Origin of the sequence: Pseudomonas sp. GD03875 (assembly GCF_029840585.1) — a bacterium.
GTDB lineage: Bacteria > Pseudomonadota > Gammaproteobacteria > Pseudomonadales > Pseudomonadaceae > Aquipseudomonas > Aquipseudomonas paralcaligenes.
In genome coordinates, this window is record NZ_JAOCCV010000013.1 from 1 (window position 1) to 55,336 (window position 55,336).

52 protein-coding genes are annotated in these 55,336 nt (G+C 68.4%); 28 read left to right on the forward strand and 24 right to left on the reverse strand.

Translation table 11 applies throughout. From position 1 onward, the window contains the following. From N5D30_RS13265 to N5D30_RS13290, 6 genes are all read right to left on the reverse strand, one after another. Positions 1-1,601, reverse strand: a 1,601-nt coding sequence (locus tag N5D30_RS13265; protein WP_279909367.1) for a BatD family protein, incomplete at its 3' end; no start/stop codon positions are given. Next, entirely contained in the window at positions 1,598-3,370 is a 1,773-nt protein-coding gene (locus N5D30_RS13270; protein WP_279909368.1) for a VWA domain-containing protein, read from the reverse strand. The genes N5D30_RS13265 and N5D30_RS13270, both read right to left, overlap by 4 nt. Then, complete coding sequence (locus N5D30_RS13275; RefSeq protein WP_279909369.1) at positions 3,370-4,389, reverse strand: VWA domain-containing protein; 1,020 nt, start codon at positions 4,387-4,389, stop codon at positions 3,370-3,372. Before N5D30_RS13275 ends, N5D30_RS13270 begins: the two co-directional genes overlap by 1 nt. Next, positions 4,382-4,876, reverse strand: a complete 495-nt coding sequence (locus N5D30_RS13280; RefSeq protein WP_279909370.1) for a DUF4381 domain-containing protein — start codon at positions 4,874-4,876, stop codon at positions 4,382-4,384. Before N5D30_RS13280 ends, N5D30_RS13275 begins: the two co-directional genes overlap by 8 nt. Further along, entirely contained in the window at positions 4,873-5,814 is a 942-nt protein-coding gene (locus N5D30_RS13285; protein ID WP_279909371.1) for a DUF58 domain-containing protein, read from the reverse strand. Before N5D30_RS13285 ends, N5D30_RS13280 begins: the two co-directional genes overlap by 4 nt. A gap of 60 nt (positions 5,815-5,874) precedes the next feature. After that, the gene (locus tag N5D30_RS13290) at positions 5,875-6,834 is read right to left on the reverse strand and encodes a MoxR family ATPase (protein WP_220815727.1); all 960 of its coding nucleotides are present in this window, start codon (positions 6,832-6,834) and stop codon (positions 5,875-5,877) included. Between the two features lie 356 nt (positions 6,835-7,190). Here N5D30_RS13290 and N5D30_RS13295 point away from each other — a divergent pair, with 356 nt between their 5' ends. After that, positions 7,191-12,053, forward strand: coding sequence for an NAD-glutamate dehydrogenase (locus N5D30_RS13295; protein ID WP_279909372.1), 4,863 nt, complete (start codon positions 7,191-7,193; stop codon positions 12,051-12,053). Positions 12,054-12,142: 89 nt separating this feature from the next. Here the strand turns inward: N5D30_RS13295 and N5D30_RS13300 are convergent, their stop codons facing one another. Next, complete coding sequence (locus N5D30_RS13300) at positions 12,143-13,006, reverse strand: universal stress protein (protein ID WP_220815729.1); 864 nt, start codon at positions 13,004-13,006, stop codon at positions 12,143-12,145. Between the two features lie 165 nt (positions 13,007-13,171). Between N5D30_RS13300 and miaE the strand changes: the two genes are divergently transcribed. Next, positions 13,172-13,777 (forward strand): tRNA isopentenyl-2-thiomethyl-A-37 hydroxylase MiaE, encoded by a 606-nt coding sequence (miaE, locus tag N5D30_RS13305; RefSeq protein ID WP_279909373.1) that lies wholly within the window; start codon positions 13,172-13,174, stop codon positions 13,775-13,777. A gap of 67 nt (positions 13,778-13,844) precedes the next feature. Here the strand turns inward: miaE and N5D30_RS13310 are convergent, their stop codons facing one another. The 3 genes from N5D30_RS13310 to pyrC all read right to left on the reverse strand — a co-directional run bounded on the left by N5D30_RS13310 (position 13,845) and on the right by pyrC (position 15,950). After that, entirely contained in the window at positions 13,845-14,057 is a 213-nt protein-coding gene (locus N5D30_RS13310; RefSeq protein WP_220815731.1) for a bacterioferritin-associated ferredoxin, read from the reverse strand. Positions 14,058-14,232: 175 nt separating this feature from the next. Beyond that, positions 14,233-14,907 (reverse strand): ribonuclease T, encoded by a 675-nt coding sequence (gene rnt, locus N5D30_RS13315; protein WP_279909374.1) that lies wholly within the window; start codon positions 14,905-14,907, stop codon positions 14,233-14,235. Continuing rightward, entirely contained in the window at positions 14,904-15,950 is a 1,047-nt protein-coding gene (pyrC, locus tag N5D30_RS13320) for a dihydroorotase (RefSeq protein ID WP_279909375.1), read from the reverse strand. The genes rnt and pyrC overlap by 4 nt, the downstream gene beginning before the upstream one ends. Positions 15,951-16,128: 178 nt before the next feature. Between pyrC and N5D30_RS13325 the strand changes: the two genes are divergently transcribed. The 3 genes from N5D30_RS13325 to gloA all read left to right on the forward strand — a co-directional run bounded on the left by N5D30_RS13325 (position 16,129) and on the right by gloA (position 18,856). After that, on the forward strand, positions 16,129-17,034 hold the full coding sequence (locus N5D30_RS13325; RefSeq protein WP_279909478.1) for an OmpA family protein: 906 nt from the start codon (positions 16,129-16,131) through the stop codon (positions 17,032-17,034). 119 nt (positions 17,035-17,153) lie between these two features. Beyond that, positions 17,154-18,371 carry an argininosuccinate synthase gene (locus N5D30_RS13330; protein WP_220815734.1) on the forward strand — a complete coding sequence of 406 codons (1,218 nt, stop codon included), beginning with the start codon at positions 17,154-17,156 and terminating at the stop codon, positions 18,369-18,371. A 92-nt stretch (positions 18,372-18,463) separates the two neighbouring features. After that, a complete protein-coding gene (gene gloA, locus N5D30_RS13335) occupies positions 18,464-18,856 on the forward strand; it encodes a lactoylglutathione lyase (protein WP_279909376.1) in 393 nt (130 codons plus the stop codon). Positions 18,857-18,911: 55 nt separating this feature from the next. Here gloA and fabI read toward each other — a convergent pair whose 3' ends face one another. The 6 genes from fabI to N5D30_RS13365 are packed head-to-tail and all read right to left on the reverse strand — an operon-like array spanning position 18,912 to position 27,111. Then, positions 18,912-19,706 (reverse strand): enoyl-ACP reductase FabI, encoded by a 795-nt coding sequence (gene fabI / locus N5D30_RS13340; RefSeq protein ID WP_220815737.1) that lies wholly within the window; start codon positions 19,704-19,706, stop codon positions 18,912-18,914. Positions 19,707-19,711: 5 nt separating this feature from the next. Continuing rightward, positions 19,712-21,340: an ABC transporter ATP-binding protein gene (locus N5D30_RS13345; RefSeq protein WP_279909377.1), complete on the reverse strand. Its 1,629-nt coding sequence runs from the start codon at positions 21,338-21,340 to the stop codon at positions 19,712-19,714. A 1-nt stretch (position 21,341) separates the two neighbouring features. Further along, positions 21,342-22,361: an ABC transporter permease gene (locus N5D30_RS13350; RefSeq protein ID WP_279902012.1), complete on the reverse strand. Its 1,020-nt coding sequence runs from the start codon at positions 22,359-22,361 to the stop codon at positions 21,342-21,344. Between the two features lie 3 nt (positions 22,362-22,364). Beyond that, positions 22,365-23,450 carry a microcin C ABC transporter permease YejB gene (locus N5D30_RS13355; RefSeq protein ID WP_220815740.1) on the reverse strand — a complete coding sequence of 362 codons (1,086 nt, stop codon included), beginning with the start codon at positions 23,448-23,450 and terminating at the stop codon, positions 22,365-22,367. Then, positions 23,450-25,285 (reverse strand): extracellular solute-binding protein, encoded by a 1,836-nt coding sequence (locus N5D30_RS13360; RefSeq protein WP_279909379.1) that lies wholly within the window; start codon positions 25,283-25,285, stop codon positions 23,450-23,452. The genes N5D30_RS13355 and N5D30_RS13360 overlap by 1 nt, the downstream gene beginning before the upstream one ends. Beyond that, the gene (locus tag N5D30_RS13365; protein ID WP_279909380.1) at positions 25,282-27,111 is read right to left on the reverse strand and encodes an extracellular solute-binding protein; all 1,830 of its coding nucleotides are present in this window, start codon (positions 27,109-27,111) and stop codon (positions 25,282-25,284) included. Before N5D30_RS13365 ends, N5D30_RS13360 begins: the two co-directional genes overlap by 4 nt. Positions 27,112-27,333: 222 nt before the next feature. On the opposite strand from N5D30_RS13365, the gene N5D30_RS13370 reads away from it, so the two are divergent. Continuing rightward, positions 27,334-28,776 carry an HDOD domain-containing protein gene (locus tag N5D30_RS13370; RefSeq protein ID WP_220815743.1) on the forward strand — a complete coding sequence of 481 codons (1,443 nt, stop codon included), beginning with the start codon at positions 27,334-27,336 and terminating at the stop codon, positions 28,774-28,776. Between the two features lie 412 nt (positions 28,777-29,188). On the opposite strand, the gene N5D30_RS13375 is transcribed toward N5D30_RS13370, so the two are convergent. Both N5D30_RS13375 and gloB read right to left on the reverse strand, forming a co-directional pair. Then, positions 29,189-30,769 (reverse strand): lytic transglycosylase domain-containing protein, encoded by a 1,581-nt coding sequence (locus N5D30_RS13375; RefSeq protein WP_279909381.1) that lies wholly within the window; start codon positions 30,767-30,769, stop codon positions 29,189-29,191. Positions 30,770-30,861: 92 nt separating this feature from the next. Next, positions 30,862-31,644 carry a hydroxyacylglutathione hydrolase gene (gloB, locus tag N5D30_RS13380; RefSeq protein ID WP_279909382.1) on the reverse strand — a complete coding sequence of 261 codons (783 nt, stop codon included), beginning with the start codon at positions 31,642-31,644 and terminating at the stop codon, positions 30,862-30,864. 207 nt (positions 31,645-31,851) lie between these two features. Here gloB and N5D30_RS13385 point away from each other — a divergent pair, with 207 nt between their 5' ends. The 3 genes from N5D30_RS13385 (at position 31,852) to N5D30_RS13395 (ending at position 33,783) form a co-directional block, all read left to right on the forward strand. Next, positions 31,852-32,607 (forward strand): methyltransferase domain-containing protein, encoded by a 756-nt coding sequence (locus tag N5D30_RS13385; RefSeq protein WP_279902006.1) that lies wholly within the window; start codon positions 31,852-31,854, stop codon positions 32,605-32,607. A gap of 69 nt (positions 32,608-32,676) precedes the next feature. Then, the gene (rnhA, locus tag N5D30_RS13390; RefSeq protein ID WP_220815747.1) at positions 32,677-33,132 is read left to right on the forward strand and encodes a ribonuclease HI; all 456 of its coding nucleotides are present in this window, start codon (positions 32,677-32,679) and stop codon (positions 33,130-33,132) included. A 210-nt stretch (positions 33,133-33,342) separates the two neighbouring features. Then, entirely contained in the window at positions 33,343-33,783 is a 441-nt protein-coding gene (locus tag N5D30_RS13395; protein WP_279909384.1) for a hypothetical protein, read from the forward strand. 4 nt (positions 33,784-33,787) lie between these two features. Here the strand turns inward: N5D30_RS13395 and N5D30_RS13400 are convergent, their stop codons facing one another. Continuing rightward, positions 33,788-34,501: a Crp/Fnr family transcriptional regulator gene (locus tag N5D30_RS13400; RefSeq protein ID WP_279902005.1), complete on the reverse strand. Its 714-nt coding sequence runs from the start codon at positions 34,499-34,501 to the stop codon at positions 33,788-33,790. Positions 34,502-34,535: 34 nt separating this feature from the next. On the opposite strand from N5D30_RS13400, the gene N5D30_RS13405 reads away from it, so the two are divergent. The 9 genes from N5D30_RS13405 to N5D30_RS13445 all read left to right on the forward strand — a co-directional run bounded on the left by N5D30_RS13405 (position 34,536) and on the right by N5D30_RS13445 (position 42,615). Further along, a complete protein-coding gene (locus N5D30_RS13405) occupies positions 34,536-35,549 on the forward strand; it encodes an ABC transporter substrate-binding protein (protein WP_279909385.1) in 1,014 nt (337 codons plus the stop codon). A gap of 2 nt (positions 35,550-35,551) precedes the next feature. Further along, positions 35,552-36,319 (forward strand): ABC transporter permease subunit, encoded by a 768-nt coding sequence (locus N5D30_RS13410; RefSeq protein ID WP_220815750.1) that lies wholly within the window; start codon positions 35,552-35,554, stop codon positions 36,317-36,319. Further along, entirely contained in the window at positions 36,312-37,001 is a 690-nt protein-coding gene (locus tag N5D30_RS13415) for an ATP-binding cassette domain-containing protein (RefSeq protein WP_279909387.1), read from the forward strand. The genes N5D30_RS13410 and N5D30_RS13415 overlap by 8 nt, the downstream gene beginning before the upstream one ends. Continuing rightward, the gene (locus N5D30_RS13420) at positions 36,998-37,441 is read left to right on the forward strand and encodes a hypothetical protein (RefSeq protein WP_220815752.1); all 444 of its coding nucleotides are present in this window, start codon (positions 36,998-37,000) and stop codon (positions 37,439-37,441) included. Before N5D30_RS13415 ends, N5D30_RS13420 begins: the two co-directional genes overlap by 4 nt. A 30-nt stretch (positions 37,442-37,471) precedes the next feature. Continuing rightward, positions 37,472-39,565, forward strand: coding sequence for a TonB-dependent receptor (locus tag N5D30_RS13425; RefSeq protein WP_279909388.1), 2,094 nt, complete (start codon positions 37,472-37,474; stop codon positions 39,563-39,565). 170 nt (positions 39,566-39,735) lie between these two features. Then, positions 39,736-40,143 (forward strand): hypothetical protein, encoded by a 408-nt coding sequence (locus N5D30_RS13430; protein WP_279909389.1) that lies wholly within the window; start codon positions 39,736-39,738, stop codon positions 40,141-40,143. A gap of 104 nt (positions 40,144-40,247) precedes the next feature. Next, positions 40,248-40,592: an Imm45 family immunity protein gene (gene imm45 / locus N5D30_RS13435; protein WP_279909390.1), complete on the forward strand. Its 345-nt coding sequence runs from the start codon at positions 40,248-40,250 to the stop codon at positions 40,590-40,592. Positions 40,593-40,834: 242 nt separating this feature from the next. Then, a complete protein-coding gene (locus N5D30_RS13440) occupies positions 40,835-41,224 on the forward strand; it encodes an immunity 22 family protein (RefSeq protein WP_279909392.1) in 390 nt (129 codons plus the stop codon). Positions 41,225-41,370: 146 nt separating this feature from the next. Next, positions 41,371-42,615 carry an acyl-CoA dehydrogenase family protein gene (locus tag N5D30_RS13445; RefSeq protein WP_279909394.1) on the forward strand — a complete coding sequence of 415 codons (1,245 nt, stop codon included), beginning with the start codon at positions 41,371-41,373 and terminating at the stop codon, positions 42,613-42,615. 3 nt (positions 42,616-42,618) lie between these two features. On the opposite strand, the gene N5D30_RS13450 is transcribed toward N5D30_RS13445, so the two are convergent. The 3 genes from N5D30_RS13450 to ytfE all read right to left on the reverse strand — a co-directional run bounded on the left by N5D30_RS13450 (position 42,619) and on the right by ytfE (position 46,028). Continuing rightward, positions 42,619-42,966 (reverse strand): hypothetical protein, encoded by a 348-nt coding sequence (locus N5D30_RS13450; protein WP_279909396.1) that lies wholly within the window; start codon positions 42,964-42,966, stop codon positions 42,619-42,621. Positions 42,967-43,072: 106 nt separating this feature from the next. Beyond that, a complete protein-coding gene (locus N5D30_RS13455) occupies positions 43,073-45,352 on the reverse strand; it encodes a nitric-oxide reductase large subunit (protein WP_279909397.1) in 2,280 nt (759 codons plus the stop codon). Next, positions 45,345-46,028: an iron-sulfur cluster repair protein YtfE gene (gene ytfE / locus N5D30_RS13460; RefSeq protein ID WP_279909399.1), complete on the reverse strand. Its 684-nt coding sequence runs from the start codon at positions 46,026-46,028 to the stop codon at positions 45,345-45,347. Before ytfE ends, N5D30_RS13455 begins: the two co-directional genes overlap by 8 nt. Before the next feature lie 137 nt (positions 46,029-46,165). Between ytfE and norR the strand changes: the two genes are divergently transcribed. The 10 genes from norR (at position 46,166) to N5D30_RS13510 (ending at position 54,015) form a co-directional block, all read left to right on the forward strand. Beyond that, positions 46,166-47,695 (forward strand): nitric oxide reductase transcriptional regulator NorR, encoded by a 1,530-nt coding sequence (gene norR / locus N5D30_RS13465; protein ID WP_220815761.1) that lies wholly within the window; start codon positions 46,166-46,168, stop codon positions 47,693-47,695. Between the two features lie 14 nt (positions 47,696-47,709). Then, the gene (gene moaC, locus N5D30_RS13470; RefSeq protein ID WP_279909400.1) at positions 47,710-48,177 is read left to right on the forward strand and encodes a cyclic pyranopterin monophosphate synthase MoaC; all 468 of its coding nucleotides are present in this window, start codon (positions 47,710-47,712) and stop codon (positions 48,175-48,177) included. Positions 48,178-48,243: 66 nt separating this feature from the next. Further along, the gene (gene pdxH, locus N5D30_RS13475; protein ID WP_279909401.1) at positions 48,244-48,897 is read left to right on the forward strand and encodes a pyridoxamine 5'-phosphate oxidase; all 654 of its coding nucleotides are present in this window, start codon (positions 48,244-48,246) and stop codon (positions 48,895-48,897) included. 17 nt (positions 48,898-48,914) lie between these two features. After that, entirely contained in the window at positions 48,915-49,163 is a 249-nt protein-coding gene (locus tag N5D30_RS13480; protein WP_279909402.1) for a MoaD/ThiS family protein, read from the forward strand. A 1-nt stretch (position 49,164) separates the two neighbouring features. Beyond that, complete coding sequence (locus N5D30_RS13485) at positions 49,165-49,617, forward strand: molybdenum cofactor biosynthesis protein MoaE (RefSeq protein ID WP_279909404.1); 453 nt, start codon at positions 49,165-49,167, stop codon at positions 49,615-49,617. 153 nt (positions 49,618-49,770) lie between these two features. Further along, positions 49,771-50,325 carry a molybdenum cofactor biosynthesis protein B gene (gene moaB, locus N5D30_RS13490; RefSeq protein ID WP_279909405.1) on the forward strand — a complete coding sequence of 185 codons (555 nt, stop codon included), beginning with the start codon at positions 49,771-49,773 and terminating at the stop codon, positions 50,323-50,325. Beyond that, entirely contained in the window at positions 50,322-51,554 is a 1,233-nt protein-coding gene (gene glp / locus N5D30_RS13495) for a gephyrin-like molybdotransferase Glp (RefSeq protein ID WP_279909406.1), read from the forward strand. The genes moaB and glp overlap by 4 nt, the downstream gene beginning before the upstream one ends. Positions 51,555-51,654: 100 nt before the next feature. Continuing rightward, positions 51,655-52,650 carry a U32 family peptidase gene (locus N5D30_RS13500; RefSeq protein ID WP_279909407.1) on the forward strand — a complete coding sequence of 332 codons (996 nt, stop codon included), beginning with the start codon at positions 51,655-51,657 and terminating at the stop codon, positions 52,648-52,650. Between the two features lie 7 nt (positions 52,651-52,657). Next, positions 52,658-53,545 carry a U32 family peptidase gene (locus N5D30_RS13505; RefSeq protein WP_279909408.1) on the forward strand — a complete coding sequence of 296 codons (888 nt, stop codon included), beginning with the start codon at positions 52,658-52,660 and terminating at the stop codon, positions 53,543-53,545. Beyond that, positions 53,542-54,015 (forward strand): SCP2 sterol-binding domain-containing protein, encoded by a 474-nt coding sequence (locus tag N5D30_RS13510; RefSeq protein ID WP_279909410.1) that lies wholly within the window; start codon positions 53,542-53,544, stop codon positions 54,013-54,015. Before N5D30_RS13505 ends, N5D30_RS13510 begins: the two co-directional genes overlap by 4 nt. Before the next feature lie 123 nt (positions 54,016-54,138). On the opposite strand, the gene N5D30_RS13515 is transcribed toward N5D30_RS13510, so the two are convergent. Next, entirely contained in the window at positions 54,139-54,516 is a 378-nt protein-coding gene (locus N5D30_RS13515; protein WP_279909411.1) for a putative zinc-binding protein, read from the reverse strand. Between the two features lie 27 nt (positions 54,517-54,543). Continuing rightward, positions 54,544-55,221 (reverse strand): Crp/Fnr family transcriptional regulator, encoded by a 678-nt coding sequence (locus N5D30_RS13520; RefSeq protein ID WP_279909412.1) that lies wholly within the window; start codon positions 55,219-55,221, stop codon positions 54,544-54,546. Positions 55,222-55,336: the final 115 nt, after the last annotated feature.

Below are 55,336 nucleotides of genomic sequence, written 5' to 3' on the forward strand. Positions count from 1 at the left end.
GTTTCCTGGGGGCTGGCGTTGGCTTCGTGGGGCGGCAGGCGGCGGATGGCCTTCCACAGGTTCTCGCCCTGCCACTGGTGGCCGGTCTCGCTGTACAGCGCGCCGTTGAGGCCGTCCAGCGCCTCGGACAGCGGCTCGAAGCGGGCGGCCATGTCGGCGAGGGTTTCCGGCTGCTGGCGGGCCCAGGCGTCCAGGGCCTGGCGGGTGGCCTGGGGATCGTTGGCCTGGCAGGCGCGCCTGAGGTCATCGAGCAGGGTGCGCGGGCTCGGCCCGGTCTGGGCGGTCGGCAGGATGGCCGGCTGCCGGCGCGCGTGCCACCACAGGCCGAAGCCCAGCGCGGTGGTCAGGGCGAGCAGCAGGCAGGCCAGCTGCCAGGGCCACAGCGGCGCGGCCGGTTCGCCGTTGAGCGCGGGCTGGCCGCCCACCGGGGCTTCCACCTCCAGGCTGGGGTTGCTCGCCACTTCCAGGGTGCGGGCAGGCAGGCTGGCGGTTTCCAGGCTGTCTTTCTCGGTGTTCCACCACAGCAGGCGCACTTCCGGCAGGGTGATGCTGCCGCCCTGGCCGGGCACCAGGGCGGCGCTTTCCTCACGGCTGCCGATCAGGCCGTTGGCGCTGGTCTCGTTGCGCAGTTGCGGCTGGTCCGGATAGCGGCGCAGGCCGGGGCTGTCCGGCGCCGGCAGCGGCGGCAGCTGGGCGCTGGAGAGGCCTTCGGCGCGCAGCATGATGCTGCGGGTCAGCGAGTCGCCCACGCTGGGTTTGTCCGGCGCGGGATTCCAGGCCTCGGTGAGGTTGAGCGAGCGGGCCGGCAGCCAGGGCGCATCGGCGGGCCAGGAGGCCGGGCGCGGTTTCACCGTGATCGGAATCTGCGGCGACTTGACCCGGGTCAGCCGCCCCGGGCGCGGGCCGAAGGGGTTGTAGTCGCGGTCGCGGACGGCGGGTGTGGCGCTGAACACCTGGGAGGGGATGGTCAGCTCGCCGCTCTGCTGGGGGAAGATCGCGTAGCGCAGCTCGATCACCCCGTGGCGCACGCCGTTGACGTCGGTCTCGAAGGTGCGCGGTTCGCCCAGCTGCTCGACGCGGGCGTCGGCGATCTTCAGCGGGGTCAGGCTGCTGTCGTCGTACAGCGAGACCGAGTGGTAGATGCGCAGGGTCAGGATCACCTGGGCCTGCACGTAGACGCTTTCCTGGTCCAGGCTGGTGTCGATGAAGATGGGTGCCAGCTTGCCGTTGCCGCCGGTGTCGTCCTCGACCACCTGCAGGGTGATCGGCTGGCTCTCGGCGTCGCCCAGCTTGAGCGGTGGCACCACCACGTAGCCGGTCTGCTGGGGCAGCAGGGTGACGATCCAGCGGGTGCTGGAGCGGGTCTTGCCGGCCAGGGTGGAGAGGCGGTTCTCTTGGCGGGTGCTGACCACCTCGAACAGCTGCTTGAGGGGCGTCAGGTCGGGCATGCCGAACTGGGTGGCGTCCTCCGACTCCAGGATCAGGTCGACGGTCTCTCCTTCGTTCAGGCGCGCCCGGTCGACCGTGGCGGAAAACCCGGCGGCCCAGGCCTGGTTCAGGCCCAGCAGGCAGAGGAGGAGGGTGCAAAGCAGGCGTTTCATCGGGACTGTTCCTGGCGCTGCTGTTGTTCGTAGAGGAATTTGCGCCGCAGCAGTTCGCCCGGGTCGTCCGGAATCTGCCGCAGCCATTGTTCCAGCGCGTCGCGCTGCTCGCCATCCAGCGGCTGGGCGCTGGCGGCCTGGCCATCCTCGGACGGCTCCTGGTTCGTGTCCTGCTGGCCTTCCGCCGCTTGCTGGCCGTTCTGTTCCGACTGTTCCCGGGATTGCCCGGCATCGGCGTCCTGTGGCTGGGATTGCTCCGAAGGCTGTTGCTGCGGGTCGGCGGTGGAGCCCTGTTGCCGGTCGGACGGCGCCTTGTCTTCGGCGGGCTTTGGCTGGCCGCCCTGTTGCTCCTGGGGTTCCTGCGACTGTTCGCCCTGGTCCTGCGGCTGGGATTGCTGCTGTTCCTTCTGCTGGCGCAGCAGCTGTTCCACCAGCGCCCGGTTCTGTTGCGCCTGCTGCAGGTCCGGCTGGCGCTCCAGCGCCTGGTCGTAGGCGTCCAGCGCCGCTTCCAGTTCGTTGCCCTTGGCCAGGGCGTTGCCCCGGTTGTAGTGGGCAATGGCGCTGTCGGACTGGGCGAAGCGCTCGGCCGCGCCGGCGTAGTCGCCGGCCTGGTACAGGGCCTCGCCCTGCCACTGGCGGTCCGCGAAGCGTTCCGCCGCCGCCTTGGGCTGCTGCGCCTGCAGCAGACGCTGGCCCTGCTGGTCCGGGCGCAGCCAGAGGTCGTCCCAGCCCAGCGCGTAGCCCGGCTGCGGCAGCACGCACAGCAGCAACGGCAGGCAGAACAGCCAGCCGCGGCGGCCGGCGCAGGCGGCGATCAGCAGCAGCGGCAGGAGGAACCAGTGGCCCTGGTCGGCCCAGGCCTGCAGCAGCGTCGGTTCGGCGCCCTCGCGCAGGGTCTGCGGGCCTTCGAGCAGGCCGAGGCTGGCCAGGTCTTCGTCGTCCAGTCGCAGCTTGCGGTACTGGCCGCCCAGGTTATCGGCGAAGCGGCGCAGGCTGGCGCCGTTCATCCGTGGCACCAGGATGGCGCCGTCGGGACCCTTGAGGAAGCTGCCGTCGGCGCCACGAATCGGCGCGCCTTCGGCGGTGCCGATGCCGAGGATGGCCAGGCGCTCGCCACGGCTGCCGAGCGCCTGGCGGATGCCGTCACGCTCCTCCGGGCTCAGTTCGCTGCCGATCAGCAGCAGCCGGCCGCGACCCTGGGCGCCCTGTTCCAGCAGGTCCACGGCCTTGTCCACGGCCAGGTCGGCGCGTCGTCCCGGCTCGGGCATGATCGACGGCTTGACCGCCTCCAGCAGGTTGCGTGCGGTGGCCAGGTCGTCGGACAGCGGCACCAGGGTATGGGCGCTGCCGGCGTAGACGATGATCGCGGTCTGCGCGTCGTCGCGCGCCCGGAGCAGGTCGAGCAGTTTGCGCCGGGCCTGTTCCAGCCGGCTCGGCGGGGTGTCTTCGGCGAGCATCGCGGGGGTCAGTTCGAGCAGCACCACCAGCGGGTCGGCGCGTTTCTGGCTGGCCTGTTCCACCCGCTGCCAGCTGGGGCCGAGCAGGGCCAGCAGGCCCAGCAGCCAGGCCAGGCCGAGGGCGATCCACGGCAGGCGGTTGCTGCGCGTGCGGCCGCCGGACAGCAGCACGGCCTGGAACACGGGCGGCAGCAGCAGTTGCCAGCGTCCGCTGCGCCGCTCGCGGTGCCACAGCTGCCAGAGCAGCCAGCCGAGCAGCGGCAGGAGCAGCAGCCAGAACGGGCGCAGCCAGTGCGGCCAGAGCATGTCCATCAGGCGGCCCTGCCGAAGCGCGAGGCCAGCTTCTGCCAGTGGTGCGGCCACAGGTCGCGGACCACCAGTAGCAGGCTGATCAGCAGCGCCACGCCCAGCGGCCAGGCGTACAGGGCCAGGGCCGGGCGGGCGCGGGTGGGCAGCTGGGCGGCGGGCTCCAGCTTGTCCAGGGCGGCCTCGATGTCCCGCAGTTCTTCGCTGGTGCGGGCGCGGAAGTAGGTGCCGCCGGTCTGCTCGGCGATGTCGATCAGGGTCGCTTCGTCCAGGTCGACGCCCGGGTTCAGCCCGAGCATGCCGATCACCCCGCTCTGGCGCGGGTCCGCGCCGATGCCGATGGTGTAGATCTTGACCCGCTGCTCGGCGGCCAGGCGGGCGGCGGTGCGGGGTTCGATCTCGCCGCCGTTGTTGGCGCCATCGGTGATCAGCACCAGCACGCGGCTGTCGGCCGGGCGCTGGCGCAGGCGCTTGACGGCCAGGCCGATGGCGTCGCCGAGGGCGGTCTGTGGCCCGGCGATGTTGACCAGCGCCTCGTCCAGCCAGGTACGCACGGTGCGCCGGTCGAAGGTCAGCGGCGACTGCAGGTAGGCGCGGCTGCCGAACAGGATCAGGCCGATGCGGTCGCCGCGGCGGTCCTCGATGAAGTCGCCGAACAGCTTCTTCACCAGGGTCAGGCGGGAGATTTCCTCCCCGTCCCACTGCATGTCCGCGTGCTCCATGGAGCCGGAGACATCCACCGCCAGCAGCAGGTCGCGGCCGCTCGCCGGCAGCGGCAGCGGCTCGCCCACCCACTCAGGGCGGGCGGCGGCGGTGACCAGCAGCAGCCACAGCAGCACGAACGGCGCCTGCTGACGCCAGGCCGGCAGGTTGGCGCGGGCACGGCGGCCGCTGAGCCCTTCCAGCTCGCCGAGGAAGCTGACCCTGAGCGCGGCCTCGCCGCTGTCCGCCGGCGGCAGCAGGGCGCGCAGCAGCCACGGCAGTGGCGCGAGCAGGAAGATCCAGGGCCAGGCGAACTCAAACATGCTTGCGGATCCAGGTGTCGACGGCCTGGTTGAGGCCGTTGATGGCCTTGTCGTCGAGGCTGCAATGGCCGCGGTAGGTGCCTTCCACCAGCACCATCCAGCGGGTCAGGCCGGCGGCCGGGCAGCGGCTGTCGAGGAAGGCCAGCCAGGCGCGGCCGCTCAGCACGTGGCTGTTGTCCGCCGGGTAATGGGCGCGGGCCAGGCGCTTGAGCAGGGCATTGAGCTGCTGCAGCCAGGGGCCCGCGTGCTGGCCGTCGTAGGGGCGGGGCAGCCTGGCCAGCTCGGCCAGGGCGGCCTGGCGCAGCGGGTCGAGCGGCTGTTCCTGTGGCAGCGTCCGCTGGCGTCGCGGCAGGTAGCGGCGCAGGTACCACAGGCCCCAGAGCAGCAGCGGCAGCAGCACCATCAGCGCCCACCAGCCGGGCGCCAGCGGCCACCAGGACACCGGCGGCGGGGCGATGGTCGGCAGCAGCTGGTCGAGCGGGTTCATGCGCGCTTGCCCGCCTGGTGGCCGGTAAGGTGTTCGCGTAGCTGGTCCACCGGGTCCCGGGTGGTGCTCAGGGGCAGCAGGGGCACGGCGAGCTTCTGCGCCAGCCTTTGCCAGCGTGCCTGGCGCTGTTCCGCCTGGCCGGCGTAGGCCTGGCGCAGGTCGTCGCCACGGGTGTCCAGTTCGAGCAGGGCGCCGCGCTCGACGAAGCGCAGCAGGCCGGCGTTGGGCAGTTCGTGGTCGAGCGGGTCGGACACCGGCAGCAGCACCAGGTCGGTGTGCCGCGCCAGCAGGCCGAGCTGCTGCTCGGCGGCGTCGTTCAGGGCGCGTTCGTCGCACAGGATGATCACCAGGCTGCCCGGGCGCAGCACTTCCCGGGCGCGGCGCAGGGCGAGGCCGAAGCTGTCGCGCTCGCCGGTGGCCTCCGGGTGCAGGGCCTGGTTGGCGCGGGTCAGGCGGTTGAGCAGTTGCAGCAGGCTCTGTTTGCTGCGCCGCGGCTTGATCTCGTGATGCTCGGCGTCGCCGAACACCAGCCCGCCGATGCGGTCGTTGTGGGCCAGCGCCGCCCAGCCGAACAGGCTGGCGGCCTGGGCGGCGAGCACCGACTTGAATTGCAGCGCGGAGCCGAAGAACAGTCGCCGGCTCTGCTCGACCATGATGAAGATCGGCCGCTCGCGCTCCTCGTGGAACAGCTTGGTGTGCGGCTCCTGGGTGCGCGCGGTGACGCGCCAGTCGATGGTGCGCACGTCGTCGCCGGCCTGGTAGACGCGCACCTGGTCGAAGTCCACGCCGCGCCCGCGCAGCTTGGAGTGGTGCAGGCCGATCAGCGGGCTGCGCCGGGCCGGGGTGGAGAACAGCTGCACCTCGCGCACGCGATGGCGCATCTCGATCAGCTCGGCGAGGCTGACGCGGATGCCCGGTGGGGTCGGCTGGATGTGCATGGTCTAGCGGGCGGCCCGGATGAAGTCCGGGAGCGGGGCGCGTGCGGCTCGCGGCTGCATTCAGGCCACCGCCACCACGTCGAGTACACGCTGCACCACGCGATCCTGATCGATGCCGGCGGCCTCCGCCTCGAACGACAGGATGATGCGGTGGCGCAGTACGTCGAACAGCATGGCCTGGATGTCCTCGGGGCTGACGAAGTCGCGGCCGGCCAGCCAGGCATGGGCACGGGCGCAGCGGTCCAGGGCGATGGTGCCGCGTGGGCTGGCGCCGTAGGCGATCCACTCGGCCAGCTCGGCGTCATGCTTGGCCGGGGTACGGGTGGCCATCACCAGCTGGACCAGGTATTCCTCCACCGCGTCGGCCATGTACAGGCCGAGGATTTCCTGGCGGGCGGCGAAGATCGCCTGCTGGCTGACACGGTGCTCCGGCTTGGCCTCGCCGTGCAGCGCCTCGCCGCGCGCCTGGGCGAGGATCTTGCGCTCCACGCCGGCGTCCGGGAAGCCGATCTTCACGTGCATCAGGAAGCGGTCGAGCTGGGCCTCGGGCAGGGGATAGGTGCCTTCCTGCTCGATGGGGTTCTGGGTCGCCATAACCAGGAACAGCGGCGACAGATCGTAGGTGCTGCGGCCCACGCTGACCTGGCGCTCGGCCATGGCCTCGAGCAGTGCCGACTGCACCTTGGCCGGGGCGCGGTTGATCTCGTCGGCGAGCACCAGGTTGTGGAAGATCGGCCCCTGCTGGAACACGAAGCTGCCGGTTTCCGGGCGGTAGATCTCGGTGCCGGTGATATCGGCCGGCAGCAGGTCCGGGGTGAACTGGATGCGATGGAACTCGGCCTCGACGCCCTCGGCCAGTTCCTTGATGGCCTTGGTCTTGGCCAGGCCGGGAGCGCCTTCCACCAGCAGGTGGCCGTCGGCGAGCAGGGCGATCAGCAGGCGCTCGACGAGCTTGTCCTGGCCGAGGATCTGGGTGGCGAGAAATTGCCGCAGCGCGACAAGCGCCTCACGATGTTCCATCGAGAATCTTCCTGAAAAGGGACTGACGGGTAGCCGAACTCACCCCAACGGGGTGCTAACTCTACTGCATCGGAGCGGGGGCTTGCATGTTTCCGGGCGCGCTCTGCCGAACAGTTCCGGTTCGGCGCGGACCCTCTGCCTCGGCCCCGGGATGGCATCTGTTCCGGTCCGCGCCACCTGCGAGGCGATGAACGAATATGTCGCGCCGCCGCAATCCAGCGCGGTGGGGCTGTCGCTAGGCTATGCGTGACCTCGTGGTCGCCATGCGCCTGTCGAGTCCAGTCTTTCGCCTAGACTGCTTGGAACCCCGGCGCCGGTGCGCGCACAACCAACAACAAGTCCAGTGGAGCATTACCATGGCGTTCTTCACCGCGGCCAGCAAAGCCGACTTCCAGCACCAACTGCAAGCGGCCCTGGCGCAGCACGTCAGCGACAAGGCGCTGCCACAAGTGGCCCTGTTCGCCGAGCAGTTCTTCGGCATCGTCTCCCTCGACGAGCTGACCCAGCGTCGCCTCGGCGACCTGGCCGGCAGCACCCTGTCGTCCTGGCGCCTGCTGGAGCGCTTCGACCCCGCCAAGCCGGTGGTGCGGGTATACAACCCGGACTACGAGAAGCACGGTTGGCAATCGACCCACACAGCGGTGGAGGTGCTGCATGCGGACCTGCCGTTCCTGGTCGACTCGGTGCGCATGGAGCTGAACCGCCGCGGCTACAGCATCCACACCCTGCAGAACAGCGTGTTCAGCGTGAAGCGCAAGAAGAGCGGCGAGCTGCAGGAAATCCTGGCCAAGGGCAGCGCCGGCAAGGACGTGCAGCACGAAGCGCTGATGTACCTGGAGATCGACCGTTGCGCCAGCGCCAACGAGTTGCGCGCGCTGGAGAAGGCGATTCAGGAGGTACTTGAGGAAGTGCGCCTGGCGGTGGCCGACTTCGGCCCGATGAAGGCTAGGGCCGAGCAGCTGCTGGCCTGGTTGGACAAAGCCAAACTCAAGGTCGACGGCGCCGAGCTGGCTGAGGTGAAGACCTTCCTCGGCTGGCTGCTGGACAACCATTTCACTTTCCTCGGCTACGAGGAGTTCACCGTGGTCGAGGAGCAGGAGGGCGGGCATCTGGTGTACGACCCGGCGTCCCTGCTGGGCCTGTCCAAGCGCCTGCGCCCGGGCCTGACCAAGGAGGACGCGCACATCGAGGAGGAAGCGGTCGACTACCTGCGCCAACCGGTGCTGCTGTCCTTCGCCAAGGCTGCCACGCCGAGCCGCGTGCACCGGCCGGCCTACCCGGATTTCGTTTCCATCCGCGAGCTGGACGCCAAGGGCAAGGTGATCAAGGAGTGCCGCTTCATGGGCCTCTACACCTCCTCGGTCTACTCCCAGAGCGTCAGCCGCATTCCCTACATCCGCCGCAAGGTGGACGAGATCGCCGAACGCTCCGGCTTCGACCGCCAGGCCCACCTGGGCAAGGAACTGGAGCAGGTGCTGGAGGTGCTGCCGCGCGACGATCTGTTCCAGACCCCGGTGGACGAGCTGTTCAACACCGCCATCGCCATCGTGCAAATCCAGGAGCGCAACAAGCTGCGCCTGTTCCTGCGCCGCGACCCCTACGGCCGCTTCGCCTACTGCCTGGCCTACGTGCCGCGCGACGTGTACTCCACCGAGACGCGCCTGAAGATCCAGCAGATCCTCATGGACCGCCTGCAGGCCAGCGACTGCGAGTTCTGGACCTATTTCTCCGAGTCCGTGCTGGCGCGGGTGCAGTTCATCCTCAAGGTGGACCCGAAGAACCGCGTGCAGATCGACCCGGTGCGCCTGGAGAAGGAGGTCATCCAGGCCTGCCGTTCCTGGAAGGACGACTATGCCAGCCTGGTCGTTGAGAGCTTCGGCGAGGCCCAGGGCACCAGCGTGCTGGCCGACTTCCCGAAAGGCTTCCCGGCCGGCTACACCGAGCGCTTTGCCCCGCACTCGGCGGTGGTGGACATGCAGCACCTGCTCAGCCTGTCCGACAAGCGCCCGCTGGTGATGAGCTTCTACCAGCCGCTGACCCAGAGCGACCAGGAGCTGCACTGCAAGCTGTACCACGCCGACACGCCGCTGCCGCTGTCCGACGTGCTGCCGATCCTGGAGAACCTCGGCCTGCGCGTGCTGGGCGAGTTCCCCTACCGGTTGCGCCGCGCAGACGGCCGCGAGTTCTGGATTCACGACTTCGCCTTCACCACCGCCGGTGGCGTGAACGTCGACATCCAGGAGCTCAACGAGACCCTGCAGGAAGCCTTCGTGCGGATCGTAGAGGGCTTGGCGGAGAACGACGGCTTCAACCGCCTGGTGCTGACCGCCTCGATTCCCTGGCGCGACGTGGCGTTGCTGCGCGCCTACGCCCGCTACCTCAAGCAGATCCGCCTGGGCTTCGACCTCGGCTACATCGCGGCGACCCTGGTCAACCACGCCGACATCGCCAAGGAACTGGTGCGCCTGTTCAAGACCCGCTTCTACCTGGCGCGCAAGCTGTCCGCCGAGGACCTGGAAGACAAGCAGCAGAAGCTGGAGCAGGCCATCCTCGCCGCGCTGGACAACGTCGCCGTGCTCAACGAGGACCGCATCCTGCGGCGCTACCTGGACCTGATCAAGGCCACCCTGCGCACCAACTTCTACCAGCCGGGCGCCGACGGCCAGCCCAAGCACTACTTCAGCTTCAAGCTCAGCCCGCGACTGATCCCGGAAATCCCGCGGCCGGTGCCCAAGTTCGAGATATTCGTCTACAGCCCTCGGGTCGAGGGCGTGCACCTGCGCTTCGGCGACGTGGCGCGCGGCGGCCTGCGCTGGTCCGACCGCGAGGAGGACTTCCGTACCGAGGTGCTCGGCCTGGTCAAGGCGCAGCAGGTGAAGAACGCGGTGATCGTGCCCATGGGCGCCAAGGGCGGCTTCATCCCCCGGCGCCTGCCGGTCGGTGGTTCGCGCGACGATATCCAGGCCGAGGGCATCGCCTGCTACCGCATCTTCATCAGCGGCCTGCTGGACGTGACCGACAACCTCAGGGAAGGCAAGGTAGTGCCGCCGGAAGCCGTGGTGCGCCACGACCCGGACGACCCCTACCTGGTGGTCGCGGCGGACAAGGGCACCGCGACCTTCTCCGACATCGCCAACGGCATCGCCCAGGACTACGGCTTCTGGCTCGGCGACGCCTTCGCCTCGGGCGGTTCGGCGGGCTACGACCACAAGGGCATGGGCATCACCGCCAAGGGCGGCTGGGTCTCGGTGCAGCGCCACTTCCGCGAGCGCGGCGTCGACGTGCAGCGGGACCTGACCACGGTGATCGGCATCGGCGACATGGCCGGCGACGTGTTCGGCAACGGCCTGCTGCTGTCGGACAAACTGCAGATGGTCGCCGCCTTCAACCATATGCACATCTTCGTCGACCCCAACCCGGATGCGGCTCGGAGCTTCGTCGAGCGCCAGCGCCTGTTCGCCCTGCCGCGCTCGTCCTGGGCCGACTACGACGCCAAATTGATCTCCGAGGGCGGCGGCATCTTCCTGCGCAGCGCCAAGAGCATCGCCATCTCCCCGCAGATGAAGGAGCGCTTCGACATCGCCGCCGACAAGTTGGCGCCCACCGAGCTGATCAACGCGCTGCTCAAGGCGCCGGTGGACCTGATCTGGAACGGCGGCATCGGCACCTACGTGAAGTCGAGCAGGGAGACCCACGCCGACGTCGGCGACAAGGCCAACGATGGCCTGCGGGTCAACGGCAACGAACTGCGCGCCAAGGTGGTGGGCGAGGGCGGCAACCTGGGCATGACCCAGCTCGGCCGCGTCGAATACGGCCTCAACGGCGGTGCCAGCAACACCGACTTCATCGACAACGCCGGCGGCGTGGACTGCTCCGACCACGAGGTCAACATCAAGATCCTGCTCGGCGAGATCGTCGCCGCCGGCGACATGACTGGCAAGCAGCGCAACAAGCTGCTGGCCGACATGACCGACGACGTCGGCAAGCTGGTGCTCGGTAACAACTACAAGCAGACCCAGGCCCTGTCCCTGGCCGAGCGCCGCGCCCGCGAGCGGCTGGCCGAGTACAAGCGCCTGATGGCGGCGCTGGAGGCGGCTGGCAAGCTGGACCGGGCGCTGGAATTCCTGCCCTCCGACGACGAACTCAACGAGCGCGCCGCCAACGGTCGCGGCCTGACCCGGCCGGAGCTGTCGGTGCTGATCTCCTACAGCAAGATCGACCTCAAGGAGGCGCTGCTCAAGTCCCTGGTGCCGGACGACGACTACCTGGCCCGCGAGATGGAGACCGCCTTCCCGGCGCGCCTGACCCAGAAGTTCGGCGAGGCCATGCGCCGCCACCGCCTCAAGCGCGAGATCGTCAGCACGCAGATCGCCAACGATCTGGTCAACCACATGGGCATCACCTTCGTGCAGCGCCTGAAGGAGTCCACCGGCATGAGCGCGGCCAACGTCGCCGGCGCCTACGTCATCGTCCGTGACGTGTTCCGCCTGCCGCACTGGTGGCAGCAGATCGAGGCGCTGGACTACAAGGTGCCGGCCGAGCTGCAGCTGTCGCTGATGGACGAGCTGATGCGCCTGGGCCGCCGCGCCACCCGCTGGTTCCTGCGCAGCCGCCGCGAGGACCTGGACGCCGCCCGCGATGTCGGCCACTTCGCGCCGCGCGTGGCCGAACTGGCCGGGCGCCTGGACGAGCTGCTCGAGGGGCCGGCCCGCGAGCAGTGGCTGGCGCGCTACCAGGGCTTCGTCGAGGCTGGCGCGCCGGAGGAGCTGGCCCGCGTGGTGGCCGGCACCACCCACCTCTATACCCTGCTGCCGATCATCGAGGCTGCCGACGTCACCGGCCAGGACGCCAGCGAGGTAGCCACCGCCTACTTCGCCGTGGGCGGGGCGCTGGAGCTGTCCTGGTACCTGCAGCAGATCACCAACCTGCCGGTGGAGAACAACTGGCAGGCCCTGGCCCGCGAGGCGTTCCGCGACGACCTGGACTGGCAGCAGCGGGCCATCACCATCGCCGTGCTGCAGATGGCCGACGGTCCCAAGGACATCGAGGAACGGGTCGGCTACTGGCTGGAACAGCACCGGACTCTGGTACAGCGCTGGCTGGCCATGCTGGCCGAGCTGCGCGCCGCCACCGGCACCGACTACGCCATGTACGCGGTGGCCAACCGGGAGCTGATGGACCTGGCGCAGAGCGACAAGCAGGGCGTGTGCATCCCCTGACGCTCGGCTGACGCGGAAACGAAAAATCCGACGCCCGAAGATTCGGGCGTCGGATTTGGCTTTCTACCGGGTGGAAGGTGGGTTGGCCGTCAGCGCTGGGCCACCAGGTCTTCCAGGTGCGCGATCATGTCGTCGGGCTTGCCGACCAGCACGTCGCTTTCCAGCGCGTCGAGCACCACCTCGGCGGTGTTGCCGATCAGCGCGCCGGAGAGGCCGGTGCGGGCCACGGTGCCGATGATCGTCACCACCGCGCCGAGCTTGCTGGCGGTGTGCGGGATCAGCACGTCGGCCGGGCCTTCCTCGAGGTGCAGGCGGTCGTCGCTGATGTCGTACTCCTCCTGGAAGGCCTTGCACTGGGCACGGTAGCGCGCCTCGATGGTTTCCCGCAGCTGGAAGGTCGGGTCGGCGGCGGACAGCATGGGGGAGGGGTGCGCACTGATCACGTGCAGGGTGCCGTTGGCCAGCTTGGCGATGTCGTAGCCATTGCTGATGATGCCGGAGTGCAGGGTGCGGTGCTCGGCGTCGCCGTTGCCCACGTCCACCGCGGCGAGGATGATGCCGCCGGTCCAGGGGCGGTCGGTCTTGACCATCAGCACCGGGCTCGGGCAGTAGCGCAGCAGCTTCCAGTCCTCGGGGGTGATCAGCGCCTTCTTCAGCGGGTTGTCGGGCACGTGCTGCTTGATCACCAGGCCGCAGCCCTCGACCTGCTGGGCCGCGATGATGGTCTGGTAATAGCCTTCGTGCCAGGCCTGCTGGGTGGTGACGCTATAGCCTTCCTGCTGCAGGGTCGCCAGATGCTCGGCGAGATAGGCGCCGTGATCGCCCTTCTTGTCGCAGACCAGCAGGTGGAGATGCGACTGGGTCACACCAGCGATCAGCTTGGCGCGCTTGAGCGCCAGCTCCTCCGGATGTTGCGGGTTCATCACCACCAGAATGCTGCGTATGGCTTGCATGAGCGTTTCCCTGTGCAATGAGTCTTGGAATGCTGCCCACTATAGAGGTGGGCGGTGGTGGTGGCGTTGACCTGTATCACTGCCCGGCTGGTCCCGCGCACCCCGATCCGTATAATGGCCCGCCCCGCCGTCCCTGCCAACACCGATCCCCTGGACCCGTCGCCCGTGAACCTGCCCGAAATCCATCAATTCCTCGCCTGTCCCACGCCGGATGCCTGGGTGCAGGCGGCGCTGGCCGATCAGGAAACGCTGCTGATCGACCACAAGAACAACGAGTTCAAGGCGGCGTCCACGGCGATGGCGCTGATCGCCAAGTACAACCAAGCGCTCGATCTGGTCAACTTCATGTCGCGCCTGGCCCGCGAGGAACTGGTGCACCACGAGCAGGTGCTGCGCATCATGAAGAAGCGACGCATCGAGCCGCGCCCGGTCTCGGCCGCGCGCTATGCCTCGGGTTTGCGCACGCTGGTGCGCAACCACGAACCGCAGAAGCTGGTCGACACCCTGGTGGTCGGCGCCTTCATCGAGGCGCGCAGCTGCGAGCGCTTCGAGGCACTGGTGCCGCATCTGGACGAGGAACTGGGCAAGTTCTACGGCGGCCTGCTCAAGTCCGAATCGCGGCACTTCCAGGGCTACCTGAAGCTGGCCTACCAGTACGGCGAGGAAGCGGATGTGGAGCGGGTGGTCGAGCGGATGCGCGAGGCCGAGCGCGAGCTGATCGAGTCGCCGGACGAGGAGTTCCGCTTCCATAGCGGCGTACCGCACTCCTGATCGCTCAGGCTGGCGCGCATAAAAAAGCCGGACTCAAGGTCCGGCTTTTTCGTATTCGAGAAAGTGCTCAGGCGGCGACGAAGCTGGCCGAGTACGCCAGGGTGCTGCTCTGTACCTCGCCCAGCGTGTCGCGCACCACCTGCTTGGCCAAGCAGGCGCACTTGCCGCACTGGGTGCCCACGCCGAGGCTCTCGCGGACTTCACGGTAGCTGCAGCAACCTTCGTAGATGGCTTCGCGGATTTGGCCGTCGGTGACGCCCTGGCAGAGGCAAACGTACATGGCAGGCTCTTGAAACAGGTTCGATGCGACGGATACTAATGTTAATGAGAATGCTTGTCAAAGCGTGACGGAATATCTTCCTGTCTGAGTGTGTTTCCGAAAACGTCGGCATGTTTCAGTCAAAAAAACGCCGCATGGCTGCGGCGTTTTCTATGGGCGGGTGGCGAGGCTGGAGCTAGTGGTCGAACTCGTCCCAGCCGCCCATTTCCTTCCAGCGGTTGACGATGCCGCAGAACAGCTCGGCGGTCTTCTCGGTGTCGTAGCGCGCGGAATGCGCTTCCTTGCCGTCGAACTCGATGCCGGCGGCCTGGCAGGCCTTGGCCAGTACGGTCTGGCCATAGGCGAGACCGGCCAGAGTGGCCGTGTCGAAGCTGGAGAAGGGATGGAAGGGGTTGCGCTTGAGATCGCAGCGGGCCACGGCGGCGTTGAGGAAGCCGAGGTCGAAGCTGCTGTTGTGGCCGACCAGGATGGCGCGCTTGCAGCCATTGGCCTTGATCGACTTGCGCAGGCCCCGGAATATCTCGGTGAGCGCGTGCTCCTCGCTCACCGCCATGCGCAGCGGGTGATCGAGCTTGATGCCGGTGAACTCCAGCGCCGCCGGCTCGATGTTGGCGCCCTCGAAGGGCTCGATGCGGAAGAAATGGGTGTGGTCCGGGTAGAGGAAGCCGCCTTCGTCCATGGCGACGGTGGTGGCGGCGATCTCCAGCAGCGCGTCGGTGGCGGCGTTGAAGCCGCCGGTCTCCACGTCCACCACCACCGGCAGGTAGCCGCGGAAGCGAGCAGCCATCGGGTGGCGCGGGCCGGACGGCAGGCTGCCGTCGAGTTCGTCGTCGAAATTGTCTTCGCTCACGCTTGGTCCTCCAGCAGGCGCCATTGCAGCTTCTCGCCGGCGCGTAGCGGAATCACCCGGTTCTCGCCCAGCGGCAGCTCGCTCGGGCCGGTCCATTCCTCGCGCACCAGGGTGATGCGGTCGGTGTTGCGCGGCAGGCCGTAGAAGTCCGGGCCATGCAGGCTGGCGAAGCCTTCCAGCTTGTCCAGCGCACTGCGCTGCTCGAAGGCCTCGGCATACAGCTCGATGGCGGCGTGCGCGGTGTAGCAGCCGGCGCAGCCGCAGGCGGCTTCCTTGGCGTGCTGGGCGTGCGGCGCCGAGTCGGTGCCGAGAAAGAACTTCGGGTTGCCGCTGGTGGCGGCGTCCAGCAGGGCTTCCTGGTGGGTGTTGCGCTTGAGGATCGGCAGGCAATAGAAGTGCGGACGGATGCCGCCAACCAGCATGTGGTTGCGGTTGTACAGCAGGTGGTGGGCGGTGATGGTGGCGCCGACGTTGGCCGGCGCGGCCTTGACGAACTGTGCCGCGTCGCTGGTGGTGATGTGCTCGAACACCACCTTCAGCGTCGGGAAGCGCTCGACCACCCGGACCAGATGCTCATCGATGAAGCGCTTCTCGCGGTCGAACACGTCCACATCGGCGCGGGTCACTTCGCCGTGCACCAGCAGCGGCAGGCCGACCTCGGCCATGGCTTCCAGCACCGGGAAGATGTTGTCGATGCTGGTGACGCCGGAATCGGAGTTGGTGGTGGCGCCGGCCGGATAGAGCTTGGCGGCGTGCACGAAGCCGCTGGCCTTGGCGGCGCGCACGTCTTCGGCGGAAGTCTTGTCGGTGAGGTAGAGCACCATCAGCGGTTCGAAGCGGCTGCCGGCCGGGCGGGCGGCCAGGATGCGCTCGCGATAGGCATCGGCCTCGGCGGCGTTGCGCACCGGCGGCACAAGGTTGGGCATGATGATGGCGCGGGCGAAGGTCCGCGCGACATCGCGGACGGTATGCTGCAGGACGGCACCATCGCGCAGATGGATGTGCCAGTCGTCTGGGCGCAGCAGGGTAATGCGGTCGGACATGGGGATTCCCGGCAGGTAAAACGTGGGTGAATGCTACCAGTTTTGCTGCTTCCACGACCTATCAAGTTTCCGGCGCCGCTGCCGATACGGGCTATGAAAGCCGTATCTCCCCACGGAGCCGATCTTGCGCCAGCCCAGCCTCCTCCTGCTCAGCCTGTTTGCCAGCCTGCCCTGGTGCATGCCGGCCGCGGCCATCACGTTCCAGACGCGCATGGAGAAAGTGGAGTGGCAGGTCGAGGGTGACCAGTTCGAATGCCGCCTGAGCCAGCCGATCGCCGATTTCGGCAGTGGCGAGTTCGTCCGCCGCGCCGGCGAACAGGCGACGTTCCGCCTCAAGGCCCGCGAGCGCTGGATGGGCGCCGGCTCGGCGACGCTGCTGGCCGCCGCCGCGCCGTGGCAGCCGGGCAGGGGGGACATCAACCTCGGTACGCTGAGCGTCGGCAGCGGCGAGGTACCGTTCAACAGCAGCCAGGAGCAGGCCGGGCGCCTGCTCATCGGATTGATGGAAGGGCGCAGCCCACTGGTGCGCCACCGCACCCTGCAGGGCGGCGACAGCCTGGAAGTCCGGTTGCTGCCGGTCAAGTTCAACCAGGCCTACAACGACTACCTCAAGTGCACGGTCGGCCTGCTGCCGGTCAACTTCGACCAGATCCGCCAGACCCAGCTCGGCTTTCCCGGCGGTACCACCCTGGAGCCACTGGCCCAGGCCAAGCTCGACATCATCCTGGATTTCATGAAGGCCGACCCGAGCGTCAACCGCATCCAGCTCGACGGCCATGCCGACAACTCCGGCAACCGCCTGACCAATCGCGACGCCTCGCGCCGCCGCGCCGTGGCGGTGGAGGAATACCTCAGGGCCCACGGCGTCCCGGCCGAGCAGATCATCGTCCGCTTCCACGGCGAGCGTTACCCGCTGGTGAAGAACAACAGCGCGGCCAACCGGGCGAAGAACCGCAGGGTCACCATGACCCTGTCCCGCGAGCCGGTTATTGAACCGGCCCCCGAGGCCCAGTCGCCGGCCGCTCCCGCCCCGACGGAGCCGGCACCCGCCGCCGAAACGTCGGGTCCGTCCTCCGCATCCTGAAGTCGCCTGGGCAAATAAATCTGTCGCTTTGTCGCTAGTGTCTGTCGCGCCCCTGTAAATCATTCCGCACGGCCGGTAGAATCCCCGGTTTTCCGTACAACCCCCTGGAGTTGATTGGCATGGCGGACGTCAAAAAGGTAGTTCTGGCCTATTCCGGTGGCCTGGACACCTCGGTGATCCTCAAGTGGCTGCAAGACACCTATAACTGCGAAGTGGTGACCTTCACCGCCGACCTCGGCCAGGGCGAGGAGGTCGAGCCGGCCCGCGCCAAGGCTCAGGCCATGGGCGTCAAGGAAATCTACATCGATGACCTGCGCGAAGAATTCGTCCGCGACTTCGTGTACCCGATGTTCCGCGCCAACACCGTATACGAGGGCGAGTACCTGCTGGGTACCTCTATTGCCCGTCCGCTGATCGCCAAGCGCCTGATCGAGATCGCCAACGAGACCGGCGCCGACGCCATCTCCCATGGCGCCACCGGCAAGGGCAACGACCAGGTGCGCTTCGAGCTGGGCGCCTACGCGCTGAAGCCGGGCGTCAAGGTGATCGCGCCCTGGCGCGAGTGGGACCTGCTGTCCCGCGAGAAGCTGATGGACTACGCCGAGAAGCACGGCATCCCGATCGAGCGCCACGGCAAGAAGAAGTCGCCGTACTCCATGGATGCCAACCTGCTGCACATCTCCTACGAGGGCGGCGTGCTGGAAGACACCTGGACCGAGCACGAAGAAGACATGTGGAAGTGGAGCGTCTCCCCGGAGAACGCCCCGGACACCCCGACCTACATCGAGCTGACCTACCGCAAGGGCGACATCGTCGCCATCGACGGCAAGGAGCTGACCCCGGCGCAGGTGCTCACCGAACTCAACCGCCTGGGCGGCGCCAACGGCATCGGTCGCCTCGACATCGTCGAGAACCGCTACGTCGGCATGAAGTCCCGCGGCTGCTACGAGACCCCCGGCGGTACCATCATGCTCAAGGCCCACCGTGCCATCGAGTCGATCACCCTGGATCGCGAAGTGGCCCACCTGAAAGACGAGCTGATGCCCAAGTACGCCAGCCTGATCTACACCGGCTACTGGTGGAGCCCGGAGCGCCTGATGCTGCAGCAGATGATCGACGCCTCCCAGGCCGACGTGAACGGCGTGGTGCGTCTGAAACTGTACAAGGGCAACGTCATCGTGGTCGGCCGCAAGTCCGACGACTCGTTGTTCGACGCCAACATCGCGACCTTCGAGGAAGATGGCGGCGCCTACAACCAGGCGGACGCGGCGGGCTTCATCAAGCTCAACGCCCTGCGCATGCGCATCGCCGCCGGCAAGGGCCGCAAGCTGTTCTGATAAGCTGAACGCACCGAGCCAGACGAACCCCGGCCACGAGCCGGGGTTCTGTTTTTATAAGCCCGCACACGGGCAACGATGAGGAAAAACCGATGAGACTGCTGCATACCATGCTGCGCGTGGGCGACATGGACCGTTCCATCGCCTTCTACACCGAGGTACTGGGCATGACCCTGCTGCGTCGCAAGGAGTACCCGGACGGCCAGTTCACCCTGGCCTTCGTCGGCTACGGCAACGAAGCCGAGAACAGCGTGATCGAGCTGACCTACAACTGGGGCGTGGACCAGTACGAACTGGGCACCGCCTACGGCCACATCGCCCTGGAAGTGGAAGACGTCTACAAGGCTTGCGAGGACATCCGTTCCCGTGGCGGCAAGATCACCCGCGAGCCGGGCCCGATGAAGCACGGCACCAGCATCCTGGCCTTCGTCGAAGACCCGGACGGCTACAAGATCGAACTGCTGTCGCCCAAGCGCAACGACTGACGCACAGTCCCGCAAGGTGCGCATGGCGCACCCTACGGTTTTCATCGCGCGGAGATCACTCCTCGATGGCGCCCATGGCGGTGGTGTTGAAGCCGCCGTCGACGTAGAGGATTTCGCCGCTGATGCCCGAGGCCAGGTCGGAGCAGAGGAAGGCGCCGGCGTTGCCGACTTCCTCGATGGTCACGTTGCGGCGCAGCGGGGTCTGTTTCTCGTTGGCGGCGAGCATCTTGCGGAAGCTCTTGATGCCGCTGGCCGCCAGGGTACGGATCGGGCCGGCGGAGATGGCGTTGACGCGGGTGCCTTCCGGGCCGAGGCTGCCGGCCAGGTAGCGCACGCCGGCCTCCAGGCTGGCCTTGGCCATACCCATCACGTTGTAGTTGGGCATGGTGCGCTCGGCGCCCAGGTAGGAGAGGGTGAGGATGCTGCCGTTGCGGCCCTGCATCAGCTCGCGGCCGGCCTTGGCCAGGGCCACCAGGCTGTAGGCGCTGATGTCGTGGGCGATCTTGAAGCCTTCGCGGGTGGTGACTTCGGTGAAGTCGCCGTCCAGCTGGTCGCCCGGGGCGAAGCCGACGGAGTGGACGATGCAGTCCAGGCCGTCCCATTGCTTGCCCAGTGCTTCGAAGACCTTGGCGATCTCCTCGTCGCTGGCAACATCGCAGGGGAAGCACAGCTCGGGGTTGGAGCCCCAGCCGGCGGCGAACTCTTCGACGCGGCCCTTGAGCTTGTCGTTCTGGTAGGTGAAGGCGAGCTCGGCGCCCTCGCGGTGCATGGCGGCGGCGATGCCCGAGGCGATCGACAGTTTGCTGGCCACGCCAACGATCAGTACGCGCTTACCGGCGAGAAAACCCATGTGCGTTATTCCTCTTTCAGTGAGTCGGCGGTCGCCGGAGCCATGAACGCGGCTTCCAGCAACTGCCGGGTATAGGGGTGCTGCGGCGTGGCGAACACCTGCTCGGCCGGCCCCTGTTCAACCACCTTGCCCTGTTTCACCACCATCAGCTGGTGGCTCAGGGCCCTGACCACCGCCAGGTCGTGGCTGATGAACAGGTACGTCAGGTTGTACTTGGCCTGCAGCGAGCGCAGGAGTTCCACCACCTGGCGCTGCACCGTGCGGTCGAGCGCCGAGGTGGGCTCGTCCAGCAGGATCAGCGCCGGCTTCAGCACCAGTGCCCGGGCAATGGCGATCCGCTGCCGTTGCCCGCCGGAAAACTCATGGGGGTAGCGGTGCCGGGTATCCGGGTCCAGTCCCACCTCCTTGAGCGCGTCGATGACGGCCTGTTCCTGCTCCTCTTCGCTGCCCATGCCGTGGATGCGCAGGCCCTCGCCGACGATCTGGCCCACGCTCATGCGCGGGCTGAGACTGCCGAAGGGGTCCTGGAAGACCACTTGCATCTGCCGCCGCAGCGGCCTCACGGCCTTCTGCGACAGCCCGTCCAGCGCCTGGCCCTGGAAGCGGATGGCGCCTTGGCTGCCGAGCAGCCGCAGGATCGCCATGCCGAGGGTGGACTTGCCGGAACCGCTCTCGCCGACGATGCCCAGGGTCTGGCCCTGGGGCAGGCCGAAGTCGATTCCGTCCACCGCCTTCACATGGTCGACCGTGCGTCGCAGCACGCCCTTCTTGATCGGGAACCACACGCGCAGGTCGTCCACTTCCAGCAGCGGCGCGCCGGCGGGGTTGGCCGCCGGTTCGCCGCTGGGCTCGGCGCCGAGCAGTTCCCGGGTATAGGGATGCTGCGGAGCGCGGAACAATTCGTCACACGACGCCTGTTCGACGATGCGACCGCGCTGCATGACACATACGCGGTGGGCGATTCTTCGCACCAGGTTGAGATCGTGGGTGATCAGCAGCATGGACATGCCCAGGCGCGCCTGCAGGTCCTTGAGCAGGTCGAGGATCTTCAGCTGCACGGTGACGTCCAGCGCCGTGGTCGGTTCGTCGGCGATCAGCAGCTCCGGCTCGTTGGCAAGGGCCATGGCGATCATCACCCGCTGGCGCTGGCCGCCGGACAGCTCGTGGGGGTAGGCCTTGAGGCGCTTGGCCGGTTCGGGGATGCCGACCAGTTCCAGCAGCTCGATGATCCGCGCGCGCGCCGGCTCGCCGCTCAGGCCCTTGTGCCAGGCGAGGATTTCGCCGATCTGCTTGCCGATGCTGTGCAGCGGGTTGAGCGAGGTCATCGGCTCCTGGAACACCATGGCGATGTGGTTGCCGCGGATGCCGCGCAGCTTCTCCGGCGGCAGCTTGAGCAGGTCCTGCTCGCCGTAGCGGATGCTGCCGGCCGGATGGCGGGCCAGCGGGTAGGGCAGCAGGCGCAGGATGGAGTGGGCGGTGACCGACTTGCCGGAGCCGCTCTCGCCGACCAGGGCCAGGGTCTCGCCGCGGCGGATGTCGAAGCTGACGCCTTCGATCACCCGCTGGGCCTTGTCGCCGGATACAAACTCGACGGCCAGGTCGCGTACTTCGATGAGGTTGTTCGGATCGGTCATCTCATTTCCTCGGGTCGAAGGCATCGCGGGCGGCTTCGCCGATGAACACCAGCAGGCTGAGCATCAGGGCCAGCACGGCGAACGCGCTGATGCCGAGCCACGGCGCCTGCAGGTTGGCCTTGCCCTGGGCCACCAGCTCGCCCAGCGAGGGTTCGCCGGCCGGCAGGCCGAAGCCGAGGAAGTCCAGCGAGGTCAGGGTGCCGATGGCGCCGGTGAGGATGAAGGGCATGAAGGTCATGGTCGAGACCATGGCGTTGGGCAGGATGTGGTGGAACATGATGCCGCCGTTGCCCATACCCAGGGCGCGGGCCGCGCGCACGTACTCCAGGTTGCGGCCGCGGAGGAACTCGGCGCGCACCACATCAACCAGGCTCATCCACGAGAACAGCAGCATGATGCCCAGCAGCCACCAGAAGTTGGGCTGCACGAAGCTGGCCAGGATGATCAGCAGGTAGAGCACCGGCAGGCCCGACCAGACTTCCAGGAAGCGCTGCCCGGCCAGGTCGACCCAGCCGCCGTAGTAGCCCTGCAGGGCGCCGGCCAGCACGCCGATGAGCGCGCTGGCCAGGGTCAGCGCCAGGGCGAACAGCACCGACACGCGGAAGCCGTAGATCACCCGCGCGAGCACGTCGCGGCCCTGGTCGTCGGTGCCCAGCCAGTTCTGCGCCGAGGGCGGCGCGGGGGCCGGCACCTGCAGTTCGTAGTTGATGCTGGAGTAGCTGAACGGGATCGGCGGCCAGACCATCCAGCCGTCCTTCGCCGCGATCAGTTCCTGGATGTAGGGGCTCTTGTAGTTGGCTTGCAGCGGGAACTCGCCGCCGAAGGCGGTCTCCGGGTAGCGCTTGAGCACCGGGAAGTACCACTCGCCGTCGTAGCGCACGGCCAGCGGTTTGTCGTTGGCGATCAGCTCCGCGCCCAGGCTGAGCACGAACAGGACGAGGAACAGCCAGAGCGACCACCAGCCGCGCTTGTGGGCCTTGAACAGGGCGAAGCGGCGTCGATTGAGGGGAGAGAGCTTCATCGATCAGTTCTCCCGGCTTTCGAAGTCGATGCGCGGATCGATCAGCGTGTACATCAGGTCGCTCACCAGCTTGGCCAGCAGGCCGAACAGGGAAAAGATGAACAGGGTGCCGAACACCACCGGGTAGTCGCGGTTGACGATGGACTCGAAGCCCAGCAGGCCGAGGCCATCGAGGGAGAAGATCACCTCGATCAGCATCGAGCCGGCGAAGAAGATGCCGAGGAAGGCGGCCGGGAAGCCGGCGACCACGATCAGCATGGCGTTGCGGAACACGTGGCCGTAGAGCACGCGCCGGTCGGTCAGGCCCTTGGCGCGGGCGGTGACCACGTACTGCTTGCCGATCTCGTCGAGGAAGCTGTTCTTGGTCAGCAGGGTGAGGGTGGCGAAGTTGCCGATCACCAGGGCCGTCACCGGCAGGGCCAGGTGCCAGAAGTAGTCGAGAATCTTGCCGCCCAGGCTGAGTTCGTCGAAGTTGCCGGAGGTCAGCCCGCGCAAGGGGAACCAGTCCCAGTAGCTGCCGCCGGCGAACAGCACGATCAGCAGGATGGCGAACAAGAACGAGGGGATGGCATAGCCGACGATGATCGCCGAGCTGGTCCAGACGTCGAAGGCGCTGCCGTGGCGGGTGGCCTTGGCGATGCCCAGGGGGATGGAGACGAGGTAGGTGATCAGGGTGCTCCACAGGCCCAGGGAAATGGACACGGGCATCTTTTCCAGGATCAGGTCGATCACCGTGGCGTCGCGGAAGAAGCTCTCGCCGAAGTCCAGCTGGGCGTAGCTCTTGATCATCAGCCAGAAGCGCTCGGGAGCCGACTTGTCGAAGCCGTACATCTTCTCGATCTCGGCGATCAGCTCGGGGTCGAGGCCCTGGGCGCCACGGTAGTTGGAGCCGGCCACCGCGACCTCGCCGCCACCGCCGGAAACGCGGCCGGTGGCGCCGCCCGAGGCGGCGTCGAAGCCTTCCAGCTTGGCGATCATCTGCTCTACCGGGCCGCCCGGAGCCGCCTGGACGATGATGAAGTTGATCAGCAGGATGCCGAGCAGGGTGGGGATGATCAGCAGCAGGCGGCGGACGATATAGGCCAGCATCAAGGGGCTTCCTGCTCGGTGGTCTTGGCGGGCTTGCTGCGTGGTGGGGCCGCCGGCGCCTCTTCCCACCAGGTCATCAGGCCGTAGTCGTAGAGCGGGGTCACCGCCGGGCGGCCGAAGCGCTTCCAGTAGGCCACGCGCCAAGTGTCCACATAGTAGTTAGGCACTACATAGTGGCCCCAGAGCAGGGCGCGATCCAGCGCGCGGGCGTGGCTGATCAGCGCTTGCCGCGAGTCGGCGCGGATCAGGCCGTCCACCAGCTGGTCGATGGCCGGGTCGCGCAGGCCCATCAGGTTGCGGCTGCCGGGGTTGTCGGCGCTGGCGGAGTGCCAGAACTCGCGCTGCTCGTTGCCCGGCGAGTTGGACTGGGGCCAGATCGCCGAGGTCATGTCGAAGTCCCGCGAGCGCAGACGGTTGATGTACTGGGAGGTGTCGACCCGGCGGATCTGCAGGTCGATGCCCAGTTCCGCCAGGTTGCGCTTGAACGGCAGGATCACCCGCTCCAGGTTGGGCTGGAAGTTGATGAATTCGAAGGCCAGCTGCTTGCCGTCCGGGCCGATCATCTTGTCGTCCTCGATGCGGTAGCCGGCCTCGGTGAGCAGCTGGAAGGCGCGCCGGCTCTGTTCGCGGATGATGCCGCTGCCGTCGCTGACCGGCGGCTTGAACTCCTGGGTGAAGACCTCCGGCGGCAGCTTGTCGCGCAGCGGCTCCAGAATCTTCAGTTCGGCCTCGTCGGGCAGGCCGGTGGCCGCCATCTCGGAGTTGGCGAAGTAGCTGCCGGTGCGCTTGTAGGCGCCGTAGAACAGTTGCTTGCTGGCCCACTCGAAGTCGAACAGCTGGGCGATGGCCTCGCGCACGCGGCGATCCTGGAACATCGGCCGGCGCAGGTTGAACACGTAGCCCTGCATGCCGGCGGGGTTGTGGTTGGGGATGGCCGCCATCACGAAGCGGCCGGCGCGCAGGGCCGGGGAGTCGTAGCCGGTGTTCCAGTCCTTGGCCGAATACTCCAGGTTGACGTCGAACTGCCCGGCCTTGAAGCCCTCCAGGGCCACCTGGGTGTCGCGGTAGTAGTCGACGCGGATGCGGTCGAAGTTGTACAGGCCGCGGCTCACCGGCAGGTCCTGGCCCCACCAGTCCTTGACCCGCTCGAACTCGACGCGGCTGCCCGGCGAGACCTTGCCGATGCGATAGGGGCCGCTGCCCAGCGGCGGCTCCAGGCCGCCTCTGGAGAAGTCCCGGTCGGCCCACCAGTGCTTGGGCAGCACATGGATCTGGCCGAGGATCAGCGGCAGCTCGCGGTTGTCCTTGTGCTTGAAGTCGAAGCGTACGGTCAGCTTGTCCTCGGCCACCACCTTGTCCACGTCCGCGTAGTAGTGGCGGTACATGGGGTCGCCTTTCTCGACCAGGGTATTGAAGGTGAAGATGACGTCCTCGGCGGTCACCGGCTGGCCGTCGTGGAAGCGCGCCTTGGGGTTGAGGAAGAAGCGGACGTAGCTGTTGTCCTCGGCCTTGTCGATCTTCTCGGCCAGCAGGCCGTACTCGGTGAAGGGTTCGTCCGGCGAGTGGTAGGTGAGGCTGTCGTAGATCAGCGGCTCCACATCCACCGGGTTACCCTTGGGAATGTAGGGGTTGAAGCTGTCGAAGCCGCCGATCCCGCGCTGCCGCAGCAGGCCGCCCTTGGGCGCCTCCGGGTTGACGTAATCGAAGTGCTTGAAGTCCGCCGGGTACTTCGGCGGCTCGCCGTACAGGGTGAGGGCGTGCCTGGGTTCGGCCTGGGCGGCGCCGGCCAGGACCAGCAGGGCGGCGGCGCCGAGGGTGCGCAGGGTGGGGCTCATCGAACGGTCTCCGTGGGCTTCAGCCACCAGGCCCGCAGCCCGAGGGTGTAGGGCGGGGTGGTGACGAAGGCGAACCGGTTGCGGTACGCCAGACGATGGTGATTGATGTACCAGTTGGGAATGCTGTAGTGCTGCCAGAGCAGGACCCGGTCCAGCGCGCGGGCGGCCGAGACCTGTTCTTCGCGGGTCTGGGCGGCTAGTAGCTTGTCGAGCAGGGCGTCGACCACCGGGTGGCGCACGCCCGCGTAGTTCCTGCTGCCCTTGACGCCGGCCTGGCTGGAGTGGAAGTACTGCCACTGCTCCAGGCCGGGGCTGAGGTTCTGCGGCAGGGTCATGAGGATCATGTCGTAGTCGAACTGGTCGAGGCGCTGCTTGTACTGGGCCCGGTCCACGGTGCGCAGGCTGGCGCGGATGCCGATGCTGGCCAGGTTCTCGGTGTAGGGCTGGAGGATGCGTTCCAGGTTGGGGTTGACCAGCAGTATCTCGAAGCGCAGGGGCTGGCCCTTGGCGTTGACCAGGCGCTGGCCGGAAGGTTTCCAGCCGGCCTCGGCGAGCAGACCCAGGGCGCGGCGCAGGGTCTCCCGAGGGATGCCGCGACCGTCGGTGGCGGGCAGGGCGAAGGGCTCGGTGAACAGCTTGGCCGGCAGTTGCTTGCGGTAGGGCGAGAGCACTAGCCACTCGCCGCCCTCCGGCTTGCCGGTGGCGGAGAACTCGCTGTTCGGGTAGTAGCTGGTGCTGCGCTTGTAGGCGCTGTTGAACAGGGCGCGGTTGGTCCACTCGAAGTCGAACATCAGGCCCAGCGCCTCGCGCACCTTGCGCTGGGCGAAGATGTCGCGGCGGCTGTTCATGAACAGCGCCTGGGTCTGGGTGGGGATCTGGTGCGGGATTTCGGCGCGGATCACGTCGCCGCGGGCGATGGCCGGGAAGCGGTAGCCGTTGGCCCAGTTCTTCGCCTGGTGCTCGATGTAGAAGTCGAATTCGCCGGCCTTGAACGCCTCGAAGGCCACGTTGCTGTCGCGGTAGAACTCCACCTCGACCCGGTCGAAGTTGTACTTGCCGCGGTTGACCGCCAGCTTCGCCCCCCACCAGTCCTTGACCCGCTCGAACACCAGGCGCCGCCCGGGGTCCACCTGGACGATGCGGTAGGGCCCGCTGCCCAGCGGCACGTCGAAGCTGGTGGCCTTGAAGTCGCGCTTCTTCCAGTAGTGCTGGGCCAGCACCGGCAGTTCGCCCAGGCGCAGGATCAGCAGCGGGTTGCCGGCGCGCTTGAACACGAAGCGGATGCGGTGGCGGCCGAGGATGTCGACCCTTTTGACTTCCTGCAGGTTGGTGCGGTACTGCGGATGACCGTCCCTGACCAGGGTGCGGTAGGAGAAGGCCACGTCGTAGGCGGTGATCGGCTGGCCGTCGTGGAAGCGGGCTTCCTTGCGCAGGTTGAACACCACCCAGCTGCGGTCCTCGTTGTATTCCACGCTCTTGGCGATCAGGCCGTAGCTGGAGGCCGGCTCGTCGCCCGAGGGATCGTAGGGGCCGGTGCCCACCATCAGCGGCTCGTTGAACTCGCTGACCCCGTATTGCAGGAAGTTGGGCGCCGCCGACGGACTGCTGCCCTTGAAACTGTAGGGATTGAGGGTGTCGAAGGTGCCATAGGCCATGATCCGCAGCGTGCCGCCCTTGGGCGCAGCGGGGTCGACCCAATCGAAGTGGGTGAAGCTCGCCGGGTACTTGAGCATGCCGAACTGGGCGTAGCCATGGCTCTCGCTGAGGGTCGCCAGGGCGGGGAAGCTCATGGCCAGGCCAAGGATCAGCGAGAGCAGGAGACGCATCGGGTGCGGAGTCCGGTCCATTGGGCTTCTGGCGGCATATAGAGGCAGGGTGCTGGTTTTTCGCTGCGGTTGGCGGCGGATGATCGCCGATTTGCACGGGCATGCCGACCGATTGTTTGCCGGTACAGTAACAGCTTGTATCCGCTGGAAAAAGAGCACCTTCCACGCGGCTTGTGCCATCATTTTGCCTACACTTGAACGAGATGAAACGAGGTCGCTGTCTTGGCGGAACGCAGTATCGGGTTACAGGCATGGATCGACAGATTGAACCAGGCGGAACTGCCTGCGCTCGCCGCCGTGGTGCAGGACCTGCATCGCCTGTCCCAGGCCGACCGGGCCTCGGTGCAGCAACTGGCCGACGTGTTGCTGCGCGACGCCTCGCTGACCTCCAAGGTGCTGCGGGTCGGTAACAGCGCCTACTACAACCCCTCCCAGGAAAGCATCCGCACCATCTCCCGGGCCATTGTGCTGATCGGCTTCGACAACGTGCGCCTGATCGGCATGTCGGTGTGCCTGATCGACAGCCTGCTGGCGAAGGCGCCGCGCGAGCAGCTGCAGATGCTCCTGGCGCGCTCCTTCCACGCCGCGGTGCAGGCACGCAACATCGCCGGCTACGTGCTGAGCCGCAGCGAGGAGGAGGTGTTCATCGCCGCGCTGCTGCATACGGTGGGCGAACTGGCGTTCTGGGCCAGCGGCGGCGCCCAGGCTGACGAGCTGGCCGTCGCCCTGGAGCGGCCCGGCATGGACCCGGACGAGGCCGTGCGGGAGGTGCTTGGCACCAGCTTCCGTCAACTGACCCAGGGCCTGGTGCGGAGCTGGAACCTGGGCGAACTGGCCGCTTTCGCCCATGGCGGTGGCAACCAGCACGATCCGGCGGTGCGCGCCATCGGCCTGGGCGTGAAGATCAGCGAAGCGGCGCTGGAGGGCTGGGACTCGCCGGAGATGGAGCAACTGGTGCAGCAGGTGGCCGAGTTCACCGGCGTCAGCCCCGAGGACGCGCTGCGGCAGGTGCTGGAAAGCGCCCGGGAGACCGTGGAGGTGGCCACCACCTTCGGTGCCGGCCAGCTGTGCCGGCTGATTCCCGATACCGATCCGGAGCAGATCCGCCTCCAGCAGCAGGAGCGCAAGGCGCGCCTGCTGCAGCCCGACCAGCTGGTGTTGCAACAGGCCCTGCAGGACCTGGGCATGATGGTCAGCAGCAAGGCCGACGTCGGCATGATCCTCGACACCCTGCTCAAGGGCCTGCACCGGGGCGCCGGGCTGGAGCGGGTGATGCTGGCGGTGCTGGCCGACGGCCAGACCCGTTTCCGGGTCAAGCGGGCGATAGGCGAGGGCACCGAGCGCTGGCTGAGCGACTTCCAGCTGCCGGCGTCCCAGGTCGAGCAGCCGCACATCTTCAGCTACGTGCTGCGCAACCGCGAGGCGCTGTGGATGGGGGTGCCGGCCAGCTACAACCTGGCCGAGCTGGTGACCCTGCCGATGCGCCAGCAGCTGGGGCAGGGCATGTTCTTCATCGCGCCGCTGCTGGCCGGCAGCCGCGAGATCGGCGTGCTGTACGCGGACTGCCGGGTTTCCGGGCGGGCGCTGAAGCACGAGCAGTTCGTCGCCTTCCAGCGCTTCGCCCAGCTGACCGTGCGCTGCCTGGAGGCGTTGGGCAAGCGCTGACGACAGGGCTATGTCCCCGTGCGGCCAAGACCTCTAGCCGAACACTGCAGCTGCCTGCGCCTGGATTATTCCTTCGGGCCAGCGCAAGCGCTGTTCAGCGATACAGCTGCTGTCCCGCCTGCGCGGGGATGGCGAGGTGGGAGTGGAGCCCTTCCGAGAACCGTCATTCCCGCGCAGGCGGGAATCCAGAAGATTGCACTGCAACGCGTAACAGGTACGCAGCCAACGAAAAGGCTATGTACCCGCTACGTGTTGGTGGCGCAATTCTGCTCTTGTGGGAGCGGCTGGGTGGCATCCCGATTGGCCGCGATGCTTTGTTGTCAGCCCCGTTCGCGGACAAGTCCGCTCCCACAGGGGCAATGGCGCGGAAAATGCCTTAACTGACAGGCATTAGCCTCGGGCGGCCTTGTTGTCAGTCGAGGTACAGCGTGAGGGTCTGCCCCGGCTTGAGCGCGCGGCTGTCGCTGCGCGGGTTCCAGCGCTGGATGTGCTCGACGTTGACCTTGAAGCGCTGGGCGATCAGGTACATGGAGTCGCCGCTCTTGACCTGATAGTAGGTCACGTTCTGCCGAGCCTTGCTGCCGCCGGCGGCCACCGAGTTGCCGGTGCCGCCCGAGCCGCCGCGGATGTCCAGCATCTGGCCGAGGCTCAGCTTGCTGCCGGCGTTCAGGCCGTTCCAGCGCTGCAGGTCCTTGAGCGAGACGCCGTGGGCATTGGCGATCTGCCAGAGGTTGTCGCCGCGCTTCACCTTGTAGCGCTGCGGATGGCTGGCGGGCGGCGGCGCCTTGGCCACCTGCTCGTGCAGCGCCCGCACCGGCTCGCGCCCGCCCGCGGACGGGATGGTGAGGACCTGGCCGACCCGCAGGTGGTTGCCGCTCAGCTTGTTGACGTCCTTCAGGGCGTTCACCGTCAGGTGGTGGCGGTTGGCGATGCTGTGCAGGTTGTCGCCCGCGCGCACCCGGTATTCCTGCCACTGCACCAGTTCCTGGGGTTTCATCAGCGAGAGGCTGGCGTTGAACTGCTCGGCCTTGTCGATGGGCACCAGCAGGTGCTGCGGGCCGTCCATGGTGATGCCTTTCTTGAAGGCCGGATTGAGGCTCTCCAGCTCGTCCTCTTCCATGTCGACCATGGCCGCCAGCCGCGCCAGGTCCAGCCCGGGCTTGCTCGCCACCTGCTGGAAGTAGGGTTCGTTGGCGATGGGGCTGAGGGCGACGCCGTAGGCCTCCGGCGACATGACGATCTGTGACAGGGCCAGCAGCTTGGGCACGTAGTCCTGGGTTTCCTTGGGCAGCGGCAGGTTCCAGTAGTCGGTCGGCAGGCCGAGCTTCTGGTTGCGCTCGATGGCCCGGCTCACGGTGCCCTCGCCGGCGTTGTAGGCGGCCAGTGCCAGCAGCCAGTCGCCGTTGAACATGTCGTGCAGGCGGGTGAGGTAGCTCAGCGCCGCGTTGGTCGAGGCGGTGATGTCGCGACGGCCGTCGTACCAGTTGGTCTGGCGCAGGTTGAAGTGGCGGCCGGTGGAGGGGATGAACTGCCACAGGCCGACCGCGTGGCTGCGCGAGTAGGCGTAGGGGTTGTAGGCGCTCTCGATCACCGGGAGCAGGGCCAGCTCCATCGGCATCTTGCGCTCTTCCAGGCGCTCGACCACGTAGTGGATGTACAGGCTGCCGCGGGTGCTGGCGTTTTCCAGGAAGGAGGGGTTGCTGACGAACCACAGGCGCTGGTTCTCGATGCGCGGGTTGATGCCGATCTCGTCCTGCAGCCCGAAGCCATCGCGCATCCGCACCCAGATGTCCTTGGGCACTTCCGGCTCGACCGCTTCGGCGAGCCACTGGGGCTCCTGCTGCAGGGTCACAGCGGGGTCGGTATCGCGGCTCTGCTCGACCGGGGCCGTGCTCTGGCAGCCTGCCAGGCCCATGCATGCCATTACCGCCAGAGCCCTTGCCCGTCGCGTCAGTTCCGTTGAATCAAGGGTTCCGAAAGGTAATAAAAACATTGTTATCTAGTATCTGTCGGCCCAAAAAAGTGGAGGGATTCTAGAAACGGCCCCCAGGGTGGTCAAGTTTTCACCAGCCCGCCGACGGGTCTCTAGGTCACCTTGAACTGGTCCTTCCAGCCGCGCAGCGCAGCGAAGACCTCGTCTTCCGTACGCTGCCGGGCGCCGTCCCGCTCGTCGATTTTTTCTTTAATGGATGTTTCGCCGCAGCGCAGGAAGGGGTTGGTCGCCTTCTCCAGGCCGATGTTCGACGGCAGGCTGATCCGCCCGGTCGCGCGCCAGGCGCTGACTTCCTCGAAGCGTTGCGCGACGGCCGTATTGCCCGGCTCCGCGGCACGCGCGAAGTGCAGGTTGCTCAGGGTGTATTCGTGGGCGCAGTAGACGCGGGTGGCGTCCGGCAGGGCGGCCAGGCGCCGCAGCGACGCGTTCATCTGCTGCGGCGTGCCCTCGAACAGGCGGCCGCAGCCGGCGGCGAACAGGGTGTCGCCGGAAAACAGCCAGCCTTCCTCGGCTTGGTGGTAGGCAATATGGCCCAGGGTATGGCCGGGCACCGCGTGGACGACGAAGTGGCGGCCGAGCACCTCGATCCGCGCGCCGTCGTCGAGCGCCACGTCGCGGGAAGGTATGTTCTCCCGCGCGGGGCCAGATACCCGGGCGCCAGTGGCGTCCTTGAGCCGGGTCACTCCGCCCACGTGGTCGGGGTGGTGGTGGGTGACGAGGATGTCGTCGAGCCGCCAGTCCGGGTGGGCGGCCAGCCAGTCCAGCACCGGCTGGGCATCGCCCGGGTCGACCACGGCGCAGCGGCGGGTGGTGGCGTCCTGCAGCAGCCAGATGTAGTTGTCGCTGAAGGCGGGAAGGGCATCGATCCGGTACATGTTCGGGGTCGCCATTTGGGGAGCAATGGCGCATCTTAAGCGCAACAACCCGCCACGATCTGCTGCGCGTCGGCCAAACGATGGAGAAAGCGTCCTCGGAGTGTTCATTTATCACTCGTAAACTGCGCTTCCTCGGCCACGTTCTCCATCGTTCATCTCTGGCTTGCGAGATCGTTATCTACGTCCTGCTCGTTCATGGAGGCTGCGATGAGCGAACCCTTCGCCCAGGCCGATGCCGACTGGCTGCAACTGACCCGCGCCGCCCGCGAGTGGCTGGCCTCGCCCCACGGCGAGCTGCTGCTGATGGAGGAGCGGCAGGCGCTGGACGAGGAGCTGGCGCGCTATTTCGGCGGCTATCTGGTGCACTACGGCCCGGCCGAGGCCGAGCCGCCCAGCGCGCCGCAGATCCGCTGCAACGTACGCCTGGGCGCGCCGCTGGCCGGCGTGCACATCGCCTGCGAGGAGCAGGCCTGGCCATTGGGCGAGCACGCCGCCGACGTGGTGGTGCTGCAGCACGGGCTGGACTTCTGCCTCTCGCCCCACGGCCTGCTGCGCGAGGCGGCGCGCAGCGTGCGCCCCGGCGGCCACCTGCTGATCACCGGGGTCAACCCCTGGAGTACCTGGGGGCTGCGCCACTACTTCGCCCGCGACGGCTTCCGCCAGGCCCGCTGCATCTCGCCCAGCCGCCTGGCGGACTGGCTCAGCCTGCTGGGCTTCGCGCTGGAGAAACGCCGCTTCGGGTGCTATCGTCCGCCGCTTTCCGCGCCGGCCTGGCAGGCGCGGCTGGCCGGACTGGAGCGCTGGGGCGCGCGCATGCACGCGCCTGGCGCAGGGTTCTACCTGCTGGTGGCACGCAAGCTGGTGGTCGGCCTGCGGCCGCTGCGCCCGCCGCAGCGCGCCAGCATGGGCAAGCTGGTGCCGATGCCCGTGGCCAAGGTGAGCCGGTGCGATTCCGAGGAATAGGGCCGGTTGGCGCTTGTCACGGCCCTTCCAGTTGCGCGTTGAAACGCCAACAGACCTGCAGAGCATTCGATGAGCGAAGAAATAGTCGAGATCTACACCGATGGCGCCTGCAAGGGCAATCCCGGTCCCGGTGGCTGGGGCGCGCTGCTGATCTACAAGGGTGCGGAGAAGGAGCTGTGGGGCGGCGAGCCCAACACCACCAACAACCGCATGGAGCTGATGGCGGCGATCTGCGCGCTGATCGCCCTGACCCGGCCCTGCCGGGTGCGTCTGGTCACCGACTCGCAGTACGTGATGAAGGGTATCCAGGAGTGGATGCCGAACTGGAAGAAGCGCGGCTGGAAGACCTCCACCAAGGAGCCGGTGAAGAACGCCGACCTGTGGCAGGCGCTGGACGAGCAGGTCAACCGCCACCAGGTCGAGTGGCGCTGGGTGCGTGGCCACACCGGCCACCCCGGCAACGAGAAGGCCGACCAGCTGGCCAACCGCGGCGTGGACGAAGTGCGGGCGATGAAGTCCGCATAGCCTCCCGTGGGAGCGGCCTTGGCCGCGAAATTCTCGAATGAAACCGGATCGCCGCCCCGCACACGCAGGATTGCGCCGCCTGCACGTTATCGAGACATGGTCTCTCCCGACCGCTTTCCCTTCCGTTGACCTCCGTCATGGCGCCGATCCCGCCCGGCCGCATCATGGCTGCGACATAGGCATCGCACGCCGGGGCGCCGAGGAGAGAACATGCTGTACCTGCTGCTGAAATTCACCCACCTGGCAGCGGCCGCCTGTTTCATCGGCGGCGTGTTCTTCGAGGTGATGATCCTCAGCCGCGCCGCCCGCACCCTGGAGCCCGCGCCGCGCGAGCAGCTGTCCAAGGCCCTGGGTCAGCGCGCCCGCCAGGTCATGCACTGGGTGGTGCTGGCGCTGTACGGCGCCGGCCTGGGGCTGGCCTGGCACTACCGGAGCGCGCTGGCGCAGCCCTTCGCCAGCAGCTTCGGCACCCTGCTGACCCTGAAGATCTGCCTGGCCCTGAGCATCCTCGGCCACTTCCTCGGCGTGGTCTTCCTGATGCGCACCGGGCGCATGACCCCGGCCCGCTCGCGACTGATCCACCTCAGCGTGCTGGCGCAGATGCTCGGCATCCTGTTCCTGGCCAAGGCGATGTTCGTGCTGAGCTGGTAGCCGCTCAGAAGGTGCGGGTCGCGGCGCTCGCCAGCTGCTGCAGGTAGGGCAGGTCGCACAGCACCCACTGGCGCAGGCGGCCGCGCACCCGGCCGGCCTGCTGCCAGTCGGACAGCAGCCGGCTGAGCGATTCCGGGCGGATGCCCAGGTGGGTGGCGAGCTGGCGCTGGCTGATCGGCAGGCTGAGGTTGTCGCCCTGGCGCCGGTGCAGGCCGAGCAGGTAGGCGGCCAGGCGCTGGGACGCCGAGCTGGCGGTCAGCCAGTCCACTTCGTTGACCTGGCGGTACAGGCGCAGGCTGAGGCTTTCCAGCATGCGCATGGCCAGCGGCGGGTGGCTCTCGCAGGCCTTGCGCAGCGCCGCCCGGCTCAGGCGGTAGAAGGCGCTGTCGCACTGGGCGCGGGCGTTCATCGGGTAGCGGCCGTGGGGCATGAACATGGCGGCCTCGGCGATCAGCTGGCCGTCGCGGAACAGATGGAAGACCCGCTCCTCGCCCTCGCTGGTGAAACGCATCATCTCCACGCAGCCCTGGCGCACCAGCAGGAAGTGCTCGGCCGCCTCGCCCTCGCGGAACAGCAGTTCGCCGGCTTCGGCCCGCAGGCAGGTGGCCGAGGCGGTGAGGGCCGCCATCAGCTCGGCGGGCAGATCGGCGAACAGGGGAACTGACGACAGCAGCTGGCGGCATTCGCCGCAATCTGCCCGGGACTTAACATTTGTCATTGGTAGCTGGCGTGCCGGCGGTGATGATGCGCGAATGAAGATAAGACTTATTCGCGAATCATTCAATCGACGTGCCGCCCGGCTGCTCGTCTCCCTGTGGCTGGCCGGATGCGCCGCCTCGCTCGCGCCCGCCGTGGCCGCGAAGGAGGAGGTCCTGCGCCTGGCCGGTCCTGCCGCGGTGGTCAGCTTCCCGCTGCTGCACATGGTCGAGAGCGGGGCGCTGGAGGAGCATGCGCAGCGGGTCGAATTCCGTCTGTGGCAGAACCCGGACCAGCTGCGCGTGCTGCTGGCCAACGACGAGATCGACTACAGCGCGGCGCCGGTCAACCTGCCGGCGCTGATGGCCGGGCGCGGCCAGCCGGTGCGCCTGCTCAACGTGTCGGTGTGGGGCATCATCTGGCTGGTCAGCCGCGACCCGGCGGTGCAGGGCTTCGCCGACCTGAAGGGCAAGGAACTGGCGCTGCCGTTCCAGCGCGACCTGCCGGCGATCCTGGTCGACGAACTGCTGCTCAGCCACGGCCTGCAGGCGGGACGCGACCTGACCCTGCGCCCGGTGCGCGACGGCCAGGACGCCCAGGCGCTGCTGCTGGCCGGCCGCGCCGACCACGCGTTGCTGGTGGAGCCCGCCGTGTCGCTGCTGCTGTGGCGCAACCAGCAGCAGAAGGGCGCGCCGCTGTTCCGCGTGCAGAGCCTGGAAAGCGCCTGGAAGCAATCCTTCCCCGCGCAGCCCGAACTGCCCCAGGCCGGGCTGATGGCCAGCGCGCGGATGGCTGACCGGCGCGAGCTGGCCCGCGCCGTGGTCGACGCCTATGGCGAGTCCGCGCGCTGGTGCAGTGCCCAGGCCCGCGAGTGCGCGGAGCTGGTCCACCGCCACCTGCCGCACCTGCCGGTTGCGGCCATCGAGCAGTCCATCCGCGTCACCCGCCTGGAAAGCCGCACCGCCAGCGAGGCCCGCGAGCCGCTGGAGGCGCTCTACCGGCTGATCGCCGAGCGCCATCCCCAGGCCATCGGCGGCGCGATGCCGGCCGCCGGCTTCTACGGGCCGTGACGATGAACGATATCCGACCCACCTCCCGGCGTTGGGCGCTGCTCGGCGGCGCACTGATCCTGCTCGGCTGGCAGCTGCTGGCGATGCGCCTCGGCCCGCTACTGATGGCCACCCCGCTGCAGACGCTGGACGCCATGTGGCGGCTGCCGTTCGAGGCCGACTTCCGCCTGCACGCCGGCGCCAGCCTGCTGCGTATTGGCCTGGGCGTCGGCCTGGGCTGCCTGCTCGGTTTCTGCCTGGGCCTGCTGGCGGGGCTGGATGCGCGCCTGCGCGGCCTGCTGGAGCCGCTGCGCTGGCTGCTGATGGCCACACCGCCGGTGGTGGTGGTCGTGCTGGCCATGCTCTGGTTCGGCCTGGGCTCGGCGATGGTGGTGTTCATCAGTGTGCTGATGCTGGCGCCCGGCATGTACGTGAACACGGTCAAGGGCATGCTGATGGTGGACCGCGGCCTGTTGGAGATGGCCCGGGTCTACCGCTTCGGGCCGTGGCAGAAGCTGCGTCATCTCTATGTGCCCGCCCTGGCGGCGCCGCTTGGCGCGGCCCTGCTGATCGCCACCTGCGGCGGCGTGCGCCTGGTGGTGATGGCCGAGGTGCTGGGCGCCGAGAGCGGCGCCGGCTTCGCCCTGGCCAACGCGCGCAGCACCTTCGACAGCGCCGGTCTGTACGCCTGGACCCTGCTGATCCTGCTGCTGGTGGCGGGCCTGGAGTTCGCCCTGCTGCAGCCGCTGCAACGGCGCATGGGGCGCTGGCAGGAGCCTGCCCATGCTTGACTGGCACGCCATCGACCTGCGCCTGGGCGGCCGCCCGGTGCTGAACGGCGTCGACTTCCGGGTGCGGGCCGGCGAGCGGGTCGGCATTCTCGGCCCGAGCGGCGCCGGCAAGAGCAGCCTGCTGCGGCTGGCCGCCGGCACTCTCAAGGCCCGGCGCGGCACCCTGGGCAACAGCTTCCGCCATGCCGTGCTGGCCTTCCAGGAGCCGCGCCTGCTGCCCTGGTGCCGGGTCGCCGAGAACCTGGAGATCCCCCTGCGCGCGGCCGGCCGCGACCCGGCGACGGCGCGGCGCCTGGCCGCCGAGTGGCTGGCGCGCGTCGGCCTGGGCGAGCAGGCCCGGGCCTGGCCCAACCAGCTCTCGGGTGGCATGGCGCAGCGCGTGGCGCTGGCCCGGGCGCTGGCGGTGGAGCCGGACCTGCTGCTGCTCGACGAACCCTTCAGCGCGCTGGACCCCGCCCTGCGCAAGACCCTCGGCGAACTCTGCCGCGACTGGCTCGATGCCTCCGGCGCGGCCCTGCTGTGCGTCAGCCACCATCCCGCCGAGCTGGTGGGCCTGGTCGACCGCTTCGTGCTGCTCAGCGGCGGCGCGCTGCGCGAGTTCGACCCCGCCGGACGCACGCCGGACAAGGTGGCCAGCGCGCTCCACCAGACCCTGATGACCCTGGAGGCACCGCAGCCATGAGCTATCCCATCCTGCTGACCCTGCACCTGTTCGCCGCGCTGATCTTCATCGGCACGGTGTTCTTCGAGGTGCTGATCCTCGAAGGCGTGCGCAAGCACGTGCCGCCCGCGGTGATGCGCGAGGTGGAGCAGGGCATCGGCAAGCGTGCGCGGCGCCTGATGCCCTGGGTGCTGCTGGTGCTGTTCAGCGCCGGCCTGGGCATGGTCTGGGTGCGCTACCTGCCGCTGCTGGCCGACCCGCTGGCGACCTCCTTCGGCACCCTGCTGACGCTGAAGATCACCCTCGCCCTGAGCGTGCTCGGGCACTTCTTCACCGCCATGTACCTGCTGTTCAGCGGGCGCATGAATTCCACCTATTTCCGCCGCATCCACCTGAGCGTGTTCACCCACATGGTCGGCATCGTGCTGCTGGCCAAGGGCATGTTCTACCTGAGCTGGTGAGCCGATTTCCTGTTCTGACGGAGTTGTGTCATGAGTCGATCCTTCACCTTGAAACGCCTGCCCCTGGCGATCCTGAGCGCGCTGCCCCTGGCCGTCGCGGCCGCCGACAACGTGGAGCTGGAGCCGCTGCGGATCAGCGGCCAGCGCCAGGCGCCGGCCAGCCAGTCCGTGGAGGCCGCGCGCGAGCGGCTGGCCCGCGTGCCGGGCGGCACCAACCTGGCCGAGCCGCAGGCCGAGACGCGCCTGGCGACCCTGCGCGATGCGCTGGACTACCAGCCGGGCCTGGTCATCCAGGACTTCTTCGGCGGCACCGACCAGCCGCGCCTGAACATCCGCGGCTCGGGCATCCAGAGCAACCCGGTCAACCGCGGCGTGCTGTTGCTGCAGGACGGCCTGCCGCTCAACGAGGCCGACGGCTCCTTCGTCATCGGCCTGCTGGAACCACGCAACGCCGCCTGGATCGGTGCCCGGCGCGGCGCCAACGCCGGCAGTCCCGGCGCCACCACCCTGGGTGGCGAACTGGAGTTCGGCTCGCTGACCGGCGCCGACGAGGCCGGTCGCCTGCGCGTCGAAGGCGGCAGCTTCGGCCGCTACGCCCTGCAGGCCGCTGCCGGCCTGGCGGCGGGCGGGCACGATGCGCGGGTCAGCGTCAGCCAGGACGAGTACGATGGCTATCGCCACCACTCCGCCTCGCACCGCACCCTGGTGCAGAGCAACTTCGGCCTGGACCTGGGCAATGGCGTGGAGAACCGCAGCTACCTGTCCTGGAGCGACCTCACCTTCGAGATCCCCAACGTCATCACCAAGGCGCGCCTGGAGGACGAGCCGCGCAGCGTGCTGGGCGACGGCAGCACCCCGCAGGACCGCATGCTCAACATCTACCGGCGCGACCCGCACCGCGACACCCAGCAGCTGCGCATCGCCAACCGTACCCTGTGGAAGGGCGAGGGCTGGCAGCAGAGCTTCGGCGTCTACGGGCAGAACACGGTGGACGACTTCACCGACCCGCTCAGCCATACCCTGACCGACAGCGACACGCTCGGCGCCCAGTGGAGCCTCGAAGGCGAGCAGCGCCTGTTCGGCTATCGCCTTGGTGCCGGCTGGTCCCACAGCGACATGGCCCGCGAGCTGTACGCCAACAGCGGCGAGGACGGCCGGCGCCTGCAGCGCTTCGGCGACTTCGACCTGGAGGCGCGCAACCTCGACCTGCTGGCCGGCCTGGACTGGCACCTGGCCGACGACTGGACCCTGGTGACCGAGGTGAAGTGGAGCGACGTCAGCCGCGACGCCCGCTCGCGCGATGGCAGCGCCAGCCTCGACCAGGGCTGGAACTACGCCACGCCGAAGATCGGCCTGAACTGGACCCCAGTCGACAACCAGCGCTGGTACGCCAACGTCAGCCGCAGCCACGAGGCGCCGACCTTCTGGGAGATCGTCACCGGCCAGGTCCCGCCGATCGCCCCGGCGCTGGCCACGGCGCAGCTGGTCGAACTCGACGTGCAGCGCGCCACCACCTACGAGATCGGCGGCCAGGGCCGGGTCGGCGCGAACGAGTGGAGCCTGTCCCTGTACCACAGCGACGTGGAGGACGAGCTGATCTCCACCAGCGACAGCCTGGGCGTCAAGGTCGGCACCTACAACTACGCCTCGCGCACCCGCCATCGCGGCGTGGAGGCCGGGCTCAAGGGCCTGCTGCCGACCTCCGCCAGCCTCGGCGGCGACCTGGCCTACCGCCTGGCCTGGACCTTCAGCGACTTCCGCTTCCGCGGCGGCGAGTTCGCCGGCAACCGGATCGCCGGCGTGCCGCGCCAGCTGCTGGCGGCCGAGCTGCTCTACCGGCGCGGCCCATGGAGCGTCGGCCCCAACCTGCGCTGGCTGCCCCAGGACACCCCGACCGACCATGCCAACACCCGCGGCAACTACCAGGACAGTTACGCGCTGTGGGGCCTGAAGGCGAGCTACAAGGCGAGCGAGGGACTGTCGGGGTACCTGCAGGGCGACAACCTGACCGACGAGGTCTACGCCAGCAGCTACGTGATCCGCAACCGCGCCGATGCCAGCCAGCCCACCTTCCTCAGCGGCAACGGCCGCAGCCTGAGCGTGGGGATGGATTACCGCTTCTAGCAGCGCGGACCCGGAGGAGGCGTGCCGGATTGTCCGGCACGCCGGCTTCGGGCTAACCTCCCGACCACGCCGGCGTCGCCGGCAGAGGGACTTGCAGCAGCGCGCGCCTTCTCTGGAGAGGTATTGCCCGCTGCCGCAGTCCCTGGAGCGATCATCATGGGGAGGGAGTCATGCTTGCCAGGGTTCTGGTCACACTCGGGGTCGCGATATTCGCCATCGTCGTTCCGGCGCTGGAAATCAACGCGTCCCACGTCTTCAACCCCGAATGGCCGCCCCATGCGCGGCTGCATGAGGTCTGGCAACTGACTACCAACTGCGCCACCGGCGCGCTGTGCCTGTGGCTGGCCTGGATCAGGGGCAGCATCCGGCTCGCCGGTGTCCTGACGATCATCGTCATGGGCGGCGCCCTGTTCGCCCACGCCACCGAGGACTCGTACGGCGGTTCCCTTGCCTCCGGCAATATCGGTAGGACCTTGCTTGGCCTCGAACCCGCAGCCATCGCCGCCAGTTTTGCCGTCATCCTGGCCGTGCTGGCCATATGGCTCGCAGGGGCGCGCAGGCCGTCTGCCGAGGGCTAGGGACAAGGCGTAGCACTGGGCATTCTTTTGTTTCACGCGCAACCGAGCATGCCGATGGCTGCTGCCATCCGAGACTCCATTGGGCCAACACCAGGCACCAAGCCATGAAGATCGATTGGACCCCGCTGCAGGACCATGAAGACGAAAACCTCTGGCGAGGCTGCGTCTTCCGGTTCCCGGCACGGCATCCTTTCGAGGATGTCGTCGATTTCATGCTGGTCGCGGATGCCGGTTCGGACAGTGGTTTCTCGCTGATCTGCACCACGGGGTACAAGGCCGGCCACCGGGGGTGCCAACTGCCTCGCGAGGCGTTGGCGGCGGGGCAGGTTCAGGCGATCAGCAAGCGCTGGCTGCTGGCCAACTGGCAGCTGTGGGTCTACCCGGAGACCGATGCTTCGAAGGTTCTGGTTTGTCCGGGCTATCCGCCGGGAGTTGGTGGTCTTGGATGAAAGCGGCTCTTGATTTGCTCGTTTCACATGCGTGGCAAGAGCATGATCTCCACCAAACTGGAAGAGCCGCTCGAACGGCAAGGCCAGCGGTTCAATTGAGTGCTGCTGGCGAGTGTTGTGCTCCTGTGGGAGCGGCCTTGGCCGCGAAGCCTTGATGTCATGTCAGCCCAGTTCGCGGACAAGTCCGCTCCCACAGGGTCGCTAAGCTCAGCAACAACAGTTAACTCAGACAGGTTATTCGCATGATCGACGACGGCACCCGGGGAAAGATTTCCGTCTGGGTCGGCACCACCAGCAAGAGCTTCGATGAGTTCAACGCGTACTTCGAGGGGCTCGAGGACCCGGATTCGAACTGCGGTATCCACCGCGACTTCGGCTGCACCTTCATCGATACCGACAGGTTCGGCACCTACGGCACGGCCGACAACGTGGTGGTGCCGATCGAGGAGCTGTGCAAGGAGGTCGGCTGCCGGGGCCTGGAAACGGAGCGGGCCATCGTCGAGAAGTGCCGTTCGATGGGCATCGTCAGCGGCAACTCCCTGAGCTACTACGGCAACGCGACCTTCATCGAGACCGAGCCGGCCAGGACCTACAACGACATGCGCTTCATCGGCACGTTCGACGACCCGTGAGGCGCAGACACTGCCATGACCGGCGTCAAGCCGAGCACCCTTCACGAAGGGCGTGATGCCGGGGCATCCACGCCGCCCAGTATCCTTCGCCGCATCTGCCGCCATCCTTAGGCTGGGGTTCCCGATCCCGACCCGAGGAAGATGCGATGGACTTTGCCTTCAGCCCGCGAGTGGAAGCGCTGCGCCAGCAGTTGCAGGACTTCATGGACACCCACCTGGTGCCACGCCACGGCCAGTGGCTGGCCGAGACCCGCGACGGGCGCCTGCCGGTGTCCTTCATGGACGATCTCAAGGCCCTGGCGCGCAGCGAGGGGCTGTGGAACCTGTTCCTGCCGGCCCTGGAGGCCGACGAGCCGGGCACCCGCCTGAGCAACCTGGAATACGCACCGCTGGCGGAGATCAGGGGGCGGCTGCCCTGGGCCTCCGAGGTGTTCAACTGCAGCGCCCCGGACACCGGCAACATGGAGCTGCTGCACCTGTTCGCCAGCCCGGAACAGCGCCGGCGCTGGCTGCAACCGCTGCTGAACGGGGAGATGCGCTCGGCCTTCGCCATGAGCGAGCCGGACGTCGCCTCGTCGGACGCCGGCAACGTGCAGACGCTGATTCGCCGTGACGGCGACCACTACGTGCTGAACGGGCGCAAGTGGTTCATCACCAATGCCGCGCATCCGCAGTGCCGCCTGCTGGTGGTGATGGGCAAGACGGCGCCCGACGCCGAGTCCCACCGCCAGCAGAGCATGTTGCTGGTGCCGTTCGATGCGCCGGGCGTGCAGGTGCTGCGCAATATCCCGGTGCTCAACCACCTGTCGCCCGAAGGTCACGCCGAGATTCTTCTGCGCGACGTGCGGGTGCCGCTGGATCATCTGCTCGGGCGCGAGGGGGAGGGCTTCATGATGGCCCAGGCCCGCCTGGGCCCGGGTCGCGTGCACCACTGCATGCGCGCCATCGGCATGGCCGAGCTGGCTCTGCAGCTGTTGCTGGAGCGTTGCCAGGAACGGCGGGTGTTCGGTCGCCACCTGGGGCAGTACGCCAACATCGGCGACTGGATCGGCGAATCGCGCCTGGACATCGAGCAGGCGCGCCTGCTGGTGCTGAAGACCGCCTGGATGCTGGACGCGGTGGGTGCCAGGGCGGCCAGGCGGGAGATCGCCATGATCAAGGCGCAGGTGCCGCGCATGCTGTGCCGGGTGGTGGACCGCGCCATGCAGGTGTTCGGCGCCATGGGCCTGAGCCCGGATACGCCGCTGGCCGACTTCTACACCCAGGGCCGCGCGCTGCGTTTCGCCGATGGCCCGGACGAGGTGCACCTGCGCAGCCTGGCGCGCTGGGAACTGGAGGCCAGCGCGGAGCGGCGAGGCCATACCGCGGCCTACCTCACGCCGCCGCCGTGACGCTCAGAAAGGCAGGCCGTGGCCCAGCGGCTGCAGGTGGGCGAGCAGGAGAAACGCCGAGACCAGCACCGCGTTGATCGACCAGGCCACGGTGAGGAAGCGGGCCATCTCGCCGTAGATGGCTTCGCGCACGTTGCCGGCGTTGCGCCAGATGGCGTTCAGCAGCCATGCGGTGTAGCCGATGAAGCCGAGCAGCAGCAGGGCGAGCGAGGTGCTGTCGATGGCTTGGTAGAGCAGCAGGATGGTGCCGAACAGCAGATGGCTGAGCAGTACGCCGTGGAGCCAGAACACCTTCCACAGGGCCGTGGTGCCGGGTGTGTCGAGCCGGGTGATGAGCTTGTGTGCCTGCATGGGAGCGACTCCTGTGCGAAACCTCTGTCCGAGTGTAGTCAGTGGCCTTGATGACTCGGCCCGCGAACGCGGGCCGAGCCTAGCCAAAACACATGTCATTTGATAATCAGCCGACCGTCGTGGCACCTCCTTCCGCGCCCCGCGGCACGGTGCTGGCAGTGGGGGAGAAGAAGCCGCTGATCACCTGCCAGGCCATGGCCAGGGCGCCGACGATGAACACCACGTCGCCGAAGGTGCGCACCCAGCGCAGGGTCTGCAGCAGGTCCTGCTGCATGAAGGCCTCGCTGCGGGCGTACCACAGGCCCTCGCTGACGCTGGCGTGGAACTGGATGATGCCGATGGGCAGCAGGCTGGTGACGATCATCAGCACCAGGCCGCCGTTCAGCCACCAGAAGGCCACCTTCATCAGGCGCTCGCTGAACACCAGTTGCGGGCGGATGTAGCGCAGCACCAGCAGGGTGAAGCCCAGGGCGAGGAAGCCGTACACCCCGAACAGCGCGGCGTGGGCGTGTACCGGCGTGGTGTTGAGTCCCTGGATGTAGTACAGCGAGATCGGCGGGTTGATCATGAAGCCGAACACACCGGCGCCGAGCATGTTCCAGAAGGCCACGGCGACGAAGCACATCAGCGGCCACTTGACCCGTTCCATCCAGGGCGCGCGGCCCTTGAGGCGCCAGTTCTCCCAGGCCTCGTAGCCGAGCACCACCAGCGGCACCACTTCCAGGGCGCTGAAGGTGGCGCCCACCGCCATCACCGGCGTGGTGGTGCCGGCGAAGTACAGGTGGTGGAAGGTGCCGGGCACGCCGCCGAGCATGAACAGCGAGGCCGACGCCAGGCTGGCGGTGGTGGCGGCGCGGCGCGAGACCAGGCCCATGCTGGAGAAGACGAAGGCCAGCGCGGTGGTGGCGAAGACCTCGAAGAAGCCTTCCACCCACAGGTGCACCACCCACCAGCGCCAGTACTCCATCACCGACAGGTGGGTGCGCTCGCCGTAGGCCAGGCCGGCGCCGTAGAACAGGCCGATGGCGATCACCGAGGCGGAGAGCAGGGCCAGCAGGTTCTTGTCGCCCGGTTTGGCGAACGCGGGCAGGATGCCGCGCAGCATCAGCACCAGCCAGAACACGATGCCGAGGAACTTGCCGATCTGCCACAGGCGGCCGAGGTCGACGTATTCGTAGCCCTGGTGGCCGAGCCAGAAGTTCCACTCGGCCGGCATGATCTGGGCGATGGCCAGATAGTTGCCGACGAAGGAGCCGAGCACCACGACCACCAGCGCCCAGAACAGCACGTCGACGCCGAGCTTCTGGTATTTCGGGTCCTTGCCGCCGTTGATCAGCGGTGCCAGGAACAGGCCGGCGGCGAGGAAGCCGGTGGCGATCCAGAACAGCGCGCTCTGGATGTGCCAGGTGCGCAGCAGCGAGTAGGGGAACCACTGCGACAGCGGGAAGCCGTAGAAGTCCTGGCCCTCCACCGTGTAGTGGGCGGTGGCGCCGCCGAGCATGACCTGGAAGCCGAACAGCCCGACCACCAGCAGCAGGTACTTGCCCAGCGCCTTCTGCGACGGGGTGAGGCCGGCCAGGGTCAGCGGGTCCTGCGGCGGCACGACCGGCTCTTCCTCCTCATGGTCGCGCAGGAAGGCCCAGGCCCAGACCAGGAAGCCCACCCCGGCGATCAGCAGGATCACGCTGGCGATCGACCACATCAGGTTCTCGGTGGTCGGCACGTTGCCGATCAGCGGCTCGTGGGGCCAGTTGTTGGTATAGGTCGCCGTGGATTCCGGGCGCTCGGTGGCGGCCGCCCAGGCGGTCCAGAAGAAGAAACGGCTCATCTGCTCGCGCCGGGCGGCGTCGGGCAGGGTGTTCTCCTTCATGGCGAAGCTCTTGCGGCTCGGTTGCAGCGCCGGGTCGTCACTGAACAGGGCGTTGTAGTAGTCGGCGGTCTGGCGCACGGCGGCCGCGCGGCGCTCGCTCAGGACCAGCACGCCGCCTGCCACGTCGTTGTCGCGGTATTCGCGCTTCAGGCGCTGGCGCAGCAGGGCCTGGAGATCGTCGTCGAGTTCGGCGAAGGGCTTGGCGTAGGCGTCCTGCGCGGCCAGGTCGAGCCAGGCGGTCAGTTCGCGGTGCAGCCAGTCGGCCGTCCAGTCCGGCGCCTGGTAGGCGCCGTGGCCCCAGATGGAGCCGAGCTGCATGCCGCCGACACTCTGCCAGGCGGTCTGGCCGTCGAGGATGTCGTCGGCGCCGAACAGCTCCGCGCCGTCCGCGCTCAGCACCTGCTCGGGAATCGGCGGCGCCTGGCGGTAGACCTCGCGGCCGAACCAGCCGAGCAGGCAGAAGGTAGCACCGAGCACGGCGATCAGCGTCCACCAGAGCTTGCGGTACTCACCCATGGCTCACCTCCATGCCCAGCGCACGCGGGAACAGCAGGTTGTTCTCCAGGTGGATGTGCTGCATCAGGTCCACGCGCAGTTCGTTGAGGCCGCGATACAGCGCCTGCCAGGTGTTGCAGGCGCCGGCCGGGGCGCGGATGTCGTCGGTGAGTTCGGCGAGCCGCTCCAGGGACTCGCCGTGCTGGTCGTGCTCGAAGCGCATCACCGAGATCGGCCCGCCGGCCATGGCGCCGGCGCCACGCAGGATCATCGGGAACAGCACCTGCTCCTCCTTCTGCATGTGGCTTTCCAGCTCCTGCTGCATCTCCATCAGCAGCTCGGTGAGGCCGTTCGGGCATTCCTCGCGGCGGCCGTGCACCTGCTCCACCCGCGCGGCCAGGCGGATCAGCTCCGGCAGCTGCTGGCGGTGGATGGTGTGGTAGCGGGTCAGAACATGGTCGATCAGCTGCGCCGGCGCGGCCTCGCGCCAGGTTTCCCCGCCCGCGTCCTGCGGGTCGAGGGCGAGCAGGCGGGCCGCCACTTCGCCGGCGTCGATGCCGCGCTCCCGGGCCGCCTGGCGCAGGCTCTTGGCGCCGCCGCAGCAGAAGTCCAGGTGGAATTCGTGGAATACCCGGGTGGCGCCGGGCAGGTTGCAGGCCAGATTGCCGAGCGTGTCGTCGAGCAGTTGGGCGGCCATGGAGGGTCTCCTTATCGGGCTAGGTCCGATACCTCCATCGCAAACCGCGTGCCGTCGTCCGGGTTGACGCAAATCAAGGGTTTGCGCGGCGAGCGGGTTTAATTTACCTGTCACGGATCAGGTAATGGATACCCGAAATGGTAGATTTGACCCCGCTGCAGAATGCCCTGCTGGCCGACCTCAACGGCGAGTTGCCGACGGCGATCCGCCTGCAGCGGCTGGTGGTCAGCCTGCGCGAAGAGTTTGCCTGCAGCGCGGTGGTGCTGCTGCGCCTGGATGGCGAGAGCCTGCGACCCCAGGCGGCGGTCGGCCTGGCCCACGAGGCGCTCGGGCGCAGCTTCCTGCTGGCGCGCCATCCGCGTCTGGCGCAGATTCTGGCCCAGCGCGAGCCGCTGCAGTTCGCCGCCGACAGCGAACTCGCCGACCCCTACGACGGCCTGCTGCAGGACAGCCCCGACGAGCCGCTGCCGGTGCACGACTGCATGGGCATGAGCCTGTACCTGGACGGCCGCCTGTGGGGCGCGATCACCCTCGACGCGCTGACCCCCGGCAGCTTCGACCGCGCCACGGCCCACCGTCTGCAGCGCTGGGCGCTGATGATCGAGACCGCGCTGCGCATCAGCCGCCTGGAAGGCGAGGTGCGCAGCCTGCGCCTGGCCCGGCGCGAGACCGTGGAGGGCGGCCACGAGACCGAGGGCGCGATCCTCGGCGAGAGCCCGCTGCTGCGCCAGTTGCTCGACGAGCTGGCGGTGGTGGCCGACTCCGACCTGCCGGTGCTGCTGCAGGGCGAGACCGGCGTCGGCAAGGAACTGTTCGCCCGCTGGCTGCACGCCCACTCGCCACGGGCGCGCAAGCCGCTGGTCTACGTCAACTGCGCGGCGCTGCCGGAGACCCTGGCCGAGAGCGAGCTGTTCGGCCATATCAAAGGCGCATTCTCCGGCGCCGGCCAGGACCGCGCCGGGCGCTTCGAGGCGGCCAACGGCGGCACCCTGTTCCTCGACGAGATCGGCGAACTGCCGCTGTCGATTCAGGCCAAGCTGCTGCGCGCCCTGCAGGGCGGCGAGATCCAGCGCCTCGGCGCCGATCAGCCGCGCCACGTCGACGTGCGGGTGATCACCGCGACCAACCGGCGCCTGTGGGAGGAGGTGAGGGAAGGGCGCTTCCGCGCCGACCTCTACCATCGCCTGTCCGTCTACCCGGTGCATATCCCGCCGCTGCGCGAGCGTGGCCGCGACGTGCTGGTGCTGGCCGGGCACTTCCTCGAACTCAACCGGGCGCGCCTGGGACTGCGCTGCCTGCGCCTGTCGCCGGATGCCGAGCGCGCGCTGCTGGCCTACGCCTGGCCGGGCAACATCCGCGAGCTGGAACACGTGATCAGCCGCGCCGCGCTGAAGGTGCTCAGCCAGGCCGAGTCGCGCACCGCGCTGCTGAGCATCGAGGCGCCCTGGCTGGGGCTGGACTCGCTGCCGGCCGAGCCCCAGGCGGCCGCCGCGCCGCTGCCGCTGGCGCCGCAGGAGTCGCTGCAGCAGGCGGTCGACCGCTACCAGCGCGACCTGATCAAGAGCGTGCTGGAACAGAACGCCGGCAAGTGGGCCGCCGCGGCGCGGGCATTGCAGATCGACCCGAGCAACCTGCGCAAGCTGGCGCGCCGGCTCAACCTTATCTGATGACGGAGATGACGATGCTGACCCACCTCGATGCCCAGGGCCACGCCAACATGGTGGATGTCACCGACAAGGCGGCGACCACCCGCGAGGCGCTGGCCGAAGCGCGCGTGCGGATGCTGCCTGCCACCCTGGCGATGATCACCGACGGCAGCCACCCCAAGGGCGACGTGTTCGCGGTGGCGCGCATCGCCGGCATCCAGGCGGCGAAGCGGACCCATGAGCTGATCCCCCTGTGCCACCCGCTGCTGCTGACCAGCATCAAGGTCGAGCTGGAGGCCGAGGGCCTCGACGGCGTGCGCATCCAGGCGCGCTGCAGGCTGGCCGGGCAGACCGGAGTGGAGATGGAGGCGCTGACCGCCGCCAGCGTCGCCGCGCTGACCCTCTACGACATGTGCAAGGCTGTGGACCGCGGCATCGTCATCGAGACCGTGCGTCTGCTGGAGAAGAGTGGCGGCGCCTCGGGGTACTTCCGGGCGTCTTGAGTTTGGTCAAGGCAGGCCATCGGCGCGCCGCACAGACTGCCGGCATCTTCCCGCGGAGAGCCGCCCATGCACACGAGCGATGACCTGAGAGGCATGCGCCGGCAATACGGCAACGACGCGCCCCTCGAACGGAACGCCCCGGAGTCGCCGCTGCAACTGCTGCAGGGCTGGCTGCATGAGGCGATGGTGCGCGAGCGGCCGCCGGTCGAGGCCAACGCGATGTTCCTGGCCACGGTCGATGCCCGCGGCCAGCCCCATTGCCGGGTGGTGCTGCTCAAGGGCTGCGACGAACGCGGCCTGGTGTTCTTCAGCCACCACGGCAGCGCCAAGGGGCGGGAACTGGCGGGCAACCCGCGGGCGGCGGCGACTTTCCACTGGCCGTCCTGCGAGCGCCAGTTACGCATCGAGGGCGATGTGCGGCGCGTCGCCGACGACGAGGCCGACGACTACTTCAACAGCCGCCCGCTGCCCAGCCGGCTGGCCTGCTGGGCCAGCGAACAGAGCCAGGTGATCAGCGGCCGCGGCGAGCTGGAGGCACGCATGGCCCTGGCCAAGTACCGCTTTCTCGACACCGAGCCGCCCCGTCCACCCGACTGGGGCGGCTACCGGCTGGTCCCCCACGAAATGGAGTTCTGGCAGGGGCGCCCCGATCGCCTGCACGACCGCCTGCGCTACCGGCGTGTGGCCGAGGGCTGGTGCCGGGAATGCCTGGCACCCTGATTCGGAGAGGATGGAGCATGCTCGACATCTATTATTTCGCCGGCTACCGGGAGCGCCTGGGGGTGGACCGCGAGCGCGTCGCCTGGCAGCCGGAGCTGGCCAGCGTCGGGCAGTTGCGCCAGTGGCTGGTCGCGCGCGGCGGCGCCTGGTCCGCGCTGGCCGCGAGCAACCTGATGTGCGCGCGCAACCAGGAGCTGTGTGGCCTGGAGCAGGCGCTGTGCGACGGCGACGAGGTCGCCTTCTTCCCGCCGGTGACGGGCGGCTGAGGTGGCCGTCCGCGTGCAGGCGCCGGCCTTCGATCCGGCCGGGCTGCTCGAAGCGTTGCAGCGGGACAGCGGCGGGGCCGGGGCGGTGGTGGTCTTCGTCGGCCTGGTCCGCGATTTCAACGACGAGGGCGCGGTCGGCGAGCTGTACTTGGAGCACTACCCGGGCATGACCGAAAAGGCGCTGCTGGCGATCGAGCGCGAGGCCCGCGCGCGCTGGCCGCTGCTGGCGGTGGAGATCGTGCACCGCTTCGGCTCGCTGGCGCCGGCCGAATCCATCGTCTTCGTAGGCGTCGGCAGTGCCCACCGGCAGGCCGCGTTCGAGGGCTGTGCCTACATCATGGACCAGCTGAAGACGCGGGCGCCGTTCTGGAAGAAGGAGTCGCACGGGCAGGGCGGCCAGTGGGTGGAGGCGCGTCCCGCCGACCAGGCTGCGGCGCGCCGCTGGAGCCGCTGAGCGCAGGCTCATCCGGACTTCGTCCGTCCCTCTTCGGAGATTGACCGCGATCAGGCCGGGTCCATGCCGACCCTGGTGATACCTCCATCGGGGAATGGGCGGGGGCGGCCGACAGGCGCAGTCTGCCGCCAGATCATCCGGGAGGTTGCGGTCATGGCTCACTTGTCGAACGTCGAATTCCAGGCACTGCGCATCGCGGTGCTGACCATCAGCGATACGCGCACGCTGGCCACGGACACCTCCGGGCAGACCCTGGCCGAGGCGCTGGAAGCGGCGGGGCACGCCCTCTACGAGCGGGCGCTGGTGCAGGACGACATCTGGCTGATCCGCGCCCGGCTGTGTGCCTGGATCGCCGACCCGCTGGTGCAGGTGGTGCTGCTCACCGGCGGCACCGGTTTCACCGCCCGGGACAACACGCCGCAGGCCGTGGCGCCGCTGCTGGACAAGACGGTGGATGGCTTCGGCGAGCTGTTCCGCCAGCTGTCCCTGGCCGAGATCGGCACCTCCACCGTGCAGTCGCGCGCCCTGGCCGGGATCAGCAACGGCACCCTGGTGTGCTGCCTGCCCGGTTCGCCAGGGGCGTGCCGCACCGCCTGGGACGGCATTCTCGTCGAGCAGCTGGACAGCCGCACCCGTCCCTGCAATTTCGTGCCTCACCTGAAGCGCCTGGCCGACCAGCCGGCGGCCATGTGCGGGAGCCGGTCATGAGCGGCTGCGGTTGCGACCAGGGCGGCCTGCGCCCGGTCGACGAGGCCATCGCCGAGCTGCTGGAGCGGGCGCCGAATCCGCCGCCGCCGGCCTGGGTGCCGCTGGAGCAGGCACAGGGCCTGACCCTGGCCGAGCCGATCCATGCGCTGCGGCCGATGCCGGCCTGGGACAACAGCGCCATGGACGGCTACGCCCTGCGCGCCCGCGACCTGCCCGAGCAGGGCGGGCGCCTGCCCCTGGCGGGGCGCATCGCGGCGGGGGACACGGGGCAGGCGAGCCTGCCACCCGGCCATGCGGTGCGCATCTTCACCGGCGCGCCGCTGCCGGACGGCGCCGATGCCGTGGTGCCCCAGGAGCAGGCCCGGGCCGAGGGCGATGGCGTCTGGCTGGAACCCTGCCGGCCGGGCGCCCACGTGCGCCGGCGCGGCGAGGAGTTCGACCGCGGCGCGCTGATCTTCGCCGCCGGCCAGCGGTTGCGGGCGCCCGCGCTGGGCCTGCTGGCCAGCCTGGGCGTGCCCGAGGTGGTGGTGCACCAGCGCCTGCGGGTCGGCCTGCTGAGCAGTGGTGACGAATTGCGCGAGCCGGGCGAGGTCCTGCTGCCCGGGCAGATCTACAACGCCAATCGCTACAGCCTGACGGGTGCGCTGCGCAGCCTGGGCCTGGAGGTCGAGGAATGCGGGGTGCTGATCGACGACCTGGCGGCAAGCCGCGATGCGCTGAGCCAGGCCGCCGCGGAATGTGACGTGCTGATGACCTCCGGCGGCGTGTCGGTCGGCGAGGAGGACCATCTCAAGCAGGCGGTGCGCGAGCTGGGCGAACTGAACCTGTGGCGCCTGGCCATCCAGCCCGGCAAGCCGTTCGCGTTCGGATGGGTGCGTGGCACGCCGTGGCTCGGCCTGCCCGGCAATCCGGTGGCGGCGCTGCTCACCGCGCTGGTGGTGGCGCGCCCGTTCCTGCTCAAGGCCCAGGGGCGCCGCGACGTGCTGCCGCGCGCCATCCCCATCGCCGCCGGCTTCAACTGGCCCACGGCCAATGGTCGGCGCCAGTACCTGCGGGCGCGGCTGGAGGAGGGCCTGAACGGGCTGGAGGTGGTGCCTCACGCCAAGCAGGGCTCCGCCATGCTGACCGGCCTGTGCTGGGCCGAGGGGCTGGCGATCGTCGAGGCGGGGCGCACCCTGGCGCGGGGCGAACCCGTGGATTTCCTGGCGCTCGACACGCTGCTGGGTTGAGCGGACGACGCTCTACGGCGGCGGCTTGATTGCAATCAAGGCACGCATGGGCCCGCTGCCGGAGAGTGGGCGCCGCAACCGAATACACCGAGGTCGACCCATGCACCTGGTATGTCCGGCGGGCAGTCTGCCCGCCCTCAAGGCTGCGCTGCAGCAAGGCGCGGATGCCATCTACGTCGGCTTTCGCGACGACACCAACGCCCGCCACTTCGCGGGCCTCAACCTGGACGAGCGGCAGCTGGACACCGGCCTGCAGCTGATCCGCCGGGCGGGGCGCCAGTTGTACGTGGCGGTCAACACCTACGCCCAGCCCGATGGCTGGGCGCGCTGGCAGCGCGCCGTGGACCGCGCGGCGGACCTGGGCGTCGACGCCCTGATCGCCGCGGACCCGGGCGTGCTGGCCTACGCCAGCCGGCGTCATCCGGACCTGAACCTGCACCTGTCGGTACAGGGCTCGGCCACCAACGCGGCCGCGCTGGCCTTCTACCAGCAGCGCTACAACGTGCGCCGGGCCGTGCTGCCGCGGGTGTTGTCGCTGGCCCAGGTGCGCCAGCTGGCGGAGAAGTGCACGCTGCCGCTGGAGGTGTTCGCTTTCGGCAGCCTGTGCATCATGGCCGAGGGCCGCTGCCACCTGTCGTCCTACGTCACCGGCGAGTCGCCCAACCTCTGCGGCGTGTGCTCGCCGGCCAAGGCCGTGCGCTGGCAGGAGGACGCCCGGGGCCTGAGTTCGCGCCTGGGCGGCGTGCTGATCGACCGCTACTCCCCCGAGGAGGCCGCCGGCTACCCGACCCTGTGCAAGGGCCGCTTCCTGGTGGACGACCAGCGCTTCCACGCGCTGGAGGAATCCACCAGCCTGAACACCCTGGACCTGATCCCCGAGCTGGCCGCCATGGGCATCGCCGCGGTGAAGATCGAGGGCCGCCAGCGCAGCCCCGCCTATGTGGAGCAGGTGACGCGGGTGTGGCGCGAGGCGCTGGACGCCCACGCCCGCGAGCCCCGGCGGTTCGCCGTGCAGGAGCACTGGCGCAAGGCGCTGGACGGGCTTTCCGAAGGCAGCCAGACCACCCTGGGCGCCTACCACCGATCCTGGCAGTGAGGTCGTCATGAAATTGAGTCTTGGGCCCGTGCTGTTCTACTGGGGCCGCGACAGGCTGCTGGATTTCTACGCCGAGATGGCGGAGCAGCCGCTGGACATCATCTACCTGGGGGAGACGGTCTGCTCCAAGCGCCGGGCCATGTCCCTCGATCACTGGCTGGGCCTGGCCCGCGAGCTGCGCGAGTGCACCCGCGCCGAACTGGTGCTGTCCGGCCTGACTCTGGTCGAGGCCGCGTCCGAGCTGTCCAGCCTGAAGCGCCTGTGCGACAACGGCGAGCTGCTGGTCGAGGCCAACGACATGGGCGCCGTGCAACTGCTGCACGAGCGCCGCACGCCGTTCGTGGCCGGGCCGGCGCTCAACCTGTACAACGCCCACGCCCTGGACGAGCTGATCGCATGCGGCCTGCGCCGTTGGGTGCCGCCGGTGGAGTGTTCGCGCCGCCTGCTGCAGGACTGCCTGCAGCAGCTCGACCTGCTGGGCCGCCCGCGGCCCGAGGTGGAGCTGTTCGCCTATGGCCACCTGCCCCTGGCCTACTCGGCGCGCTGCTTCACCGCGCGGGCCGAGAACCGGCCGAAGGACGACTGCCGCTTCTGCTGCCTGAACTACCCCGAAGGCATCCCGCTGTACAGCCAGGAGCGCCAGCCGCTGTTCACCCTGAACGGCATCCAGACCATGTCCGCCGAGGTGTGCAACCTGCTGCCCGACTATCCGGCGCTGGCCGCCAGCGGCATCGACGTGCTGCGCCTCAGCCCGCGCCACGAGGGCATGGTGGAGGTCGTCCAGGCGTTCGCCGAGGTCAGGGCCGGCTCGATGCCGCCCCTGGCGGTGGACGGCTGCAACGGCTACTGGCATGGCCAGCCGGGCATGCTGCGCGTCGAGGAGACAGGGCTATGAGCCTGGCGCACCTGGCCTTGCGCATCGCCGAACCGCTGCTGCCGCTGGGGCGGCACGTGCCGTTCGCGGTGCAGCGCGAACTGGTGCAGCGGGTCGCCGCCAGCCTGTTCGCCGAGCCGCTGGCGGAGGGCGCCTTCGACCTGCTGGAGGGGCGCTGGCTGCGCCTGGAGGTGTCCGACCTCGGCCTGGCCTGGTGCCTGACCTGCGCCGGCGCCCGCCTGCGAGTTGAGGAGCGGGGGGCGGCGGATGTCTGCATCCGCGGTAACTGGCGCGATTTCCTGCTGCTGGCCAGCCGCCAGGAGGACCCGGACACCCTGTTCTTCCGCCGACGCCTGGTGATCGAGGGCGACACGGACCTGGGGCTGGGGGTGAAGAACCTGCTGGACGGGCTGGACCCGGAACAGCTGCCGCCCAGGCTGTGGCAGTTGCTCCGGCAGATGGGCGAGACGGTGAGGCAGGCTGCTGGTTGAGAGCCTGCTGCTTCCCAGAGCAGAAGCTGACTTGGCTCTTGCTCTTGTGGGAGCGGCCTTGGCCGCGAATGGAACAGCAAAGAAGCATCGCGGCCAAGGCCGCTCCCACAGGTACTGAGGCGCTCAGTCGTTCCGCATGGCATCGCCATCCAGCAGCTTCACCACCTCCAGATAGGCCTCGTCGACCGTCTCGCCGTCAAAATCCTCGCCATAGCGCTTCTTCAGCCCCTGCTTGCTGAGGATCAGGTGGACGCTGGGCTGCACGCCGTGCTGGCCGAGGCAGCCGCGCACGCACTGCAGCACGCAGCCGTCGATGGCCAGGATCGGTCGGCCGCTGTTGGCCTTGCTGACCAGCGAGGCCACGCGCCCGCCGACGCCGGCGATGCACGACATCTCGGCCAGCCCCGCACGGTCTAGGCGCACGGCCAGGGTGTTGGCGAGCTGGGCGACGTTGGAACAGCCGGAGCAGGAGTACACCAGGGGCAGTTTCGAGTCTGACATGTTGCTCTCCTGCTCGGGGGCGCTGCGCTACTCCTGGTAGCTGACCAGGCTGGGACGGTCGAGCACCCGGATCACGCGGCGCTCCATGGCGATCAGGCCCGCGTCGATCATGCGGTGCAGGATGCGCGAGAAGGTCTCCGGCTGGATGCCGAGCTGCGAGGCGATCAGGCGTTTCGGCACGCTCAGGCGGATCTGCCCACCGTCCGTTTCCTGCTCCTGGCAGAGGTAGCGGACGACCCGGCGGCTGGCGTTGCCCAGGGCCAGGGTGTCGATCTCGGCCAGGCGCTGGTTCAGGCGGATGCTGAGGCTGGTCAGCAGCTCCAGGCAGGCCATGGGCTGTTCTTCCAGCACCCGGCGGTAGTGGGCGCCGTCGATGCTGATCAGGCTGCTCTGTTTGAATGCGCTGGCGGTGTCCGGGTAGTGGCGGGTGCCGCTGAACAGCAGCGCCTCGGTGAAACTCTGGCCGGGGGCGATCACCTCCACCAGCTTCTCCTGGCCTTCGGGCAGCACCCGGGTCAGCGTCACCTGGCCCTGCAGCAGCAGGTAGAAACGGTCCGCCACGTCGCCCTGGTGGAAGAGCACCGAACCCGCCTCTAGCCGCCGGTGGATCGCCAGGCAGCAGACCTCCTGGAATACGGACTCCGGCAGCCGATCGAACAAGTGATGCCGGCGCAGAAACGCCTGTGTCGAGAAATCGGTGAGCATGGGCCACCTCCTTGCCTTGCATGGTAGGGAGGTGCCGGTGCGCTTCACATTCCTCCATGGCGCTACCTCCAAAGAGGCAGATGCAGGAGGATCGGGCGTGCGGCCGGGGAGATAC

What these genes read in the sequence shown, in the direction of transcription:
- N5D30_RS13405 (WP_279909385.1), top strand. Translation starts at nt 34,536, where the DNA reads ATGAAGATAAGACTTATTCGCGAATCATTCAATCGACGTGCCGCCCGG.
- rnhA (WP_220815747.1), top strand. Translation starts at nt 32,677, where the DNA reads ATGAGCGAAGAAATAGTCGAGATCTACACCGATGGCGCCTGCAAGGGC.
- N5D30_RS13515 (WP_279909411.1), bottom strand. Translation starts at nt 54,516, where the DNA reads ATGTCAGACTCGAAACTGCCCCTGGTGTACTCCTGCTCCGGCTGTTCC.
- N5D30_RS13385 (WP_279902006.1), top strand. Translation starts at nt 31,852, where the DNA reads ATGAGCGAACCCTTCGCCCAGGCCGATGCCGACTGGCTGCAACTGACC.
- N5D30_RS13520 (WP_279909412.1), bottom strand. Translation starts at nt 55,221, where the DNA reads ATGCTCACCGATTTCTCGACACAGGCGTTTCTGCGCCGGCATCACTTG.
- N5D30_RS13330 (WP_220815734.1), top strand. Translation starts at nt 17,154, where the DNA reads ATGGCGGACGTCAAAAAGGTAGTTCTGGCCTATTCCGGTGGCCTGGAC.
- N5D30_RS13445 (WP_279909394.1), top strand. Translation starts at nt 41,371, where the DNA reads ATGGACTTTGCCTTCAGCCCGCGAGTGGAAGCGCTGCGCCAGCAGTTG.
- glp (WP_279909406.1), top strand. Translation starts at nt 50,322, where the DNA reads ATGAGCGGCTGCGGTTGCGACCAGGGCGGCCTGCGCCCGGTCGACGAG.
- N5D30_RS13325 (WP_279909478.1), top strand. Translation starts at nt 16,129, where the DNA reads ATGCCGGCCGCGGCCATCACGTTCCAGACGCGCATGGAGAAAGTGGAG.
- N5D30_RS13425 (WP_279909388.1), top strand. Translation starts at nt 37,472, where the DNA reads ATGAGTCGATCCTTCACCTTGAAACGCCTGCCCCTGGCGATCCTGAGC.
- N5D30_RS13410 (WP_220815750.1), top strand. Translation starts at nt 35,552, where the DNA reads ATGAACGATATCCGACCCACCTCCCGGCGTTGGGCGCTGCTCGGCGGC.
- N5D30_RS13400 (WP_279902005.1), bottom strand. Translation starts at nt 34,501, where the DNA reads ATGACAAATGTTAAGTCCCGGGCAGATTGCGGCGAATGCCGCCAGCTG.
- N5D30_RS13360 (WP_279909379.1), bottom strand. Translation starts at nt 25,285, where the DNA reads ATGAGCCCCACCCTGCGCACCCTCGGCGCCGCCGCCCTGCTGGTCCTG.
- N5D30_RS13355 (WP_220815740.1), bottom strand. Translation starts at nt 23,450, where the DNA reads ATGCTGGCCTATATCGTCCGCCGCCTGCTGCTGATCATCCCCACCCTG.
- N5D30_RS13500 (WP_279909407.1), top strand. Translation starts at nt 51,655, where the DNA reads ATGCACCTGGTATGTCCGGCGGGCAGTCTGCCCGCCCTCAAGGCTGCG.
- N5D30_RS13415 (WP_279909387.1), top strand. Translation starts at nt 36,312, where the DNA reads ATGCTTGACTGGCACGCCATCGACCTGCGCCTGGGCGGCCGCCCGGTG.
- N5D30_RS13440 (WP_279909392.1), top strand. Translation starts at nt 40,835, where the DNA reads ATGATCGACGACGGCACCCGGGGAAAGATTTCCGTCTGGGTCGGCACC.
- N5D30_RS13310 (WP_220815731.1), bottom strand. Translation starts at nt 14,057, where the DNA reads ATGTACGTTTGCCTCTGCCAGGGCGTCACCGACGGCCAAATCCGCGAA.
- N5D30_RS13455 (WP_279909397.1), bottom strand. Translation starts at nt 45,352, where the DNA reads ATGGGTGAGTACCGCAAGCTCTGGTGGACGCTGATCGCCGTGCTCGGT.
- N5D30_RS13420 (WP_220815752.1), top strand. Translation starts at nt 36,998, where the DNA reads ATGAGCTATCCCATCCTGCTGACCCTGCACCTGTTCGCCGCGCTGATC.
- moaB (WP_279909405.1), top strand. Translation starts at nt 49,771, where the DNA reads ATGGCTCACTTGTCGAACGTCGAATTCCAGGCACTGCGCATCGCGGTG.
- N5D30_RS13280 (WP_279909370.1), bottom strand. Translation starts at nt 4,876, where the DNA reads ATGAACCCGCTCGACCAGCTGCTGCCGACCATCGCCCCGCCGCCGGTG.
- moaC (WP_279909400.1), top strand. Translation starts at nt 47,710, where the DNA reads ATGCTGACCCACCTCGATGCCCAGGGCCACGCCAACATGGTGGATGTC.
- N5D30_RS13350 (WP_279902012.1), bottom strand. Translation starts at nt 22,361, where the DNA reads ATGAAGCTCTCTCCCCTCAATCGACGCCGCTTCGCCCTGTTCAAGGCC.
- N5D30_RS13430 (WP_279909389.1), top strand. Translation starts at nt 39,736, where the DNA reads ATGCTTGCCAGGGTTCTGGTCACACTCGGGGTCGCGATATTCGCCATC.
- N5D30_RS13375 (WP_279909381.1), bottom strand. Translation starts at nt 30,769, where the DNA reads ATGTTTTTATTACCTTTCGGAACCCTTGATTCAACGGAACTGACGCGA.
- N5D30_RS13295 (WP_279909372.1), top strand. Translation starts at nt 7,191, where the DNA reads ATGGCGTTCTTCACCGCGGCCAGCAAAGCCGACTTCCAGCACCAACTG.
- gloB (WP_279909382.1), bottom strand. Translation starts at nt 31,644, where the DNA reads ATGTACCGGATCGATGCCCTTCCCGCCTTCAGCGACAACTACATCTGG.
- N5D30_RS13270 (WP_279909368.1), bottom strand. Translation starts at nt 3,370, where the DNA reads ATGGACATGCTCTGGCCGCACTGGCTGCGCCCGTTCTGGCTGCTGCTC.
- N5D30_RS13510 (WP_279909410.1), top strand. Translation starts at nt 53,542, where the DNA reads ATGAGCCTGGCGCACCTGGCCTTGCGCATCGCCGAACCGCTGCTGCCG.
- N5D30_RS13480 (WP_279909402.1), top strand. Translation starts at nt 48,915, where the DNA reads ATGCTCGACATCTATTATTTCGCCGGCTACCGGGAGCGCCTGGGGGTG.
- gloA (WP_279909376.1), top strand. Translation starts at nt 18,464, where the DNA reads ATGAGACTGCTGCATACCATGCTGCGCGTGGGCGACATGGACCGTTCC.
- ytfE (WP_279909399.1), bottom strand. Translation starts at nt 46,028, where the DNA reads ATGGCCGCCCAACTGCTCGACGACACGCTCGGCAATCTGGCCTGCAAC.
- N5D30_RS13300 (WP_220815729.1), bottom strand. Translation starts at nt 13,006, where the DNA reads ATGCAAGCCATACGCAGCATTCTGGTGGTGATGAACCCGCAACATCCG.
- N5D30_RS13275 (WP_279909369.1), bottom strand. Translation starts at nt 4,389, where the DNA reads ATGTTTGAGTTCGCCTGGCCCTGGATCTTCCTGCTCGCGCCACTGCCG.
- N5D30_RS13345 (WP_279909377.1), bottom strand. Translation starts at nt 21,340, where the DNA reads ATGACCGATCCGAACAACCTCATCGAAGTACGCGACCTGGCCGTCGAG.
- N5D30_RS13285 (WP_279909371.1), bottom strand. Translation starts at nt 5,814, where the DNA reads ATGCACATCCAGCCGACCCCACCGGGCATCCGCGTCAGCCTCGCCGAG.
- N5D30_RS13505 (WP_279909408.1), top strand. Translation starts at nt 52,658, where the DNA reads ATGAAATTGAGTCTTGGGCCCGTGCTGTTCTACTGGGGCCGCGACAGG.
- pdxH (WP_279909401.1), top strand. Translation starts at nt 48,244, where the DNA reads ATGCACACGAGCGATGACCTGAGAGGCATGCGCCGGCAATACGGCAAC.
- N5D30_RS13290 (WP_220815727.1), bottom strand. Translation starts at nt 6,834, where the DNA reads ATGGAACATCGTGAGGCGCTTGTCGCGCTGCGGCAATTTCTCGCCACC.
- imm45 (WP_279909390.1), top strand. Translation starts at nt 40,248, where the DNA reads ATGAAGATCGATTGGACCCCGCTGCAGGACCATGAAGACGAAAACCTC.
- N5D30_RS13365 (WP_279909380.1), bottom strand. Translation starts at nt 27,111, where the DNA reads ATGCGTCTCCTGCTCTCGCTGATCCTTGGCCTGGCCATGAGCTTCCCC.
- N5D30_RS13395 (WP_279909384.1), top strand. Translation starts at nt 33,343, where the DNA reads ATGCTGTACCTGCTGCTGAAATTCACCCACCTGGCAGCGGCCGCCTGT.
- pyrC (WP_279909375.1), bottom strand. Translation starts at nt 15,950, where the DNA reads ATGTCCGACCGCATTACCCTGCTGCGCCCAGACGACTGGCACATCCAT.
- fabI (WP_220815737.1), bottom strand. Translation starts at nt 19,706, where the DNA reads ATGGGTTTTCTCGCCGGTAAGCGCGTACTGATCGTTGGCGTGGCCAGC.
- N5D30_RS13450 (WP_279909396.1), bottom strand. Translation starts at nt 42,966, where the DNA reads ATGCAGGCACACAAGCTCATCACCCGGCTCGACACACCCGGCACCACG.
- norR (WP_220815761.1), top strand. Translation starts at nt 46,166, where the DNA reads ATGGTAGATTTGACCCCGCTGCAGAATGCCCTGCTGGCCGACCTCAAC.